We start from the raw sequence: 57,671 nt of genomic DNA on the forward strand, positions 1-57,671 counted from the left end.
CATTTACATTGGCATATCGTATCTGGGAAACCGCTTAAATCTTAAATAGAATGATAAGTAAATGATGGGAACTCACTGTGACTGAAGTTCCCATTGTTATTTCACCATGCCCAGTTTCTTAGAGTTAACAAGTATTTGACAAAAAATATCGTTTAACTTCATTTGCCATCTAGTTCAAACCGAATTGTGGCCCTCCATTCTCTGTAAGCAAACCCACAACTGTTACCTATACATATTTCATTGCTTGTAATCCAAAAAACAATCAGTTACACTGATTATATAAAATACTTATTATCATAGGTGGTGAATATTAAATTGAATAAATGGAATCAGTCTTATGGTTTTATGCTTGGAAAGGTTCTGCAACGGATGGAAAATAAGTTTGCTGAAGGACTGATCCCCTTTCATATTAACGCAAGACAATATGGAGTACTTTTATTTATTCAGGAAAATCCTTACTCATCACAAAAAGATATTTCTGAAAACCTAAAAATCGATCGAACAACGATGGTGAGCCATATTGACCATTTGGAAAAGTTGGGGTTTGTCGAAAGAACAAAGAATCCTAATGATAGAAGATCCTATAGCCTTGTGATGACTGAAAAAGGTCATGAAGTGCTGGATTCACGTTGGGAATTTTTAATCAATACAGAATCAGAAGTTTTAGCTCCTTTAACCCAGCAAGAAAGACGATTGCTTAAAGAGTTTCTTGTTAAAGTTTGGAGATCGCTATAGAAAACAGGAGGTTATAAATATGAACGCACTTGATTATTTTAATGCGCGTCTAGAAGCAACAATAAGCCCTATGGATTATTTGAAGTCTAAGCAAATAGAACCATATAAATATTTCTTAATTGATGTTAGAAATGGTCCAACTCATGTCAGAAGTTTAACTATTGAAGATGCTAATATTATTCCTGAACAAGAGTTACCAGAACGTATAAATGAAATACCAAAAGACAAAGAAATTATTGTCTATTGTTGGGATGTCTGGTGTAATACTGCTGCAAAAGTTGCAAAATTTTTATTGGAACAAGGTTATAAAGTGAAAGAGTTGACTGGAGGTATTGCAGCCTGGCAACAAATGAATTTTCCTGTTTCAAAAGCAAACAACATATCTGATGATTGCGGGTGTTGAAACAGGACTTACAGTAAGGAATTCATACTGGACTTACTCAAACCACATACTTCTCTTACTCGAAGAAGTAAATAGCGAAATATAAAGGAAGCCTTAAAATCAACTTATGGGCTTCTTTTAATATTTATTGTAAGTCTATAGTAATAAATGGTAAAATCGAGAAGGTTGTCATTAGCATATTATAAGCTATGACCATTCATTACATAAAAAGGGGTTGAGGCGAAATGAAAAAAATGCTTAATGGGTGGTTTACTGCTTAGTTACCGAAACTGACAAGCATATTCCACCTTTTCTTGATCATCAACATCATAATGAAAGGTGGAAAAGAAATGGGTATTTCTTTGAAAGAAATTAATGCCACTAATTGGTATGAGTGTACAGAACTTTCAGTAAGTGAAGAACAAAAAAAGATATTTCCAGTCTCTGTTGTATATTGGATGGCAAGTTCTAAGTATGAGTATAATAACGAACTTGAGTTACTTGCTGTATATTATGAAAATTTAATTGTTGGTGTCGTTGCATATGGTATTGACCCTGATATTCATGCACCATGGATTACTACAGTCATGATAGACGAAAAATATCAGGGAAAGGGATATGGAAAAGAAGCCGTTAAGCAATTGATAGATTTGATTGTTAAAAGGCATCATTACAAAAAAATAATGATTGGTCATAGACCAAACAATGATGTTGCAGCCAAATTATATGAGTCTTTAGGTTTTCACGAAATTGAACAAACAGAAGATGAGATTGTAAGATGTTTACAGTTATAGTTTAGGCTACAATATTATCTAAAAACAAGGCTGATGGTTTTCCTTTCAGCCTGGCTTGTTACTTTATTTCTTAGTATGCCTTTCAGTTTTAAGTACTAATGCTAGAGCGCATTTTCTTCCATAAAAACTCTCCGTCTCATTCAAAAACTTTTTTAACATTGTTTGTGGATTGAATGAACGGCCTTTCATACAAGAAAGTGTGAATGTAACACTATTTATTAATAACAATCGTCAATTTATAATTTGCATGCTTGTTTAAACTTTGCAAAAACTGATTTAACAATTCGTTTGAAGGGAATTTACACTCTAGAAGATAACATCCATCCCCACTAATTTTATAGTTATTGATTACATATTTCTCTTGCATTTTAATAAATGAGAGATACGGTTGGTGATGAGTGTTTTTTGTATAAATATTAATAAAAGCATGAACAAAATATCCTAATTTAACTTGGTTGGCTTTAATGGTATAGCCCTCAATTACTCCGTTATCTTCTAATTTAGTAACTCTAGCTGCAGCTGCTTGCCCTGTTAAATGGACTTTATCTCCTAATTGTTTCATCGTAATACGACTATTTTCAGATAACTCTTCTAATATTCGCATGTCTGTGTGATCCAACATAAAATCATATCCTTTCAAAACGAATCTAAAAGTACTTTCGTGACAGGAAATGGCTTCCACCATCACAAAATAAAATAAACTCTTTCAAAAATCAAGGCAAACAGTAAAAACACTTGATTTTATCTATGTATCTGTTAATTGACCATAGTATAAACTAAACGTAATTCAAAGAAAAGGAGACTTGAAAAATGAATATTCAACAGATTCGTAATGCTACACTAGTTGTCAAATATGCAGGTAAGAAGTTTTTAATAGATCCAATGTTAGCAGAAAGAGGTACTTATCCTCCTTTCCCAAATTCCCCAAGACAGGATCAAAATAACCCTTTAGTAAGTCTTCCTACATCAATTGACAATTTGATTAAGGATATAGACGCCATTATTGTCACTCATTTGCATTTAGACCACTTTGATGATGTTGCCAAAGACATTTTACCAAAAGAAATTAAAATGTTTGTACAAAATGAAGAAGATGCTAAAGAAGTCAGAAATGCCGGTTTTCAAAATGTCGAAGTTCTAACAAAAGAAACGACTTTTGAAGGTATCCAATTAACGAAAACAAAAGGAGAACACGGTAGAGGAGAAATATTAAAACTTGTTGGTTTAGTCTGTGGAGTTGTGTTCAAACATCAGAATGAAAAAACGCTGTATATAGCTGGAGATACGGTTTGGTATGATGCGATTCAAGAAGAGCTTGATACACATCAACCAGAAATTATTGTCGTAAACGGCGGAGATAATCAATTCTACGAAGGTGGTTCTCTCATGATGGGTAAAGAAGATATTTATAAAACGTATAAAGCTGCCCCAAACGCTCAAATCATTGTTGTCCATATGGAAGCCGTAAATCATTGGGGATTGTCTAGAAAAGAATTGAAAGACTTTATGAAGGAACAAGGAATGTCATCTCGTGTAGCAGTACCTGATGATGGTGAATCATTCTCGTTATGATAAGGACAGTAACAGTGTTGATCATTCAGTCAAGGAATAATCAATGAATGTTCTCATTCCCAAATAACTAGCCCATAGATTGAAAAACAAGCCCTGTTCTCTCAATCTATTGGGCATAGTTATTGGTTACTTTTATGTATTTCCGCTAAGTTAATAATACCTACGATAAATTTAAATTACAATTCCTTCTACTGTAACGCTTGCTCAATATGCGCCAAATGATGATTACCATGCCATGCATAAAGTGCAATACTTTGATCAAGCCGCATCTTCTCTCCATCAGGATACTGGTATGTTCGCTGTAATTGAGTCGTTGTTAAATTCTCAATTAAATATGCCCAACGTTTATGTAAGTTTTCCAATAATTGCAATGAATTTTTAATAGGTGATTCATAATCTTTTAACTTTGCCCATTCACTTTCCTCATACGTTTTCACAATTGGATTTTCTTCAGTCAAAGCTAACTTCATGCGCATATAACCATTTAAATGGCTATCAACAATATGATGAATCAGTTGAAACACATTCCAACTGTTTTCTCTATACATTTTGGATAATTCAGCTTCACTAAGTGATTCAGTTAGTCTTTTTAAACGATGAGGTAATGTTCTAATTTCTTTCACCCACATTTGAATATCTGTTTCCTGTACTTCTTGGGGACAATCGAATTGTCCGATTGGGTATTTTTTATTCATTGAAAAACCCTCCATTCTTATTTAACAGAAACGTTTTTTACCCATCTCTTGTAACCAAATGACACTGGTATCATAGTTTTCTCACCTTCTATATCTATTTTATCTTATAAAAAAATACGTTACATTTATTGTGATCAAAAACCCACATAAATTTTTCAAAAGAAAATATCTTAGACCGCTGAAGGAAGTTTATAGCATTGATTTGCTAGACAATGAAAAGCACAAATGTCTTGGTCATCACTGTCTCTTTCTCTACTAGCATCTTATGAAGTGTATCCGTCAAGATAATTCGAAGCTTACTCGTGCTGTAAACGCTCATCGTTGAAACTAGACAGAAATTTTATACTTTCATATTAAAAAAGGGCTGAGATAGCCCTAATGTACAACGTCCATATGATTTTCCAACTGATTCACAAACTCCTTAATTGCCTTTGTATTTAGGGCTGATGTATCTGTCACAACACCGCTAACCTTTTTTACGATTGCTTTTTCAATGAAATTCATTTTAGTAACAAGGAACTCTCCACCAAATAATCCATGCACAATGGCTTTCTTTCGTAGTTCTTTTGGAAAAGCTTGCTCAAATTGCTTCTGGGCCGTCTCCCCTTCTTGCATACAGCAAAGAAACAAACCTAGTTTTTTATGAAGAAGGATCTCCATATTATTTTTCATAAAGCTTCTCAACTTCCCTTGAATTTGACCTGCATGAATGGAACCACCAATCAATACATACTCAAACTCATTTATATCAACTTTAATTTTCTCTCTTTTTAAATCTATCGACTTTATTTCTCCAGGGAGTTGGCTGACTAAATGTTTTACAGCCTTCTCCGTTGTTCCGTGGTTTGAACAAAATACAACTAGCGTTTTCATATATTTTCCTCCTTCACACTTTTTATGGTATAAACCGCTAGGATAATTGTCACTAGATTTATAACGGGTATGATGATAATTGCAGGAATCCCATCTGCTCCATTAACAAAAATCGCAAACAGAATTTTTGATAAAAGAGCAATCATTATTAAAGATAAGAAAACGAGGTAGATAGCAGATCCTATATAGCCAACTGGTTTCTTTTGTATTACAAACAAACCAGATAAAAAGCTTAGAGGTAGAAACAATGCTAAATCTAATCCTTGTACCGGTAATGTCGTGTAGTGTTCAAGTGTCTCTGGATATTTTCCATTTATTAGTGGATAAACGATTATGGAAAGCCACATGCCCCCAATGAGGATGGCATTAAATATAAGGAACCCTCCGATTAGTTTTACAGAGAGCTGATTTCTAAAAATGCTTTTTCCTAAATTCCAGTCATGGGATAATATGGACAGGACAAAGGAAAAAAAGCTAGCTGTCAGCAGGATAATATAAACTAAAAACAATTGATTGTACATCGCCATTACTAAATAAAATAAATAAGTCAGTAGAAAATAAAGTAGAGTACCCGATAGCATAAGTCTAGCCTTTACGGAACCTCTCCTAGATAAAAACAGCGATAAAAGCAACAAAGGAACTGCAACTAATAGAGTTACCCCATCTTGGGCAATGCCTTGTATGGCTACTTCAGAGGACATATGTTTGTATATCCCTTTTCCATAAATCAATACAGTCTCTCCACGAACGGAGGTCATTTCAAATTCTCCAGGCCCTCCTTCTGAAAAGATTCCTATTGTAGCTGCGAACACAGCAAAAACAACAATAATGAGTATTAAAACCGTTAACGTTTTTTGAAACTTCATCTTTCCTCTACCCTTTCATTTATGTAACATATTACATAAATGATACCACTTCACCTCATTATAAATTGATAGATTTATGAATATTATGTGAATTCCCTTTCATTGACTACCTATCAGTTAAGTAATATATTACTTATATTAGCGTAAAGAAAGATGGGATTACAGTGAATATAGAGGAAACGGAGTTATTGAATAGACAGAAATATATTTTTGGTAGCTTCTTTATATTGGCGAATAATTTACAAATCGAAGGAGATAAACTTCTTTCAAAAGATGGCATTACCCTTAGACAGTGGCTTCTAACTGTTGTGATACTTCAATTTGATGATAGGCACCCCACTCTTGGTGATGTGGCAAGATTGATGGGAACCTCTCATCAGAATACTAGGCAGCTTGCTAATAAGCTTCAAGAGAGAGGTTTCTTATCTATCGAGAAAGATCCTGAAGATGGGAGGGCCATTAGATTGAAGCTAACGGAAAAATCATATGATTTTTGGGCTACAAAAGAAGAGATGGGTGACCGGTTTGTGGAAAATCTCTTTGAAGACATGACTACAGAAGAGGTAGTAGTTATGGCAAAAGGCATTGAGAAACTGCTATCAAAGTTAAACGTAGAAGCTACGAAATAATGGTTCCTTAGGGTTCCAATCAAAAGATCTTTTACTTATGACGGAATGGTCTATTATTTTAAAATTATTCAATAACAAGCATAAACCTTCCTCAAAGTCTTTAGGTGTAATACTGGTATAGTGCTTTAAAGTTGGATGAACACGATGGAAATACAATACCAAGGGCCATCCGGGGGGGCAGAACCACAAAATGCAGTTATTAGACATTACAACCCCCCGTACGTATAGAATGGACATTGATTGTACCGTTTTCTAGATAAACGATATTTGATGTGTGCTTTTTAAGAATGGAAAAGTTATTAGATAGAAGAATTGTCTTAAAACGATTTGCTTTTCTGTAATACAAGAGTTCTGATAACTTGTTAAAATCAAAACTTCAATATCATCGATAACCAATATTTGAGGAGGGCTATTTTTCAATCTTTCAATGGAACTAAAATAATTAACCTTTCTTCTAAAAGTTAATAAACTTAATCTTCTTTTTCGTCTTTTGCTTAATAAACCTATTGATGTATCTTTCCTGGGAATCACTATTTCACCTGTTAATGGGACAATTTCTCCAATCATAATTCTTGCTAAAGTCGATTTCCCGCTCGAAACATCCCCTTTTATCCCTGAACGACTCCTTCATTCAGAGTAAGATTTAAAGCTGCCAATACGATATTTTCTTCACCCGCCCGACCAAAGGATACAGTAATGTCCTTTAAAATCAAAATGCTCCCCGCCAAATTTTCAAATGATTCTTGAAAATCCCAACTCACATTGGTATGTTTGTAAATTTTTTATAAATTCAAAAAACATGATAAATTTATATTAAAAAGGAAATCAAATGGTAAGGAGGAAGAATTATATGTTTGTTGGAATTGATCATGTTCAAATTGCCGCCCCTAAAGGTAGTGAAGATGAGTGCAGAGATTTTTTTTCGAAAATTCTAGGAATGGAGGAAATACCCAAACCAGAAAATCTCAGAAAACGCGGAGGGGTTTGGTTTCAATGCGGCACCCATGAACTTCATATTGGTATTCAGGAAAACTTTATCCCAGCAATCAAAGCACATCCAGCCTTCAGCATAAAAGATATAAATAAACTAAAACAAAGGTTAATAGAAAACAATATTAAAATAAAAGAAGATGAACCTTTAGAGGGGGCAACACGATTTTATGTAAACGATCCATTCGGTAACCGATTGGAGTTTTTACAACGACACTAATTACTAGAACAAAGTAATGAGAGTATCTTCATTGCTTTGTTTTTTCTTTTATTTCATGGAATACAGATCCAAACTTAAATATTTTCTTACTTCTGTAATTTTTAAAAAAGTTTCTCGTATCTACTATGAGTTTTAGTGTTTTGAAAGATCAATTCACGATTATATTCGCTATGATCAGTTATTAATACAACACAATCATAGTAATTAAACAGATCATAGTTAAGAGGTTTGGATATTAATATCCTTCCTTATCCTCAAACTCAATTACATGAGGATCATTAAAATCTATCAATGCCCCACTTTTTTTTAATAATTCATACAACTCTATCCCTGGTGACTCCCCTAAATCATTTATATCAGCCTTATATGCGATCCCCAAAAGTAATATTTTAGATCCCTTTATTATCTTCCCATATTCAATGAGAGCTTTACTAATATTGTCATGAATATATTTCGGCATTTTTTTACTTGTTTCATAAGCCAGATCTATAAATTTTTGCTTTCCATGACAGATACATAGGATCTAAAGGGATACAATGTCCTCCTATCCCCGGTCCGGGCAAAAACTTCATAAACCCGAAAGGTTTAGTTGCTGCCGCTTCAATTGTCTCCCATATGTCTATTTTTAGCTTTTCAGCTAAAATAGACATTTCATTAATAAAAGCTATATTAACGCTTCTAAATGTATTCTCTATCAACTTGCTCATTTCTGAAATTTTTGGTGACGATACTGGAATGACCTCATCTAAAAATGATTCATACAACAACATTCCTAAAGTTTCACATCTTTTTGTGGTCCCGCCTAAAATTTTTAGCGTATTTTTAGTATTGTATTTCAAATTGCCTGGATCTACTCGTTCGGGAGAGTAACACAAAAAACAATTCTCCCCTACCACATAACCCAACTCTTCAATTCCTTTTTGAATGATATCTTCAGTAGTTCCTGAATATGTAGTACTTTCTAATACTATTAATAAATTTTCTTGCATGAATTTTTTTATATAATAAATAGCTGATGTTATATATGTGATATCTGGTTCATTATTTTCAGTTAAGGGGGTAGGAACACAAATAATAATTGCATTTAGTTTCTGTATAAGATCGTTAGTCAGAAAGAATTTTTTATCAACAATACTCTCCTTAATTTTGTTGGAAGGAATATCTTGAATATAAGACTGTTCTTTATATAGTTTATTAATCTTTTTTACATCCGTATCTATTCCATATACTGAAAATCCAGCATATGCTAATTCTAAAGCTAATGGCAAACCAACATATCCTAAGCCTATTACACCAACGGAAAGCCCCTCTCTAGAGTTCGTATTCGAAGGAAATAGATATGTATTACATTCAATTATTTAGAGAGTTTCTTTATAATATGTCCAATTTGGTAAATACTGAACTCCAGTTCTTCCAAGGAGACATAAGCATATGATAATCTTAAATATTTTCCGGAATCTTGTGCATAAATATTTCCTGGGTTAAGAAGAATACCTTTTGATAACGCTTCTGAACAAATCGCTCTTATTGATACTTTAGAATTTATTCTGACCCAAATAAATAACCCGCCTTTAGGTATTATCCAGGTGGTAATTTGACTTAAATATGTTTTTAATGCTTTAATAACTAGTTCCCTTCGAATTTTCAATTGATTCCTAACAAACATTAAATGCTTGTTATACAACCCACTTGTTAGCCACTCAGTAGCAACTCTTTGAGATAACGAACTTGATCCATAATCAACTTGCATCTTTATATCAGATAATCTTTCAATTACTGAATCTGGTCCAACAATCCAGCCTATTCTTAAACCTGGTGTTAAAGTTTTAGACATACTGCTAAGATATAATACATGACCATTTCGATCGTATGATTTTAAAGGTAAAGGTGGTGGCTCTTCAATCCATAAATCTCTATAGATATCATCTTCAATTATAGGCAATTGATATTTTTCACATGTTCGCAAGATCTCTTTACGCCGCTTTTCTGTCATTAAAACTCCGGTTGGATTCTGAAAGCATGGTATTGTATATAATATTGCTCTATCTATTTTTTTCATTGATTTATTAATTGCACTAGGTGTTAAACCTTGTTCATCTAAAGGTATTCCTTTTAAATTTATGCCTGAAGATTGAAAAACATGTAAAGAATAAAGATAAGAAGGCTTTTCAAGTAAAACATTCCCACCTTTCTTTAAGAGACCAACTGAAATTAATTGTAGAGCCTGCAATGCTCCTGAAACAATTAAAATAGAGGAAGGATTTGCATTAATTCCATTTTTCACAAGTGATTTACTTAATGCTTGACGTAAAGGTAGGTATCCCTTTGGTTCTTCATAACCAAAAGCATTCATACTTTCAGTAACTCGCCCTATAACTTGTTTCATTTCATCTATTGGAAACATCTCTGGAGAAAGCTCACCTTTACTTAATTGAATTAGATTGTTATTTGATTCTAAAGTATTAATCTCTTGGACCTTATTAATACTTGGTTTATAGGATCCGGACTTCACATGGTGGTTCCAATCTGGTGCGGAAGTTGAAGTCAATAAAGTCCATGTATTGTTTATTACAAAATTAGCTTTCCCCATCCTTCCCTCAATTAATCCATCGGCTGCCAACTCTTCCAACGCTATAATAACAGTGCTACGATTCACATTAAACAATTCAGCTAATTGGCGTTGGCTTGGAATTTTACTTCCAATAGGGAATTCACCGTTAGATATTTTCTGTTTAATATAATTTATGATCTCCTGATATTTGGGATTACGGTTCATAAAATGTACCCTTTCAAGTGGTTGGATTTTTTTAAAAAAACTGGTTGGAGACATTTTAACAGAAGTTTCTTAAAATAAAAAGTGTAATGAAACACAATAAAAAACTTCTTCATTAAATGGGGGTATAAAAATGAAGAATTCCAAAAATAAAGAGATATGGAAAAATTATTTCTTTGAAATAATAAGAGCTATTTGTATTTTTAAATAACGCCCTTAATAAAACTTTTCTAATTTTTAAAAAACTGATGAACAATGATTTCTAAAAAAATCGATTGCACATCAGTTTTTTTAACCTATTGTTTTTTTCATTTTACTATCATTATCAACTTGCTGCTCTTTTTTTAAAGAGCTTACAGTTGATAATACGCATAACGCTGTTGATAGCACAATAAATATAAGTGAAAAAAGACTAAGATTTAATCTAGGGTCAGCTAATTCAAATAAAAAAGTGAATAAAGGTGCTATGGCTAATAAAGTAACAACCATTATTGGTGTACAATACTTTATTCCGTACTGTAAAAAAAGCAATGGTAAAGTAGCTCCAAATATCGCTATATACAAAATGATTGGAATATTCCCCGTAATTGAAACCTTTTGTGTATTAGTAGCAAAAAAAGCGATTAAAGACACCGGTATTAAAAAGTACAAACGATGTGCCATGATCGTTATTGGAGAACATCCGAGACTGGATAGCTTTTTTGTATAAAAGGTCGTAACCACTACGCATATACTACTAATAATTGTAAGGGATACTCCCATTATAATATCAAAAGCATCCGAAGTTTTTACTGACGTCATCCCATTAAGTGAAATGAGAACAAGTATAATAGAACACACTAGTATGCCTATAGCTGAGTAACTTTCAACTGGATTGACATTTTTCTTTGAACTTGAATAACTTTGATAAATTGTAGCGATTGCTGGGCCAAATCCTGCAATAAGTGTACTTACAATAGCTGGTTCTAAATATTTAACACCATAAAAAAAGCCTAACCAAGCTCCTACTGTAGAAATATTCACTTTGATTAATGTTGAATAATCTTGTAAAGGTTTCGAATATTCGCTTTTATTCTTTAAAAAAGAAAAAACTTGAAAAAAAACAAAGGCAAAACTAAACGTTAAAAACACCAATAAAAAAGGAGAAAGTGTTTGGACTAAATGACCTGAAACGACTTCTTTTATTGAAGAAAAAATATTATAAATTAATACAAAACAAATACCGACTAATGAAGCCTTTTTAAATTCTACTTTCAACACGGAAAAATTCCCCTTGTTTCTCTAATTTTCTAATTTCTTCATAATCTTTTTGTATTTTTTCTTTATCAGAATGAAGCAAATAAATAATCCCCGGATTAGTAAATAAGTCAACAGTTTTAAATATTTTCTCTCCTACATTTGGCGAGTGGAATACCTGATAAAACGAACTTAGTTTTTCCAACTTTTCTTTTAAAAAGGTTTCAGCAACTATTCCAGTTTCACTAGAGACTAAAGTTACACAGAATAAATTCTTTTCTAAAATGTAACCTTCCTCTAATCTTTGTTTAAATTTGCCAGGATTAACATATCTCTCTACTGTTGTAGTTACATGACTATCACCAATTGCAGCAATTACAGCTTCTTCTAAGATAGTACCCATCATTCGAGCCGCACATTCTATTAATACAGGCCCATGTTTTGTAAACATCAGCTCAGTATGTGATGGCCCCTGTTCGACACCTAAACAAGTTAAAACTTCTCTTACATAACTAATAATCTCATTTTGTGTTACACCTTCATATGGAAGTAATTCTTCAACATCACAAATCCCTCGGTTTCTTTTATCTTTCCATATTTCAGTTATTGCATGCTGCCCATCAATTGTAACAGCATTTATAAAATATTGTATCCCTACCAAACATTCTTGGATTAATATACCTTTGTTTTCCAATCCTAACTTGTTTTTATTATTAAGAATTAAATTACTTGCTTTATTAAGATTCTCAATATTATAACAAAAATAAACATTGTCCGAACCTGCACTATCCAAAGGTTTTGCAACAACAGGCCAAATATTCTGATTTTCAGCCCAAGATATAGCCTCTTCTGCATTTGAAAAATATCCTTGTTTTGCATGTGCAAGTCCATTTCGGCGAAGTGCTTCATGCATCTCAAACTTATTTCGTCTAAGTAAAGAGGTGTTTGGGTTGTTACCTGGTAAATTGAATTTTGCAGCCAATTCATCGGCTAAAACAACACCAGTTTCAGTTCCTGCAATCACATAGGAAATTTCATATTTTTGTAGTTGTTCTATTAAACATTGAATATTACTATTATGTATAAATTGTTGATCAAATCCGTCTGGTTTAAATGTATCTAACAAATCGGTTGTAATATTTTCTGAAGATTGTACATGAATAACATTATATCCATGCATTTTAAATTTTGAAGCTAGCTCTGCACCTGTTGAGAATGCATCAACAATACATATATATTTTTTAGTCATAAATATTCCACCTTGTTTAATTTTCTTTAATTTCTAAAGTAAAAAGTTGAAGAATAAGCTATTGAAAATAAACATAAGCCTATATCTTCAACTTATTCCACCAACTTTTAAACTATTCGGACTTTTCTAAACCATAACCTGTTCTTCACTTTTTGTATCTTTTGGATAGATTTCTTCCATTGTTTCGTGAGTAATCTCTTTTTTGAAGTCTTCATCTGAAGCATATGTAAATACAATTACAGTTCGTCGTAAATCCCCTGTTAATGGTGTAATACGATGAAGTGCTGCGCTAGCTTTCATTAAGTAACAGCTTCCTTCTGGTACATACAAACTATTAACTTCATGTGTATCTAATACTTTTTGTACGCAATTTTCATAATCACTTTTGTCCCATTCAGTATTTGGCACATATTCAATTAGTGCACCATCACCTTTTTTAGGAGCTTCAACAATCCAAATTAAAGCAAAAGTGTAGTCATCCCAGTGCCAACCATGGGTATCTCCGGTTGCTTGTTGACTATTAATTATGTATTCTTCTGGTTCATAAGGGACAGGATGTAGTGACTCATTATTATTTACTTTTTTTAGAAATCCTTGTATTACTTTAGATTTAAAGAAAGAAGGGATTAATTCAGAATTTTCAGTGATACTATCTCTACCTACACTATCATAATGTCGTGGTGTATTACCAGTTACCTTCATTTGGTCAATATCTCTTCTTTCTGCATGCTCAACTAGTAGATGCTTTGCTTCAGCATGCACCCCAGCTTTTAAAGCATCTGGAAGTAGTTTGTCCAAAATAACAACCTGGTTTTCAGAAAATTCTTTACTTAAGTTGTTAATATAACCTTGTGATAATGTGTTCAAATGATCATGTACAAGCTTGTCAAAGTTTTCTTTAATCACAATATTCCTCCTAAAAAGTATTTACCTTACAATGGTATAAAATTTAACGGAATAAATCAACACTTTTTTTATTATTTAGAAAATATCCTATATTTTATAAATTTTTAGATATGTGCTTTTCAAAAAAGACATATGCTTCATTAATGGAAGAACACCATTTTCTGCAACCGCATCATCAATAGAGATACGGTTCTTTTTAACATCATATAGAAGTTTAAAACACACAAATCCTTCTTCCATTTTTCGATCTACCAAGTCACAAAATAAGCCGTTTTCTAAATCTTCTCCCAGGTCTAGGAAGCGATGTTGAAAACGGCTCATATCCATTGCCACATGAATATAAATATAATTATTTTTCACCCGATAATATATTTTCGGGAAGTATGTGATCTTTTCTTTTATGTCTGCTTCTTTAGAAGGCTTTTTGACCCTAACGTTTTCTTTTTCGTAAAACTTGTTAGAGAAAATCATTCTCGCGATTTTTTGCCTATGAAGTATTTTTTTATTGCTCTCAAAAAAGATAACATAAGCAGCGGCTAGACTCCCAATCCCAATTAATACAGAGCAAATAACACTTTTAATGATTAACGGTACATCCCATTCAAAATGCTTCATTACATAAGGGAAATCAAAATTTATCAGATCATCCCTCCAAAAGAAAAACACAGATAATAAAAAAAACAGGCACAAAGATTATTGCGACTGCTAATTTTACGTTATTCCTCATTTACGACGGATACGTTTACCCCTATACTTCCAAAATAGTTTCTTTAAAAACTCACTCATACAGATCACCTATTATTCTGTACTGGTCTGGCATTACTTTTTATCATTTCCAGTAGCACAAGTTGTTGGTTTACTTGCAGAATTTGCACCTTTAGGAACAATATCTTCAACCTTTACTGACCAGTTAAGATTGGCGAAATTCCCAGCAGTCATTGCCATAGCACTAATTTGCGGATTCACCAATTCAACATCTTCAAAAGGTTTAAACTGCTTATAATTTTGTATAGCACTTTTTCGAACGTAACGAATTATTTTACAAAATTTAATATAATGAAGATATTAAATATACGATTGGAGAAAATCAAATAGTCAACAATTTAGAGTTAAATTCATTAATTGAGCGTTTAAAAAATGATGAAAGAGACTATAAAAATGTAAATTCGGGTAGTTGGGGCTTGAAAAATATTTAAAAGAGCTTATAGATGATAATCAATTAGAAGGTAATGCTGCGAATCGGTTCAGTAAAAAAAGCATTTGCAGAAGGTATAAACCCCAATTAAACACTTGATATGTTAAATAATGATTTGTATATGAAAGAATGTCCTAACGAGTGGTGTCGTGAAACAATTGCATGGAGTGATATGAGCATTGCATTGTATGAGGGGCAATGCTATCACTGTGTAAATCAGCAAGAAAAATTTGAAAATGAATAGCAGTACTTTTAATGGAGTCACATAGTACCCTAAAGATAGCACTTGAACTAATAATGCCTTCTTTATAATCAGGAGGGTATTTTTTATATTTAAATGTGGTATGTTTAAATACATATAAAAATCTGATGAAAGAAGGTGATCCCATGCCAACTAACGATAAACCCAATCGATTAATCGCTGAGAAGTCTCCATACTTACTCCAACATGCCCAAAACCCCGTAGACTGGTTCCCTTGGGGGGAAGAAGCATTTGAAAAAGCGAAACGCGAGAACAAACCCGTGCTTGTGAGTATCGGCTATTCGACTTGTCACTGGTGTCAAGTTTGTATAGCTACCCATGTAAAATTATGATAACCTAATAATAACATTTTTTTATAAAGGTGATGTTATTGAACTCAAAAGATCAAATCAAACGTGTAGCAATTTATCTTCGCAAATCTCGAAACAATGAAGGAGAAGAAACAGAAGAAACCCTTGCAAAGCACAGAAAACGTTTATTAGAAATTGCAAAAAAAAATAATTGGAATTATGAAATTTTTCAAGAAGTCGGTAGTTCTATGGATAACAACCGCAACGAATACCAAAGAATGATTCATAAACTTAATGATGGAATTTTTGATGCTGTTTTATCTGTAAATCTTGCTCGGGTTACAAGAGATGATGCAGAAACACCCAAGTTCATGAGTTTATTACGACAAGAGGACATCCTTTTTGTTACAGATAGTGAAAGAATCTATGACTTAGAAATTCAAGAAGATTGGCAAGCATTAAAATTCACTGGTTTTGTTAACAATTGGGAATATGAAAATATTAAAGCTCAGCTAAGAAAAGGAAAGAAAGACAGTGCTAGAATGGGAAGATGGTCGAACGGAACACCTAATTATGGTTATATATATAATAGACTTAAAAAAAAGTTAGAAATAGATGAAGAAAAATCTGTTGCTGTAAAAATGGCATACCAAATGGTTATTGATGGAATAGGTATTGACAATATAGCAATTAAATTAAATCAACTTGGTTATCGTACCAACAGAGGGAATTTATTTCATGGCAACAGTGTTAAGAGAATAATTCGATCACCAATTTACAAAGGATGGATTGTTTCCAATCGCATTAAAGGAAGAAATGAATCCCAAGGCAAGGTAAGACCTGAAGAACAATGGATAATTGTTAAAGATGCATCGCCTATTATAATTGACGAAGAAACATGGGAAAAGGCTAATAAAGTTTTAGACAAAAGAAAAATGCTCTCTCCAAGATCCAAAATGCAAAAACATGGATTATCTACTTTAATAAGATGTGGTATATGCGGAAGGGTTCATACAATCACAAGAAAAAGTGACAGAGGTGGAATAAGGGTTTTTCAATCATGTAGAAAAGTAAACTTATTGGGAGAAAAATGCCACAACAGCGGAATAATGTATGATGTGATGATGGGAATTATAATAGACAATATCAAAGAAAAAAGAAAACAAATATCAATGGAAATCACAAATTTACAAAGCGACAATCAAACAATAGACTTTAAACAAATTAAAATAAACAGGGTAAAAGAACAAATAAAAAAGATTGAAAAAGCATTACATATGCTTCAATTACAGTTAGAAGAAGATCTTATTGACCTAAACTATTTTAAAGAAAGAAAATCCAAACGAACTATTGAATTAGACAATCTTAAAATAGAACTTAAACATTTAATGGATACCTCTCAAGAAGACAAAGTAAAATCAAAAAAATCTTTTCTTGAAAAAATTGATTTATTCCTTACAAATTGGAATCAATTAGATGAAACTGAATTAAATAAAGAGTTAATGTCATTTATAAATAAAATCACTTGGTATAGTCCAAGAGGCAGTAAGGAACCACCTCAATTAAACATTTACTGGTCAGAATAATTAGTCTGATATACAGAAGAGATAACGTTATAAAAACAAAAAAAAGGCAGGCTTATAGCCTGCTTTTTAAATTAGTTTATCCTAATTCTTTAACTCCGTTTCTTTCCCCTTAACTTCTTCATAATCTGGTTTTTTTCTATCAAGCCCTAAACGGTCACGTTCACCATTACCAGGCATCCTCTTCATTCTTTCATAAGTATCTCCTAACTTTTCATAATAGATATATGGTGAAAGTTTACGAGAATGATCTTTTAAATAAAAAGCGAACTGGATATATTTACCCTCATCAAAAACTCTTACTATAGCGTTATTTCTTTTTACATCAGAATAAGTTAACCCTTCCTTTTTCAAATGTTCTTTATATTGATTAATTGTACTATCAATTGCATCATCATATTTATTCCCACCACAACCAGCCAACACAAATATCATTATTATACTAAGGAAAATAAAAATTCTTTTCAAAATATCCGCTCCCTTCTTTTTCAATATTCAGTATATCTAATTTGTTTTTACCTTTCCACTTTTCATCCATTCCCTTTAACATGTACTTCATCAACCATCCATTCATAATTAACCTTTTTTAAAGTAGTTTGAACAATTAATATTTGATTACTTGTAACCGAATTTGCAGTTGTAGCAAGTTCCACAACATTTAAATATAACTCGTGTGAGTCATCAATTTTCTTTGAATAACTCTCCAATGAAAGTAATTCACTTTTTATACTCACTGTATGCTTTTGATCAGTACGTGATGGAAAAGCATAATCATAGCCTTTATTAGTTGTTAATTTCTTGATATCTTCATAACGCTTATCTATATCATTGTAATTAAAAAATGCTTCAAAAAATTTTTTGTTTTTTAAAGCACCACCTTCATCTCTAATATTCAATTGTTCTATTTTTTTCTTTTGCACCTCATTTTTCTTTGTCAATATTTCTATTTCTCCTTTATTAGAAAGATGAATAAACCAACAAATCGAACCACTAACCAATATCATACATGCTACAAAAAATATATATTTCTTCATTAATTTTTCTCCTTTGTTATTTAATTCTTCCAAAAGAAACTAAATGTTTTCTCCAATATCCTGATTTAAGATCAGAGTATTGAATTCCACTGTCATTTGAGTTAAACATTCTACCATTACCTACATATATCCCAACATGAGTAATTGATTTACCTTCATAAGTACCACCAAAGAAAACTAAGTCTCCTGCTACTGCTTTCTTTTCACTTATTTTCTTTGTAGAATTGTACTGTTCCTGTGCTGTTCTCGGAAGTGAAATCCCTGCTTTTCGATATGACCATTGAACCAATCCCGAACAATCAAAACCCGTTTTGGGATTTGAACCCCCCCACACATATGGATTTCCTTCATATTTTAGTGCTTCATTCATGATTGTTTCATAACCGTTTATTGAGCCATTGACAGGCTTAACGTTATTTGTTCCTTTTAAATAACGCATAACATGATCAACATATTCAGGATCGCCGTAGCTTGCCCATCCCTGTTTAATAGCTTGTATACGACTAAATTTATTGGCTAATTCTTTAGTATATTTCCCACCATTCTTTTTCACGTAATCTATAAACCCAGAACCAAAATTATATGATTGTAATGTGAGTTTGACATCTTTTCCAGCTTTAATAAACACTTTTTTGAAATGCGCGATTCCCACTTTTATAGATTCTTCGGGATCAACAATAGAATTTGGTGGTAAACCAATACTTTCAGAACTTTGCATAATATCTAAAGAGCGCCCACCACTTTCTTGCATGGTGAGCGCCATAATAATATTTACTTGGTCAAAAATGCCTTCTTTTCTAGCATACTTTTCAAACACTGCTCGAAAACGTTCAACTTCTGGACTTATTCCATTTGCAACATATTCACTATCATGTTCACCTATACCCTCATTTTCATTATTATTTTTTTTATTCCCTGCTATAGTTGCAGTTATCACCACAAAAATGATCATGAGGATAAGAAAAGGTGAAGAAAATAAGAATCCTAGAAAGATTTTTTTCAAAACAACCTCTCCTTTTTAATCACGCTCTTTCATCCCTTCTTAACCTACCTTCACCTTTTGAGGATGAACGACCCATTATTTCATTTAGAGAAACGTTCCCCTCTTGATTTACAGTTATTTGATGACTTCGTTTTAAGCTATCATTGTTTGATGCCACTTTCTTTGTAGTGTCTCTATTTACAAACTGTGTTTCTTTGGACTGGGTATTTGGTTTTTCTCCATCAAAAAAATTGTCTGCCTGAACACTAGAAGAAGATGTGACTGGACGGACAATTTTTACATCACTGCTGCTATTATTCTGTTTATTTGTTGTTTGAAGATATTTAGGTTGCTCACTTTTTGCAGGTTGAGAATGTTCACTTAATCCCTTATGATCTCCTGTAACAACCCGATTTGTTCTTTCAGTTTCCTTTATGTTATCTTCTACAATTGGTGCTTTTCTTACTTGATCACCCTCTTGTTCTTTTTGTACAGCTACAGCAGTATTGTTTTGATCTTCAACCCTATTCTTTGAATCATTCAACTGATTTCTTTCACTAAATTCTTTTTGGTCAGGTTGGTCAGTTTCACTTTTTATATCCTGTAATACTGGCGAATGTCTCGAATTATTATTCTCTTTAGTTGAATCAATATTAGAGCTCGGATTCTTATCTGTTACCTTTTCATCATTATTTTCCTGTTTTTTTGATAAATTTTGAGGTTGCCTATTTAATGCCTTCTTATCATTTAAAGTATTAGAATTTTGGTGTTTTTGTGGAGTTCTTTCAGCAAGGTTTTCAGTGCCCCAACCAGTACCGAGTCTTGAAATACTAGGGTCTGATGAATGATTTATTTTTTCTCCTTCTTCATCATTTTTACCGCTTAATGATTTTTTTACTTTACTAAATGTATTTGATACTCCAGATTTAGTCGATTCCCACGAAGGCTGAACTATATCTTTTCTCATGTTTTCCATCAAACCATTATCAACAGACACAACTTTCCCAGCAGTTACAAACTTAATAATTTTATCTTTGTATTTAAAGCCCATCCAAAATATCAAAACGAGTACAATAACATTTAATAGATACATCCCAAAGTTATTTGGTGGCAATAAGGTGTCAACGACAAAACAAATAACATACACAAATAAAAAAATTATCCCCAACATAGCCTTTAATAAGTAGATACTACCTAATCGACCTAATGCAACAAATCCTGAATTTGCAAACTGTGGAACATAAGCAACAACAAAAGCAAACGGAATAAAAAACACAATCAAGAGTGCTATTATTTGAAGCAAAAAGTTTAAAAACGCCAATCCCAAAAAGGGAATTCCTAACCCAATTGAAAAGAAAAAGGCAATTAAAGATTCTCCAAACTGATTCCATACGTTCCCAGATGTAAGAGCATCATTATTATATTCCCTTATCTCTGTATCTTTTATATATTCAAGTTTTTCATCTTCACCATCAGAAGTTAATTTATAAGAAAGTAGTTTATCTACTCTATTTAAACCACCCTTATCATCACTTCCTTTTTCATTGATACTCTTTTCATTTGTTTCACCAAAATTAACAATCATATAAGGTTTTTTTAAGGCGAGATCAAAATATAAATTTCTTAATACTGCTATTGTGCCTTCCATTTCCTTACCTTTCTCAATGTTAGAAGTGTCATATCTTTTCTCATCTTGTGCTATTCCAAGTAGTCCATTTCCAGCATCTAATAACTTTCCTTGGGCTTCCACAGACAATGAATTTAATGACTTCATAACAAAACCTGCATTTGACACATACCATCCACCAATAACCAAGACAGCAATAAAAAAAACACTTCTTCTTACAGCTTCTTTTACGCTTCCCTTTGCAATGAGAAGATAAAATATATAAACAGCTGCAAATATAAAAAGTGTTTCTCCAAAGTTATTTTTTAAGGTTTTATACACCGTTTTTGATACATTAGTGATCGAGTCAGCAAACTTATCAACGGGTTGAAGATTATTAAGAACATCCATACCTGCATCAACAACTCGAACTATATTACCAGAAGTGGAAAATATCACGTTTGTAAATCCAATAAAAGGACCTTTTAACCAGTCATCTGAACTTTCGTTATTTGCTTGGTATCGGGAGATCGGAAAACGTTTCACTTCCAATTCAACACCGCCAGCTTTTACACTTTTGGGTTGTGTTGTTGTATCACCATCTGCAGAAAAAACAGATATAGCTGTAAAAAATGTTAAAAAAAGCAAGACCACAACTGTTCCTATGAGAATCTTTTTTCGTTTCACTATATTCCCTCCCTCAATCTAATCTTGTAATTAAATAAAATTGATACTTAGCATTTCTTAAATCTTCTTTTGTCAGCACTTTGTTTTCTGGAAACCTTTCACATAAGTTAAAACAAATTGCTTTTTGATATTTTCTTTGTCTAAAACACTTTCGATTTTGCTGAATTTCGATACGTAATAATTCTTGTAAAAATAACGCTGTTGACTTGTGTCCTATGAAACTCTTATAAGAACCTCTACAAAATTTCAACCATTTATGAACATCCTGCAATGTAATTTTCTCCGCTTTATAAAATCCTGGTACAGTCATAATCATTGAATTTAAAAAAGCTATCTCCATATTTTCAACCCCTTATTTACAAATAATTTTCTTCCGCAAACGCAACGGCTTTTTTCTCCACTGTTTTCAGTGCGCCTTCCCATTCTTCAAATAGGCATTCAATTGAAATTTTTGATGTTCGTCCATAGTAATCTTTAAATAAACATTGTCCTTGAAACATAGAATCGAGCATTTTTATATTTTCCTTTGTTACCTCCATATTCATCCACTTTAGAACTTCTTCACGTTCGTTAGGTTCATCAAAAGCAAAGGCAACACCAAAGTTTCCAGAGTCTTCTTCGTTTAATGCATCTTTAGTTGATTGAGAGATAAAAAATTCTGCATTGTTATAGGATCGACCAATACGTCTCATTTGTCTTTCTACTTTTTTCCCTTGCTGTGAAGTGGTAAATATCCATGCTTCGTCAATAAACTCAACTGTTTGTTCATCTGCATTCATACCGAACAGTTCGCAGAATTTCCCAAGTGCAAACATGACAGCACTTGATTTTAATTGTGATGTTGTGTAGTTTTCTATTCTTTCGGAGTGTTCTGGTAAGTCCATGTTTTCAACTTCTAAAATCGTAATTCGTTTTTCTAGTGACAGTGCAGGATTAGAGCCATCATGAACACATAATTTTAAAATAGAATCCTCCACCACTTCATAAAGGTAATCCCCTGCTTTTCTTACAGCTTCCTCAGAGTGTTCTTGCATTTCTTTTATAATATTAAGAGAACCAACTAGTTCCCCTCTTTGTCTACGCTCTATAATGTTTGAAGTCGCTCGTAGAAAAGCTGTGTTTACATCATCTTTCCCTTTAAAGTCGTATACCTGCTCAAAGATAACTTGAACTAGTTCTTTTGCTTTCATTGGAGGTAAAAATGAAATTGGATCAAGTGCCCCCCAGTTAATTTTATTTTCATGATCTAAGGTGATATAGTTGTATTTTTCTAAATGAGCAACATACAAAGGAAAGTTTTCTCTAATATGTTTGTCATTTAAAACTCTTCGAATCCATTTACGCATTTCTTTTTTAGGATCAATATAAAGCGCCTTAATCTCAAGCAGCGTGACATAGTTAAAAATCAACTTAGCCAAATAAGATTTTCCGTTCCCTGTATCTCCTGTAATGAGACAATGAGGAGAACGAGTTTTTGAACCTTTTAATTGCTGATTCGCTAAGAAAGGATGGAATAACACAAAATCCCGACTTGAATAAATAGCACTTTCTAAGTCTGTATGTTCAGTAAATCGATCTACCCATCCAAGAAAGAATCCAATTTTAGAACCAATATCCGAGTTAATAGCAAATAAACACTCCGCTAATCCATCTTGAGTTGTTTTTTGAATCCAATTTTTATCTGTTATATCTATTTTTTCACCAGGCAGCATTTTATAAAATAAATTTAACTGGTCGGCAACTGGAAGCCTGCATGTTATTCCTGCACCTTTCAAATGCCTTCTTACAATTGTTGCTCTTCTTACACATTCCTTTTTGGAATCCCCATGAACAACAATAACGGCTAACCAGTTCATTAGATATACTTCTTCTTTTTTAATTTCATCTTGTAAATGTCTAACTAAAGTTGCACTCGTAACAGTTGAAACGTCACTTCTGTCTCCTGTGCTTTGTTGTTCAAATTGTTCTTCTTTTAACTGCTGCTTTTTAATATTTAAAGCTGGCTTTGTTATTGATTTTGACTCTGTTTGAACCTTCATTTGTACCTCTACAGGAAAAGGCAATGACTGCGCTTCATAAAATAGGTCACTTTCTGCCATATTATGAAGAAACTCATCTATGACAACGAAAGATACAAATCCTTTATCTTGATCACTATGAAGATTCAAAACAGATGGGTTAGTTGGATCTATAAGTGTATTTGTAATTGATTCAACTTTTCTGATTTCACTTTCTTCTTTTGTATGATGTTTTAATCCTCGGACGAAATGAAAACGGTTGATATACACCATTTCACTTTCAGTTAATCGTTCTCCTCGAACAGATGCTAGAATACTAGCCAAATTGTCTTCAACTTCTACATATTTTTCAAAAAAAGAAGTAGGAACATTTTGTTCCCACCCTAATAATTTGACTACTGTGTCAGTTGCTATATTAAAAATAGATAGTATATTTTCTTTTACTTCCATACTCATATTTACAAGACTACTTTTTAGTTTTACACCTAAAATAAAATCATACTTTGTTAGCTTTCCTAGGCGTTGCTCTAAAATCCTTTCTGTCTCTTTGTTGTAATACCGAGCCACTTCCAGAGCATCTTTCGCAATATCTGTCTCTAAATCATTAAAACGCTTATCCAGTTCATATTCACTAGGGTACATCATCATATGAAAATCTTCATATGAAGTAACTTCTTCAAAAAAATGTTCCCACTTCTTTTTATAAGAATTTACTTTTTCTTTATTTTGCATTGGGATTGAATTGCTTCTTATTCGGTAATACGCCCAAATTTCTCCGTTTCTTGTTAACAACAGATTTTTGTGTATTGCCTTCATTGGCGTTCTTAATTTCATTCCGATTATCCACCACCTTTACAAGTCTAGAAAACTTAATTTCTTTTTCATTACTTAAATCAACCTTTCGATCATTACAAAACTTCTTTTGAGGAATTACTATCATAAAGTAATACTTTATTAAATCAAAGAAATACAAATATAAATTTTTTCCTTCTGGCTTTATTTTTGTTACTAGCATTGTTAAAAAGATTGGTATTCCCAATACAATAATGACAAAACTGTTATCAAAAGCGTGAGGAAAAATCCTCCTCACGCCATACCAAAATCCAAAACATAGACCTACAAAAATAAAATAGTTTATTGCTGGTATCAACTCAACTGCAAAAGGCAATGAATAATGATCTGTTAATTGTTGAATCTTTTTGGGTTCTCTCATTGCCTTACGGTAGTTAAAAACTAAACGCCCCATCAAGATTCCTCCATTATAGTTTGTTCATTAGAGCATCAATCCAACCTGAGAACTCAGACCAGTGTTTGATAATCCAAGAGACTGCACTTCCAACAACGCAAGCAAAAACTATACCTCCTACTTTAAGCTTCATAACATGTTTTGCGGCTAAAAACATTACAACAAGAACAATAAACTGGGTAACAATATCCATTCCCCAACTTTTTACACCTCCAAGTGTCGGCAATGAACTACCCATAACAAAATTAAAGAAATCCATTCTATTATTTCCCTCCTATTGGTGTTTAAGTTTATTTACATAATATTGACCACTTTTTTCGGTAATCTCTAAAGTGAAATGTTCAATGATTGGTATATCATTTTCCTTTTCTTTAAATTGAACAGCGCAAAGAACCTCGAAACTATTTTCCGCCCCGAAGATTTTCACGTTATTAATCTCACTAAATATCAGACTTCCTTCCAATGCTTCTGGCTCTTTCATCATATAGACCATTTCTTCTTTCTTTTCAGAAGCATATTTTTCAAAGAAAGTAGTTAGAAATTTTTCTATAGATTCTTTTTTCTCTCCTGTATATTCGTCCTTTGTTTCAGATGTATTCTTTAATGTAATATCTCCTTTCAAATCATAAATTTGTGTGAAATACGGAACAGAGCTAACAGCAAAAGAATCACCTTTACTTATGATTGGAATATTTAATAACATTTGTTTTTCAACCTTTTCGTTTTCTGTGACTTTTTCCTTTACCTTCTTTTTCTTTTTTCCTTTCTTTACAGTCTTTTCAACTTCTTTTTCTACAGGGAAAGTGTTTATATAGGTCACTTTATATTGTAAAAGGTTGTAGTTATCACCTTCTTTCATGTTATATAAACTAAAGTCTTTTAATTCTCTGTCTCCTTTAAAGCCATCAATTTGAAACCTTTCTTCTTCATCAAAATTACTTTCTGACTGTTTTGCCATATAACTCTCTAAATTCTTTTTTCGCTCTGCGATATAATCTTGGTCATTTTTTATGTTCATATATTCCTTAATGAATCCATCTATAAAATGATTAGCAGCAGTAACAGAAATTTTTTGTTGTTCATTATCAGCAGGCTTGTTAGAATTATTTTTTATATCATTTACAACGGAGCGAGTATTGACTGATAAAAGAACTGAAACTAGAGCCAATAATAGTAACCCTGATAAACTGCACCATAATGTAATGGCAATCACTTTTGATCTATCTCTAGGTACTTTCTTATTTATTTTTTCTGGTCTTTGAACCTGTTTAATTTTTTGAATCAACTTTCTAAAAAAAGATGATTCTTCCTTTTTTTCATCGTCTTTTTTCTTTTTAAGCAAATTTTTCACACTCCTTTCAAGCAGGATTTTTCTTACAGGTATTTAAGTCAATATTCCTAGTAAGTTTCATAATTGATCTTGCTATTTTTTCATAGTTTGGTTCGTTCATTTCAGTTACAATAATTTTCATTTTCTTTCCGCCTACATTGCATACTTTTACTGTTTCTTTCATATTAGCCCCACTTTCTCTTCTTCTTTTTTTCCCTCACTTTGTTCAATCTGTTTACTTCTTTCTAAGAATGATAAAAAGGATGCTACACGTGGTAACACCCTTCTTATGCTTTCATTCTCCATATAAACTTTTACACTTGTCATCCTCCCATCAGGCAAATAACGAGTTTTATAAAATGTATAGCGATATTCGGAAAAACCTTTTAATCTCAGTCCTTCAACAACAATCATACAATCTCTACTTAAACTTCTCACAAAGACTAAAGATGGAATACCAATAGTAAACCCCAATCTTCTAAACTGATTGTCTACGCTAGACAAACAACATCAACTTCTTTCACACTTTCACATTCAATATATTTTTCGAGTTCTTGATCTTCATCTTCTATATAATTAAATATAGCTACAATTTTTTTCCTAAAACAATCAACCACAACCGACAACTCAACCTCGAAACTTTCAGTTGATTTGGGATTGTTGATTACATGTTCTTTCATTCTTTCAACTAGTTCCTCCGTACCCTCTAAACATTCGATACTTTCTAATTCACTTTCTAAATATGGTGTGTTAAACAGATTTACTTCTAACATTTAACCACTCCTTAAAATCTTTTGAGGCTTTAGGTAATGCCCAGCGTATTCCTACTGTTAACGCCACAAATAAAACAACACTCACAACAGACCAAATATAATTATGATTAAGCACAGACACGTAAAATACCACCGAAACATATAAACACAGAGCCACATAAACGAAGACACAAAACAAACCAAATATTATTTCTATTATTGATATATCACTCTCATTATTTTTCGAGGAATTCAAATCATTACTCCTTTCTTGGGCTTTGCCCAAACCCACCAACGTATGCACGTTGGATTGCAAAATATCAATCCCCCCATCCCCCCGATTCTTCGGGGGACTCCCTCGCCGGTAGGCAGGAACAAACGGTTGTTTGTTCAATGCTAAAAGGGTTTTGGTGGCGCTGAACATGTCAACTCCTTATCCTCACTTCGTTCCGGTACCGTTGACACATGCGTTTAATCGCATCACTTATTTTAAAGAGTGGTATCATTCTATTTTTAAACAACCATATCAGCAGTTTGAGCCATGAATACTTCTAACATTTTTAAATGTTTGTCTTCTAATTCGGCTTCTAAAATCATATCGGAAAGATCAGTTCTGCCAAGGTGTTTGTCAACTTCCATAACCATTTTCATGGTCCGAGAACAGGAATTTTTAAGCCAGTTTCTTGATTTTTGATATAAATCTTTTTGCGGTTTCATATACAAATGAAGTTTTCCAACATCCCCTATAAATTCAGACCAAAAAAGGCTCGTTTTCCAATGCTCTCTAGTGACCTTCTTGTCAGCATCAACGAACCTTACATAATTATTTATGATCTGCTTTGCAATAAGTGTTAAATCCATTGTTTTCATTAAGGATTTTATAGCTGACTGCGCCCGATCGTTTTTTAACCGTAATTCATATCGATTCCAGTTACCTAAATCCTCTATCGGAATGCCTTTTTTCTCAGCCTGTTCATAGTTTTTTTCATAGAAACACAGATATGCATCTGATTGTTTAGAACCAAAATAAATTGTCGTTCCTCCTGTTTCACCATCCGCCAAACTGAACGATCCGTTAAAATCAGACTTGCGAAAGCGTGAAATACATTCGCCCTTTTGGGCTTTTTTCAACAAATCAGGAATCGAAAAGTACGTCTTTTTATCATCAATTGCTAGATCAAAGCGAGTAAATGACCCACCTTGTTGTATACAGTCTTGAAAAAAGTCAAACCATGTTTTTTTTCGGCATTCCAAAAATGATTCAAGCTGTCGACATCCTTGACCAGATAATTCAATCAAAACTCCTCTATTATCTCCGGGTGCTGAATACATAACTTTGATGAAATCTAATTCAAATGTTCCGACATATCCATAAAATCCAGATGACTTTTCCGCCATGAAATCTTTGTTGAGATGGAGAACATTTTCAATAATATTGTCAATATCGTGTGTTTTGAAAGTTACTCGGATGTAGTCAACCATTGATACTAAAGGCTTTTCAACGTCTTTTTCTTTTACGATTACTACCCCCCTGTTAGCGTAGGGGGGGTTCACTTGTTCAGTCATTCGCTTCGCTCACTCCTTCACCGCTGGCATCTGGTCGCTTTTCGCTGCCGCTAGCGACTGACGTCGCTGCGCTCCCTTTAAAACCAGCCAGCGACTCTTTAATAGATGACATAAAATCATACCCCCTCGGTACAAAAGGACTGTAAAACTCTAACACTGTGCCTGTTCCCATGTCCGCATAACCTCTACCTTCAATTTTTTTATTCACAAATGCTTTGTCACAATCTCCGAACATCATTCCATAACCTGTATCAGACATCAGACCCAATGAAACACGAAAGCTAAATTGATCACGTATTCCATCAGCTAAGTATTTAGCATCCGGACGTTGAGCGCCCAAAACAAGAAAATAACCCGCCTGCCTTCCTAGCATGACTAATTGTTTCATATAGGATAATGCGTCATTTCTTTCTTTCATGTCCAGTAAATCCATAAATGCAACGTATTCATCAAAGAAAATAAAAACAGGTTTCAAACCTAAATAGGCGTAGTTTTCACCCGTCTTGTAATTCGGCATTTTCTTCATTTCATCCATTCTGGTCATCATCCCGTCAACTGATTTCCTTAGGCACATCAAAATACCATTCTTTCGAGAATATACCTTTTTCGGAAGTACTTCTTCTAAGTCTGCTAAATCTGCATTTTTCGGATCTAATATGTTTACATCTGCCCCTAGTTGAACACATGCTTTAATGATCGTTAACATGAAGTATGTTTTTCCTCCACCAGTACCGCCAGATATAAGCATGTGTGGCAATTTATCAAATTTCCATGAGATGTGTTTCATTAATGGTAGAACACCATTTTCAGCAACCGCATCATCAATCGAAATACGGTTTTTCTCCACATCATAAAGCAGTTTAAAACACACAAAGCCCTCTTCGATTTCCTTACCGACTAAGTCGCAAAATAAACCGTTCTCCAAATCCTTCCCTAAGTCGAGAAAGCGATTTTGAAAACGATTCATATCCATGGCAATCCGTATATAAATGTAATTGTCTATCACTCGATAATAAATTTTGGGAAAGTAGGTGATTTTTTCTCTTGTATCCGTTTCTTTTGAAAATATTTTTCTTGTTTTAACGTTTTCTTTCTCATAAAACTTATTTGAAAAAATCATACGCGCAATCTTTTGCCTATGAAGCATTTTTTTATAAACATCAAAAAGTAAAAAATAAGCTAAAACAACACTGACAGAAGCAATAAGAACAGAACATAAAAAACTCGTTATAATCAATGGTACATTCCATTCAAAATGCTTTACAGTTTTCACAATATCTAAATGAATGAAATGATCTTTCCAAAAGAAAAACATAGATATCAAAAAGACAGGCACAAATATTAATACACCTGTTATCATAATAATGTTTTTATGCCTAGGACGTATACGAATACCTCTATATTTCCACAACATCCTTTTCCACTTTGAAATGATTACACACTCCTAACGTTTAAGTTTTTTATTTTTAATTCTTTCACTCCACAGATGCACTAAGTCAATGACCAAAAAATGACCACCAAACATGAGAAATATACAAGTTGTTACGAAAACAGTGATGAATATGTCAAACGGCAACCATCCAATAGGCTTACGATATAAAAAATAAAGGACAAAAAATATAATCCACAAAAGAACACGAACTATTATTGAACGTATTTTTTTCGCCCTGAATATCCTAAACTTAGAAATAATTTTTCCCTCCTAAGTAATAAATATATTTTTATTCATCCTATTCTTACTACGTTTACTTTTTATTCTCAAAATGGTAATATATAACCCGATAATTTGAAACTGAAAGGACAAATTTTATATGTTTGATAAAATTCTAGAACTCTATTCTAAATTTGCAATCTACTTAGTCCATATTCTAATATTTAGTATTATCTTGGCTTCATTTCATCCACAAATCTTCCAACACTTTTTTAGTGCAGTTGCAAAATTTATCCCAGAATCAATTATCAACTATTATTCAGAAAAAAATATAAATCAAACTGATGTATTTTATATTTTCACTATCATATCAGCTATTTCAGGAATAGGGGCAATTTGGAACTTCTTCTACCCAAGAAATTATGTTAAGAAAATGATTGATGCTGGTTTGAAATTTAACGAGTTTCCATCCTTCCACATGACCTCAATTCATAATAATAGTTCTGAGATAACTATACTTTTTCTGCTAATCGCTATTTTGTTTACACAAACAAATGTCATTTCTTTTTCAACAATAAAAAACTTAGAAATGGACTTACTTATAAATGCTCCAATTATTTTTATTTTTTGTAGTATTGGTATATTAGCAGCTACTGTTGATTGCATTATGATAATTATGTCTGGATTTGGAACAATTAAAAAGAAAAATTAAATCTCATAATCTCTTAAATAATAAAAGCGTGCCAGTACAGTAAATATAGACTAGCACGCTTTCCATCAATTTTTTTTATTTCTTTCTTTTGCCTTCGTCTTCACCCTTTAGTGAGGATTATTTCTTATCATTTGATCCAGCAGTGGTAGTCGCTTTACTTGTAGAACCAGCACCTTTTAAAACAATGTCTTCTGCTCTTACAGTCCAGTTAAGATTTGCAAAATTACCCGCACTCATTGCCATAGCACTTATTTGTGGAGTCTTTAACTCAACATCTACAAAAGGTTCATACTCTTTAAGATCAATATGTGCTGGTAAAGTTACCTCAATCTGTCCTTTCTGTACACTTGAAGCAAGGTTGTATATTCTTGATTCTAATTTATCCGTTCTTTTCCCATCTTCATAAACAAAACGCTCTCTATTCAATCCCATAAATTTAAGATCACCAAAAGTTGCTTTTGTATCAGGTACAATAAAGTTAAATTTCATTATTCAAATCCCCATTTCATTTTAATTTTAGTTTTTTTTATAGATCAATTTTATTTAAATTCGCTCCGGTTCTGTTTCCATCTTGGCGCTTATCAGTCGCTAACGGATTATTAACCCCTCTTGGCAACTTAGTAGGCTAATTATAGCCATCAAGCTGACTACAGCTATTTCGCACGCTTGTTCTAGCCTGCTACAACATTTAAAGTGATTGCTGTTCATCACTCAAATACTCACGCATGACTTTTTTTCAAGAATGCCATATAATAAAAAGTGTCTAGTTTTTTATTTATCGGCGTTCTTGATGATCATTCGTCAAGACGCTTTTTTTGTCTATATGTATTTTTCAAAGATCGGCAAACTATTAATAAATTACAGGAACATTTGAAACATGCTGTTCATTTAAAATAATGACTCTAGGATTTCCACCATGTATAATTGGACTCTCATCAATCAGAGGAAATCTAAAAACTTCATTCTGTTTACCTTCATCATAAAAAGATCTTATAAACCATTCATAAAATTCTTGGTACTCATCCATCAACCTTTCATCTATAGCTTTTTGTATTACTTGTGCTAACGCTAAGGTTACAGGCTCTCTTTGATCTTCAAATTTCTTAAGATGAAAATTAAATTCTTCTATTAGTGTCACATCACCGCCACCCTTATTTTTTTTTTTCAGCCCTTATAGTGGTATAAATTCACACTATGATCAGCCCTTTAATGAAGCAATGTCATTTCTACCAACACCGTAATGCTTACAAATTCTTCGATAAGATACCCCCTTTCGGAGTAGGATATTAACATTTTCAAGAGATAACGGCTTTTCAAAATAATGTTTCACGATTACAGTGTTCAAAGCCATTTTCATTCTTGCTGACCAATTACCTTTAAGTTTTCTCGCTAATGGAACGGCTTCTTTCATAAGTACATGAGTTTCTTTTCTATTCATTCAAATCACCTGATTTCTTTTATACATATACCTACTTTCAAATTTAGTCTTGTTAATGCGCCCTTTAATTACCTCATATCCTTCATTTTCCAACTCCTTATTTAATTTTCTAATAATGTTATATGCTTTTGCTTGTTTAATTCCTAGAATACCTTGCACATCATCCACAGTATAAAATTCTTTCATAAAATCCTCCCTTCCTAGAAAAATGTAAGACCTCTTGTGGATTAATTTAATTATAACTCTTCTATAAGGAGATGTAAAGAGAAAAAAGAACAATATGGAGAGTTTTTTATTAAATTATATAATCGTTAACTATTCACATAAGAATTCAAACCAAAAAACCGCCCTTAAAGGAGAGTATGTTATTATTTGTACACTTTTTGTTCCATAACGTTAAAAACTCAGCATTTGCTGGTATTATAATAATAACTCAACTTTTCGTGGAATGGATGATTAAAAATGACACTAGGTGAAAGGTTAAAAAACGCAAGAAAAAAACTCGGCCTCTCCCAGAAACAGGTTGCTGAAAAGGTTAACTCTACAGAAAAAACAATATCAAATTATGAAAGAAATTATAGAGATCCTGATACAGAGACATTAATAAAACTAAGCGATCTTTATAATGTAACAACTGATTATTTGTTAGGTCGTACACCAAAGAAAGCATCAAAGCTTGATGAGACAGTAAATGAAGCTATTGAAGAATTAAAAAACGAAGATACACTGCTTTTTATGAAAAACAATGAAGAAATCGATGAAGAAACAGCTCGTTTGATTAAACAAGCGTTAATTAATGGGATTAAATACGTTGATGCTATGAAAAAGAAAGAGTGATCCTTATTTACCCATCTTTAAACATTAAGCATAAAGCCGAAAGCATTATTAAAGAATATAAAACAAATGATGTATATGAAATTTGTGCAAATCTCAAAATAATTATCCTCGAGGAAGATTTGGGATGTATCAAAGGATTTCTTCAATATTATGAAGAAGAAAATGAATACATTATACATGTAAACAAACAATCAAAACATCCAGAAATTATTATCGCACATGAATTAGGACATTTCATTCTCCATAAGAACTTAAATATATTTAAATTGGAAAAATGTTCCCTTGTTTTTGGTTCAAAATTAGAAAACCAAGCAAATATTTTTGCTTCTGAAATTTTAATTACAGACAAAATGTTAATAGATGAGTTACCTAGAATTAACGACTGGACGCATAAACAAATAGCGTCTTTTTTCAAAGTTCCTTTGTTCGTTATTGAGTATAAATTTTTTCGAAAAAAACTTTTATCTCAAAACACCCTATAAATAAAAAAACTTAAGGTTAAAATGAATGCTTTAATCCTTTTTTTAACATGCTATAAAAGAACACATGAAATTATTTTTAGAAAGAAGGTGATCCCATGCCCACAAATCATAAGCCCAATAGATTGATTAAAGAGAAGTCTCCTTATTTACTTCAACATGCTTACAATCCAATTGATTGGTATACATGGTGTGCTGAAGCATTTGAAAAAGCAAAACGCGAAAACAAACCCATTCTCCTATCTATTGGGTATGGGTAGCTAAACGAACATGCCATTGGTGTCACGTCATGGCCCATGAAAGCTTTGAAGACCAGGAAGTTGCAGACCTTCTAAATGAAAAATTTGTCTCAATTAAAGTTGATCGTGAGGAACGACCTGATGTTGATTCAATCTATATGACCATTTGTCAAATGATGACTGGTCAGGGCGGTTGGCCGTTAAATGTGTTTTTAACGCCTGAACAGAAACCGTTTTATGCAGGTACTTATTTTCCGAAGACAAGCCGTTTTAATCGACCGGGGTTTATTGAAGTTTTAGAACATCTTTCAGATACGTTTACAAAAAGCCGTGACCATGTTGAAGAGGTTGCTGACAATGCAACCAAACATTTAAGCATAAAAGCGAAAAGTACTGCTGGTGATTCACTTGATGAAGGAGTTTTGAAACGGACATTTGAACAGCTTAATAAGAGCTTTGATACTGAATACGGCGGGTTTGGCAGTGCGCCAAAATTCCCTATTCCACACATGCTAACCTTTCTGCTTCGCTACTATCGATTCAGTGCTGAAGAAAAAGCCTTACATATGGTGACAAAGACACTGGACAGTATGGCAGATGGAGGGATTTACGACCATATTGGCTACGGATTTGCTCGCTATTCGACAGATCGAAAATGGCTTGTTCCCCATTTTGAAAAAATGCTTTATGATAACGCTTTATTATTAATGGCTTACACCGAAGCCTATCAAGTGACAAACAATGAACGGTATAAAACGATTTCCGAACAAATCATTACGTTTATCAAGCGAGAAATGACCAGTGACAAAGGTGCTTTTTATTCAGCCCTTGATGCAGATACAGAAGGTGTTGAAGGCAAATACTACGTCTGGTCTAAAGAAGAAATTCTCGAAACACTAGGGAAAGATCTCGGTGAACTGTACTGTCAGACCTATAACATCACAGCTGAAGGAAATTTTGAGGGACACAATATCCCCAACCTGATTCATTTTCGTGGTGATAGAACTGATGAGGAACTAAACCACAAACTTGAAGAAGCAAACCAACAGCTTTTTAAAAAACGACAAGAACGCGTATACCCTCATGTGGATGATAAAGTCCTTACATCATGGAATGCCTTAATGATCGCGGGGCTCGCCAAAGCAGCAAAAGTGTTTCAGTCACCTGACTATATGAAAATGGCGGTAACCGCTGCTACCTTTATCGAAAACGAATTGGTCAAAGACGGTCGCCTGATGGTTCGCTACCGTGATGGTGAAGTGAAACATAAAGGGTTTATTGATGACTATGCATTTTTGCTTTGGGCATATCTTGAATTATATGAAGCTTCCTTTGATTTGAGCTATTTGCAGAAAGCCAAACAATTAACAGCGGGTATGTTGGATCTGTTTTTAGACAAGGAAAGTGGCGGGTTTTATTTCACAGGCCATGATGCGGAGAATTTAATTGTACGGGATAAAGAAATATATGATGGTGCCTTACCTTCTGGAAATGGTGTGGCAGCCGTGCACCTTTTGCCCTTGGGACGGTTGACAGGTGATCTGTCATTGATTGATCAAGTTACAAAAATGTTTTCAGCATTTCATGGAGATGTCTCATCATATCCAAACGGTCATACAAACTTTCTCCAAAGTTTATTAAGCCATGTCATGCCGCAAAAAGAAATTGTTATTCTCGGAAAACAAAATGATCAAAACAGGCAGACGATCATCACAGCATTACAGCAAGCATTTCAACCACAATATACTATTCTTGTTGCCGAAACACCAAACGATTTTCAAGGGATTGCAGAATTCGCAACAGACTATCATACCATTGAGGACAAAACAACAGTCTATGTTTGTGAAAATTTTGCCTGTCAGCAGCCAACAACAAACATAGACGAAGTACTGGAACGTTTAATCAATCGAGAGAACGGGAAAAACGACTAAAACATTTGGAAAGGGGCAGTGCTAATGAAAAGAAAAACCATCATGTCTAGTCTTGTTGTTTCCACAGTGGCGGTCGGACTCACTTCCTATTTTCTCAAACAATATATAAAGAAAGCGGAAAAATCGCTTCCGATCCATAAAGCAGGCAACCCGTCACCTGAAGATATTGAAGACAACAAAATGGTATCAGAAGGCTCCACCTATCCGGTTCAATATTATGATCAGCAAAAAAAATGAGCTGCCACAATCTTGGCAGCTCTTTATATTTTGTTCTCATAGCAATAGTGATTCACCAATTCTTCAATCAAATCATGCTCTGGAAACTCACCTTCAAAATCAAATCGAATTTCCTCGACAAATTGTCCGCGTCTGTAAACATGGATGGCTCCATTTTGCCTTGTCACACTATATTCGGGTTCAAACGTATACCCGTTTCGCTCGATCGCTCCCATTTTTATCTGTCCGCCCTTCAAAACAGCAGTTCATATATTTCATTTAATTGTCTTAGTCGTACATCATCTTGCTCATTTTGAACATAATTCATTTCATGTTTCAATACCTGATTCAAAAACGACATTTCTCGCTGACTTAAATGTCGGGCAAACTCTTCCTCATTGGCATAATGTTTAAGTTTTTTATAAATACTCCGTCCTATATCATGCTGAAGATGGTTTGACAGGGACTCACGCAAATAACCTAATGTTGTATCCATTGGTCGTTCTCCTTTTTTTCTATAGCTTGAGTCAATCGAACACAATTCATTCACCCATTTTAAAATTGATCACCTCGCTTAGCTATTATTTTAAAAAAACGAATAAGCATAAAATTACAATTTTATTAAAAATTTATACTATTTCATCATTTAATTTTAATATATAATGACATCAAATAGGTATTTACAATCATCAAACATCCAAATAAAGGATGTAATAATACGATGTGGAGGGATTTCATGAGATTATTCAAAAAGTTTGTAACACTTCTTGTTGCTTTAGGTCTCACTTTTGGATTAGGGACAAGTCAAGTCTTTGCAGAAGAACAACCGACAAATCAGGAAACTGGCACAACAGTAGAAGATGCTCCTTCACTTCTACCCGGAGATTTCTTTTATTTCACAAAAAAACTAAAAGAAAATGTTCAGCTTGCTTTAACATTTGATAACGTAAAAGAGGCTGAACTATTAGCATCTTTTGCCGAAGAACGTATTAAAGAAGCAGAAGCATTACTTGCACAGGGAGAAGAATCTTTAGCTCATGAAATTCTTGAAGAAGCCCTTGAACAACAAGAGGCTGCATTAGAAAAATACAAAGAGGAAACAGAAGATAAAACAGCGGATGAAGAGAACAAAGATACTGATGCAAAAGAACCGGTGTCTATTGATAAAGTTCGAGCAACCCTAGAAGAAAAATTTGCTTCTAATTTACTTGCACTACAAGCAGCATTAAATAAAATTGAAAACCCAACAGCAAAAGAAGCACTTCAAAAAAATATTGTAAAAGCAAAAGAAAAACTGGAAAAGAAACTGAACAAAAAATTAGCCAAGTTAGAAGAAAAACAGCAAAAGGCTGAGAAAAAACGTTCTGAACTTGAAGAAAAATTAAAATCTGGTGAAATTGATGAACAAGAGTATAAAGATGAACTTGCTGAAATTGATAAAGAGTTAGCAGAAGAGCAAGATGAAGCGGTGAAAGATATTAGTGAAGAAGCTGATGAAGCTGTCAAAGATTCTTTAGATGAAGATCGTCAAGATCAAGACAATAAAGATGAATCTGACGTTAATGAAGACAAAGACACAACACCTGCCAACACGATTGAAAAACAACGCGAAAAACAGGCTGATAGAGAAGAAAAAGCAAAAGAGAGAGCAGAAAAGGCTCAAGAAAAACAACGTGAAGCTCTGGAAAAAAGGGCTGAAAGAGAACGTGAAAAAGCAGAAAAAAGAGCAGAACAAGCAAAAAAGGCTCAAGAAAAACAACGTGAAGCTCTGGAAAAACGAGCTGAAAGAGAACGTGAAAAAGCAGAAAAAAGAGCAGAGCAAGCAAAAAAAGCTCAAGAAAAACAACGTGAAGCTCTGAAAAAGCAAAAACAGAAAGAAGAAAACCAACAAGAAGATCAAGATGAGTAATTTCCCATGAGCAGGCGATTTAGAGCCTGCTCTTTTTTCTTGAAATCCTTACAAATAATATGGTATAAGAAGGAGTGATTACCATTAAAATACTAGTTCTATAGTTTCTGCTTCATATTTTGAATTAAGGGGTTATTTAACATGAAAACAGAAAAAAGTAGTCAACAATCGTTCCTCTCATTCATTCTCACAACAAACATCCCTAAACTAGCACTAGTGATTGGGCTATGCACAAGCCTTGTCACCACATTAGTTGGATTAGCAATCCCGTTATTAACGAGACAAATGGTTGATGGCTTCTCTACCAATTCCATTACTCTGGCTTTAGTCGGAGTTATCGCTCTCGTTTTTATCACTCAAGCCGTTTGCAGTGGAATTTCAACCTATTTACTCTCCTATTGCGGGCAAAAAGCGGTCGCTTCTTTAAGGGAGCAGATGTGGTTTAAATTACTGCGGCTTCCTGTTCGTTACTTTGATAAAAAAACAAGTGGTGAAACTGTCAGCCGCGTTGTCAATGATACGGGCATCATTAAAGATTTAATTTCTGATCATTTTCCGCAATTTATCACAGGTGTCATTTCCATCATTGGCTCAATTATCATTTTATTATTTTTGGATTGGAAAATGACGCTTTTAATGCTCATTTCTGTTCCTGTCACAACCATCATCATGATTCCGCTCGGTAGAAAAATGGAGAAAATCTCTAAAGGGTTACAGGATGAAACAGCTTCATTTACCGGAGATGTCCAACAAACGTTAAGTGAAATCAGATTGATGAAGGCATCTAATGCTGAACATACAGAAAGAATAAAAGGAGCATCAGGGATTTCAAAATTATTAGGATACGGTCTTAAAGAAGCACGTATTTTTGCACTAGTTTCCCCACTCATACAACTTGTTGTAATGTTGGTCATTGTCATGATTATTGCTTATGGTGGAATTCGTGTTTCTGACGGTACAATGACAACCGGCTCTCTTGTCGCATTTTTGCTTTATCTGTTTCAAATCATTTTTCCAATCACATCCTTTACATTGTTCTTCACCCAAGTTCAAAAAGCAAAAGGAGCAACAAAACGGATCATTGAGGTTTTAAATTTAGATGAAGAACAAGGAAATGAAGGAATTGACATGGATATTACAAATCAACCGATCCATGTTGAGAACCTTTCTTTTTCCTATAGTGATGATGAACCCGTTTTACATGATATATCATTTCATATCGAGCCTGGTCAAATGATTGCGTTTGCAGGGCCAAGCGGTGGTGGCAAAACGACAATGTTTGCCTTACTGGAGCGCTTTTATGAACCAAATGCAGGAGTAATCAAAATTGGTGATACACCCATCCAAAAGCTATCAATGAAATCTTGGCGGAGCCAAATCGGTTATGTATCACAAGACAGCCCAATGATGGCCGGAACAATTAGGGAGAACCTTTGCTATGGATTAGATCATGAGGTGGATGATCAAAAACTATGGCAAGTAGCAGAAATGGCTTTTGCCGATACATTTATAAAACAATTTCCCAACCAGTTTGAAACGAAAGTTGGCGAGCGTGGTGTGAGACTATCAGGAGGACAGCGTCAGCGAATTGCGATCGCTCGCGCCTTTTTACGAGATCCAAAAATTTTGATGATGGATGAAGCAACAGCAAGCCTTGACAGTCAATCAGAAAGAATTGTCCAACAAGCATTGACAAGGCTGATGGAAGGACGGACCACCTTTGTCATCGCCCACCGCTTATCAACAATTGTCAACGCCGATCAGATTATATTTATCGAAAAAGGTAAAATCACAGGAATCGGGCGTCATCATGAATTAGTAGCTTCACATCCTTTATACCATGAGTTTGCTGAACAACAATTAACATAGGGGTTATGATGAATCAAGAAGGATGGACAAAAGAAAACGTTCATGAAATCAATGATCAATTAGAATCGTTCTCATTTTTAGATCAATATTTACAAAATAAAAGAATCGTTTTTTTAGGTGAAAATGGTCATGGAGTTGCCCAACATAGTCAATTAAAAGTTCGCATGATTCAATATCTTCATGAACAGCTTGGTTTCAATCATATTCTCTTTGAGAGCGGTTTAGGTGAATGCAGTTATTTTAATGACTTTGAGAAAACGTTGGAACCAGAAAAGGTCATGAAGAAAACCATTTTTCCAGTTTGGCATACTGACGAAGTACTACAGCTTTTTAAGTATTTGAAAAAGTCTCATCTCCATTTAAGCGGGATTGATATACAATTCTCCTCTAGGGAGTTGATATTTTCGAAAAAGTTGGTAGATATGATGTCTAAACTTGATCCGTCTTATTCAGAGAAAGTCTGGATAATGGAGAATGACGTTTTAGCACTAGATAAAGAAAAAAGAGGACGAGCCTATTTTTTACCTTTCTACAGAAGGAATATAAGAACATGCAGAACACTCAAGAATGCCTATAAAGAATTACTCAACTTTCTAGACCAGCATGAAGAAGAAATCACAAATCATATACCAGAAACGAGTTATTTTCAAATCATTAGACGGGTTATTGCGAAGCGCATTGACTTTATTTCAATGCTTTCCCATGGTATGAGAAAAGCATTACAAATTCGTGATCAAGCAATGGCTGATAATCTTAAATGGTATGTGACAAACATGTACCCTGACGAAAAAGTCATCATCTGGGCACACAATGGTCATATTGCGAAAAACATTAAAAATATAATAGGTTTTCGTTCAATCGGCTCCTATTTACCTGAATCAATTAAAACACAGTCTTACAGGATCGGCATGTTTATGTATGAAGGATCGGCCGCTCACAATAATAGAGAGGTATATGAAGTGAAGAAGCCACCCCAACACAGCATTGAACAATACATGGCTTCAACTCATTTACCCATATCCTTTCTGGATCTCACTAGTCCTTCAAATCATGGTGATTCGATGTGGATACACGACACGATCACTGCAATGGATGGGGGTCTTGGTGAAATGACCATAAAACCTTCTGGACAATACGATGGTCTTGTTCTAGTGAAGAGCGTCACTCCCCCAACATATATTTGAACATTGAAATATTGATATAGAAAAGCTCCCCTATCTTTTTTTAGGGGAGCAACTGTAAGCCATCAATGATCTGAAACGCGCTTACCAATTCTAAATAAATAATAAGTAGCAGTAATTACCGCCATAAATGTAACCCCGACAATCAAAGATACACGCGTATCATCGTTGAACCACATTCCAACTAAAACCATGAGCAAAAAGGCAATCGTTAAATAGTTTGTAACAGGCGCAAATGGCATTTTGAACGGATGATTGTCAAGTTCAGCCCCTTTCGCCTTTCTAAAACCGAGATGGCTAATTAAAATCACAAACCATGGAATCATCCCCGGTAGAATACTTGCACTATATACATAGACAAAGATGTTTGGCGGTGAAATATAATTTAAAACAACACCGACTGCCAAACCGATTAGCACAGCAAGGGTTCCATACAATGGTACACCATTTCGGGAAATCTTCTTAAAGATGGCTGGCGCTTGTCCATTGACACCCAATGTATAAAGCATACGTCCTGCACTGAAAATACCGCTGTTACAGCCTGACATAGCTGCGGTAATCACAACAAAGTTAATGATACCAGCTGCTGCGGTAATTCCGATTTTCGCAAATGTTGAGACAAACGGGCTTCCCAATGTGTTTAGTTCATCCCAAGGATAAACTGTGACAATGACAAAAATGGCGCCGATATAAAAAATTAAAATACGCCAGATGAGGCTTTGGATAGCATTTTTTAACGTGTTTTGCGGATCTTTTGCTTCCCCGGCTGTAATCCCGATCAGTTCAACTCCTTGATAGGCTGCGATGACAAGAGATAATGCAAAGAAGAACCCCGTAAAACCTCCTGTAAAGAAACCTCCATGTGACCAAAGATTTGACAAACCGATTGCATACCCACCATTGCCAAAACCGAAGAAAATCAAACCGAATCCAGCGATAATCATTAAAACAATCGTAATGATTTTAATCATGGCAAACCAAAACTCAAATTCTCCAAACGATTTAACGGAAATCAGATTGGCTCCGCCAAGGATTGCCATCGCGATAATCCCTGGAATCCACGCAGGCAGATCCGGGAACCAATACTGCATATACTTCCCAACGGCGATAATCTCTGACATCCCGACTATTACCCACTGAAACCAGTTGCTCCACGCTGTCAAATACCCAGCAAGCGGATGAATATATTGATGACCAAATGTCGCAAATGAACCCGTACTAGGTTCCACATACAACATTTCTCCCATTGCACGCATAATAAAAAAGATAAAGATTCCGCAGATTGCATAAGCAAGCAGAACAGACGGACCAGTCCATTTAATCGTGCTGGCTGATCCCATAAATAAACCAACACCGATGGTCCCGCCTAAAGCAATCATCTGAATATGGCGCGCTCCCAAACCCCTCTTCAGTTCTTTGTTAGCCACTTCTCTTCCTCCTCTAAGTATAAGGGGACTCCTTTTTCTGTTTAAGTCGTAATAAAAATCTAAAAAACTTATGATATACTTTCCAATTAACTTATTTCATCATAATAAATTTTTTCATAAAATACAATTGTTTTTTTCAGAAGAACAGTTTTTAAGAGATTAAATGATGGCCAATCACTATATTGATATAAAATAAAACAGACGCATCTTGATTTTAAGATGCGTCTGCCTTACGGTCTAGAATTTGATACAACTCAGCCGGTTTTTGAATTTGATATGTAGGAACAATGTCGATATGATGAGGTTTCAGACTAGGGTTCACCCAACACGTATCAACTCCTGCCAATTGCCCCCCTTTTATGTCCGCTGTTAAAGAGTCCCCGATAATCAGGCTTTGATCTTTTCTAAAATGCGGAACCCGCGCAAACACGTAATCAAAGTATTCCTTCATCGGCTTTTGGTAACCGGTGTCTTCTGAAACAAAAATATCTTTAAACATTGGATACAATCCTGAATCATGCAAACGTTTATACTGTGTTTTAGAAATGCCGTTCGTCACAATATATAAATCATATTGATCTTTTAAGTTTTCAATCAATTGAAAAGCTCCATCTATTAATTGATGCCCTTTCTCAAGGAAACTCTGATACTGCTTCTCTAGTAAAACTCCATCAACATCAATGTCATACTCCTTGAATAAAAGAGAAAAACGAGTGTTGACCACTTCTTCACGATCCATTTCTCCGTCTTCAAACGCCCTCCATAATCTATGGTTCAGCTTTTTATAATCTGATTTGATCTCCTTTGTAAAAGGTATGTTTTGTTGCTCAAAAAGCAGGTGCAACGCTGAATCTTCCGCTGCACTAAAATCTAAAAGTGTCTGATCTACATCAAAAAATAATGTCCGATACTTCTTCATAGGTGGCCTCCGTTTTTTTGTTAGTTGATTTAAGTATACACTCTTGTAGAGGCAAAGTGTTCTCTCCATGCTTAGTTAACGGAAAGATGACTAACCTTAGAGGGACGTTTGCTGTTGTGTGATGTGATTTAAGAAAGGGTAAACTGATCTATCTATTCATTTTGATCGTTATCCTTTGATTTAGGTGTTTTAAAGAGAGGGGTCAACATGAATCAGGATGAATTGCGAGACTCCTGCGGAAACAGCGAGCCAGGTGAGACCCCACAGGAGCAAGGAACGAGCTTCGAGAAGGCTCGCGGAAAGCGAGCAAACTCCCCAATTTTTATTCATCCACACTACTTTCAGGACACCCCTCTTTAATAAACAATTCAGCTTTTCATTGTGGGGGATTTTTCTTGCAATTGTGTTTTGTCTTGCCGAGTTGTCGCGATAATTCCAAATAATACGCAGGCTATCCCTACAAAATGTCCCCACTGAATGGTTTCTTTCAGGAAAATATATGAAAACAGAAGGGAAGAAACAGCAATAATTCCGGTAAATACTGCCGATGTACTGACAGCAACTTTAGAAACGCCATAATACCAAAGCACAAAGCCGACAACAGTCACAATGACTGCATAATAAATGATATTGAGCCAACTGGTCATTGTTGGTTGAGTAAAATCGAATGATAGTGCTTCATAAATTGCAAACGGTAAAAACATGAAGAACCCGATTAACGTAGCAAAGGTTGCAATACATAAAGCAGACAGTTTCCCAGAGAGTACCTTACCGAATATCGTAAATAATGACTCCCCTACAACAGCACCAAATATTAAGATTGTTCCTACCCACTTAGGAACACCTGGAATGACTTCATGAGATTCACCGCTTAATAAGTGGATGACTGAAATCCCGCATACAGCTAACAATATCCCAAGCCATTGATGACGAGATAACTTTTCTTTTAAAAACATAAATGATATGAAACAAATGACCATCGGAGTCGTACTTGTGATAATGCCACTTTCAGTAGCGGTTGTGTATTTTAAACCGTATAGCAATAATACGCTAAAGCCAAACACACCTGTCAATGCCAACATAAAGAGAGTCAATATATCACGCTTTGATATCTTCGGAAAAGGTTTTTCCGTAAAATAAAGAAGCACTAAAAGCAATAGAGCTGCAATTCCATAACGAATTCCTGAAGCTAAATAAATGGGAAAGTCATTTAAAATCCATTTTCCGACGACAAAGGAGCTACCAACTGTCGTCATTGCAATTGCCATTGCTAGATAAGCTTTTACCTGATGTTTCATTTGATTCCTCCTATACGGAGCCAATTCACCCGCCAGCAAGCACCGTTTCTGACATGATTGGACCAGTCTCTTTGATGATATCGCCAATACATGTCACATGAGATGTTTTCAATCCATTAAAAGCATTCCGAGTATCTAAGATAGGCACTCCGGATTCAGCAATTCTTTTGAAATCATAAGTGGAATGCGCTGTAAGGAGCACAACCAAGTCGTAGTGACAAAGTTCTTCATAGTTCAGCTCTGATTGAATGTTGATTTGCTGATCATTAGCATCCAAAATATGATCACAAAATGGGTCGTTAACCGTTATGACGGCTCCTTTTTCTTTTAATAGTGCATAAACATTTAAACTAGGTGACTCTCGGTGATCGTTTACATCTGGCTTATATGCCATTCCCAGCAATAAGATTTTCCCTCCATTTATACATTTCTTTTGAGCATTAAGCAATTCAGATATTTTTCCAACAACATAATTAGGCATGTTCCTGTTGATATCTTGGGAAAGTTCGATAAAGCGACTAAAAAAATTCTCTTCTTTTGCTCTCCACGTCAGATACATCGGATCAAGGGGTATACAATGTCCGCCAATACCAGGTCCAGGATAAAATGGCATAAACCCAAAAGGCTTAGTAGAGGCTGCTTTTATAACTTCCCAAATGTTTACACCTAGGGAGTCACACATTAGTGCCATCTCATTAATAAAAGCTATATTAATACTACGGAACGTATTTTCTAATAATTTAGATACTTCAGCAACTTTTGGAGTTGAGACCGGAAAAGTTTGATTTACGATTGTGCCATAAAGAGTTTCTCCAAGCTCTAAACAGTTATTTGTAACACCTCCTATTACTTTCGGGGTATTGAGGATTGTGTACTTTTTGTTTCCAGGATCTACTCGTTCAGGTGAATAACATAAGTGATAATCAATTCCAGCATGCAGATTAGTAAGAGCTAGTGCTTTTTCAATTCGCTCCTCAGTAGTACCAGGATAAGTAGTACTTTCTAATACCACAAGTGTCCCAGGTCTCAAATATTTTTTAAGTTTACCAACAACATATTCAATTGCAGAAAGGTCTGGATCAAGATTCTTGTTCAATGGTGTTGGAACGCAAATACAGATGGCATCAAGAAAGCTAATGCTGGAAAATTCAGTTGTCGCTTTGAAGTGACTATTATCAACTATAAACTGAATATCCTCATCTTTCACATCCGTGATATACGAATAGCCCTTATTTAAAATATCTACTTTCTCTTGATGTAAGTCAATTCCTGTAACTCGAAATCCAGTTTGGCCAAAAGCAATACAAAGAGGTAAACCTACATAACCCAAGCCAATTATACCAATATTTGCTTGTCTTGAATTTATTTTTTCAATAAGATCCAATATTCCCACCTCACAATTTTTCATTATTTAAGATGAAATGTTTGACTGAGATAAGACTGGGATGCATCTAACGCCTGGAAGATCACTTCAGCCGAAACACCTGGAACTTGACAGCCTAAAATCCATATCGAACGTGTTTTTTCTGTTATCTTTTGTTTCTCACTATCACGGTAACAGAACAGGGACAGGACCTTTTCATCATCTATTAACACCAACATATTTGAATCCAATTTTTCTGGATTTTGACTACCGATCGGTTGAAACCATTCTCCACCTTTTGATAAAGTTAAACGAATATCTCCTTTAACTTGGGCAGCATCAAAAACACCAAGGGGGATCAAATGTTTAACAGCGGCTACATTCACTGCATCTACAATCGGATGAATTACGGGAATTCGAGTCAACTCCTCCTTTATCAAAAATCGCTGAATTAAATTTTGCACTGAAGGAGGTGTCTTTTTAGTATTTAAGCCAAGTTGTTGATAAAAGTCTTGATAAGCCACGATACGTTCTGTTTGTGCAACTTCTGACTTGCTTTTCCCCTGCCATTTTTCGTGTAGAACTTCCCAATCAGCTTTTAAATCTAGCTTTTCGGTAATTATAGGTTCTAAGTCAAGTTTGACAGCAAAAACCTGTACCTCATTCAGCTTTTTTTCAACTTCGTCTGACATTGAAATGGTTTGATACATTTGAATTTCACTACCCTCCAAAAATAATTTCAGATTCAACCGAGATATGAAGTTCTTCGGCGGTCATTGTTTGTTCTACAGCAATTAAAATATTGTAATGATTAGGAAAATGACATTCATCAAAACCTAAAACATGACCTATTACCGTATTGTTTATAATGACTTGATCTCCGCGCTCAACCACGCCGCCACAGTTCATTTCTGCAAAACCAAGAAAGCCAACTTCATTTATGGTGTCACCACTTTTAGCATTTTTGTGTGTTGTTGTTACGATCTCGTGAATCTCCCCCTGTTGTACACAGCGTGTTTCGAAATCTATTAATCTCATCCCTCTGTCCCTTTGTTTGTGAAATAGTAATTTAACAAAAACACCTTTGACAATTCTCTTGTTTACGAGCTTCATATTTTTAGATTCTCCGTTTCATACGTTTCTTGTACCAATCGGACAGCATCTAAACCTGCTTCTCCATGACAATTTCCCAGCTCTATTTGCCTTTTGAAATCAAGTAAAATTTGCTCATATTCATGGTATAGAGACGACTTAAATTCAGGAAATTCTTCCAGCATATCGACATAAATCTTTTGACCATTCTTTAACATAATAAGAACATCCTTTTTCTCACCATGAAGATAACCCCAATCAAGTTCTACATGTACTTTAATATCTGAATTTGTGATTAACTGAATAGATGCTTTGATGTCAACATGATGTTCATCACGGATAATATTTGCAGCTTGCACCCTCATTTTCCCTAAAAAGAATGAGAGTGTATCAAATACGTTCGGTCCATTATCTGCAACACATCCACCACCGCATCGTTCTGGCTGCAAATACCACTTATCTTCCCCTGCGTGTTCTTCAATCAACTCTAAATAACTAGCATGAACTGCAGCAATCTCTTCTTTAGATGTCAACATCTCTACCGCTTGAACAAAATGAATATTGTATCTCCGATGAAACGCTGTGAACAAAGTAACATTCATTTCACGAGAAATAGCAACCAGTTCCTCAGCTTCTTTTAAAGTTAAAGTCAATGGTTTTTCGCAACATACATGTTTTCTAGCTTTTAAAGCATCTCGACATATTTCAAAATGTTTATCATTCGGAACATTTACAATCACTGCATCAATATCTTCCCTGGTTAATAGATCATGGTAATTAGAGAAACACAAAACTTCACTATCGTTAAAATTTTCAAGTCTTTCAACATTGAGGTCACAAACTGCAGTTAATAAAGGATCGTTCAGTTTATTTTGTAAAGCAAAAACATAAAATTTAGAAATAACTCCCATTCCGATTATACCAATTTTAAGACTCATGAGTGTGTGACCACCTTTTCAATTTCAGGTATAGTAATACCAAATTGGGTTCCTAATGTTGATAAATCTTCGAAAACATTTCTATCGATTGCGACTAACTCAGATTGGTTCTTTCTCATTGATTCTAAGTATCCTGGATAAACAACTTGGTTTGAATCAGAAGTAGTCGGACAGTTTAATAATGTTTCTAGCATTGAATCAATTTGACCTTGAAACTCTAACAGAGGACGAAATGCTTCCACATTTAATACGAGAAAAAAGTGGCCAATGTTTTGATCTTTTTTTGAATGATCATCACTTTGTTCTGTTTGTAATATTTGTGGATCTGGACCTACATTTGCGCCAGAAAGCACACCGCAAAGGATATCGACCAATAAACCTAAGCCATATCCTTTTGCTCCTCCTGTTGCTAGCGCCCCCCCAAGCATCTGAAGATGACCTGTTCCCTCGAAGTATGTATTGGGGTCGATTTGTGGCTGACCGTGATCATCAATTAACCAACCTTCGGGTATCGATTCTCCCCGGCGTTGAGCATCTCTAATCTTTCCAGTCGCAACAACGGTGGTACTCATGTCAAGTACGAAAGGTGGTACTTTTTTTGCAGGTGCACTCATGGCAATAGGATTGGTCCCAATCATGTTCACTGAACCACCTAAAGGGCGGGCAATCGTTTGGGAACCAAGATTTGTCATTGCTATTCCTATCATACCGTTTTTAAGCGCTAGATTTGTATAGTATCCAGCACTGCCAAAATGAGAACTTTGACGAACAACGACACATCCGACCCCGACCTCTTTTGCTTTTTGAATAGCGACATTTACAGCATAATCGCCAGCTACTAAACCTAGACCATGATGAGCGTCAATGACAGCTGTACCAGGCGATTCTGTAGCTATAGAGAATTCTGCTTTAGGATTGATACGTCCATCCATTAACCGTTCTAAATAGACATTTCTTAAATTAGTAACGCCATGTGTAGTAAAACCATGTTCATCTGCATAACATAGTACTTCAGCAGCAGTTTGACTGTGTTCATCTAATAGTCCTTGAGAAATGAAGACCTCTTTTATAAAATGACGCAAATCATTTTTTTGGATGTTTACAAAATGGTTAGTACTCATATTCTCAGCTCCTTCTTCAGCGATAGGTTACTGTATGCAACAAGTAAATCCCCAATGTTAGACGAATACGCCTCAAGCTCTTTTAATGTAATAAATTCACCTTCAGCATGTGCATTGTTATGGTTCAAGCTGCCAGGTCCATAAACAACTGTATAGATATCTGAACGCTGAGCCCACATTGCATCACAAGTAAAAGCATTATTTAATTGTTTCTCTGAGTTTCTTACGAAACCAAGCTGACCTAAAAACTGTTCTATTTCTAAGTTACGGTTGCTCAGCACTGGTAAACCGTGTTTCATCCATGTTAACCGACATATATCCTGTGTTTCTTTCACTGTCAACAAAGCAGACGGAAGCGCTGAAAATTCTTGCCTGAAATGTGTTAATGCCTGATCAACTTCTGTTTCAACCCAATTTTTGATGCGGTCACCATCTTTGTTTTCTACATAAGCAAAGTTCATGAGGAGCTGTCCTGTCCCAAAAACTTTATTATGCATATGTCCTGTATGAACACCTGCTAGACACATTTTTCCTCCTCGTTCTTCAATTCGAGTAGACAATTTTTTCAGTAACCATTGTGATAAATATCCTAAAAGCAGTGTCGCATTATGCCCATTATGTGGTGCATCATCTGTTGAATCATTTCCAATGACATCTATTCGTGCTGTCATAGAAGTACTAGAATGATCAAAGTAAACACCGTCAGATGGCTCTACAAATAAATTAAATCGACCGAAATATCCTTGTTCAACTAACGATTTGGTACCGTATATTCCCATAGCACCACCTTCTTCTCCTGATACACATTGAACTACTATTGAAAGATCATCTAGTAGATCATTCTTTTGGTTTAGTGCTGCTTCAATACCTGCTAACACTGCCACACCGGGACCTTTCATATCAACAGCTCCCCGCCCGCAAAACTTCTTTCCATCAAAAGTGACAGGTAATAAACCAGCAACTGTATCCATATGAAAATTAAACATCAGCGTCTCTTCTATAGAACGTTCTTTACCAAATCGAAGAACGAGGTTAGGTTGATTGTTCCAAAATAGATCTCCCATTTGTCTAGCTCTCTCACGAATAGTGAGAGGAATATGTTCTGACTGAAGTACATGGGGATTTGAGGATGCATGATAGACAATGTCACACATTCCATTAAATTGACTCAAAGCATAATCTGCGTATAATTGTTGCGCCTTTAATGTCTCAGATTTTACCCCTGTTTCCATCGGTGTGACCGTATTGATATGGAGTAGAGCTAACAGCAAATTGATATAATCTGTTGTGAACACTTGTTTACTCATGATGAATTCTCTCTTTTGTTGAAAGTTCATCTAAAAGTGCCTCTAAATGGTGACCATATTCAATATATGAATCCATAAATGAATCTGTTGTCCCACCTTTTCCTAAATGAGGGATCAGATGTAAATGTGGTTCTATGGAAAAAATCCCTTTGTAATGATGAGTTTTTAACAATTGTAAGCATTCTTTCACCTGAGAGTGTCCTTGCCCAGGAAATGTATATACAGTTTCCTCATTTTGCAATAGACCATCCTTGATATGAACATGTTCTACATATTGATATGTTTTTTGTAAGAACTCATAGGAATTATAATGGTATGCAATCCCATTTCCAGTATCAAACAGCAACCTTAGTGCAGGGTGATTCACTTTTTCTATTAAATAGAGCGTATTTTCTGCTGAAATACCTCCCCAACCAGCACAATTTTCATGAAGTAGGACAATATCTGATGTTTCAGCAAGCATTGATAATTCATACATTCGTTCAACCACACGGTTACGCCACTCTTCTTCTATTAGCCCGTCATTTGGGTATGACATGATTCTTACATATTTACCTCCGAGTCGATTCATCCTGTCTGAAAGTATTTTTAGCTCTTCTATATCATCCGCAAATGGAGAATGGATTGACCTTCCCCAGTTGCCAATGCTTGATGCGACCGCCGTCACTTTAAGTTCAGCTAACGATAACTTATGTCGTAATTGTTCAAATGTAGAGCGATCTAGTTGATATAGAGGTATCCCATTTACTGAACGCAGCTCGATCTCTTTCCAACCCAGTTTTAGATGTGCTTTGATTTGCACATCAATTGATGCCCCAGCCTCATCACTAATCCCTGATAGCGCATTCGCAATTTTAGACATGTGCATTCACAACCGATACAAACTGTAATACACTTTGCACAACATACTCGATATGTTCGTCTGGCATTTCTGCATAAAGCGGTATAGCAATTGAACGTTTAGCTATTCCTTCCGCCACTGGAAAATCACCTTCTTGATGCTTCAGAAAGGAAAAAGCCGGTTGTAATGGTAAGGCAAGCGGGTAATAAATCTGTGTTTCAATCCCTTTCTCATGCAGGAACTGACGGAAATTATCACGATTCTCCACTTGGAGAACATACGTATAATACACACGATCATAGGCTGTTTCATTGACTACTTGAATCTGCGGATATAAATCTTTAAATGCTTCATTGTAATCACTACCAATCTTCGAACGGCGTGCAAGCAATTGATCATATCGACTTAATTTGTGAACTAAATATGCAGCTACCGTTTCATCCATTCGATGATTATAGCCAAGATGATGATGGACAAAACGATTGATCCCATCCTGTCCATGATTTCTTAGCATCCAGCACATCTTCCCAAGCTCATCGTTATTCGTCACAATGATTGCCCCATCACCTATACCGCCAAGTGGTTTTGCTGGGAAGAAAGAGTATAACCCTACATCACCTAACATGCCTGCCATCTTACCATTCATGCGTGCTCCAAGAGAAACAGCACTGTCTTCAAGTACCAATAAATGATTTTTCTTGGCAATGTTATAAATTGCCGACATATCAGCCATAACTGAAAACAGATGAGTTGGAATGATCACTTTACTCTGTGGAGTAATCTTAGCTTCTAAATCACATGGATCCATCATTCCAGTCAATGGATCGACATCTACAAATATTGGTCGTCCTCCTAATAACACAATTGTGCTTGCCGTTGAGATAAAAGAGAATGCTGGAGTAAGCACATCCACTCCCGGGCCGACTCCCATCGCACGTAATATAATCGTCAATGCACTGGTTCCATTTGATGTAGCAATGGCGTGTTTCGCTCCGGTATAGTTACGTATTTTTTCTTCCAGTTCCAATACGTTTTCTTTCAAAATGAAATCATCAGATGTTCCGATTTGATAGACTATATTTTTGATGGTTTCGTGATCTTCTGCATAGCGTGCTGGGTAATTAAAAAATGGGACTTTCATCATTTACCCCCCTGTTTGTAAAACTTTTGAATAACCTCACAGACCTCTCGCACCTTTATTTCTGTTAAATCAGGATACATTGGTAGACCAACTGTTCGAGTACATGCTTGTTCAGCATTGGGCATACTACCGGATTTATAGCCTAGTTCTGAAAAACAAGGTTGCGTGTGTAATGGAGTTGGATAGTATGTTTCGGTGCCAATTCCATGTTCTGCTAAATAAGTCATTAATGAATCTCTCTGTTCCGCTTCAATTAAATAAACATAGTAAACGGGGTTTGCAACATCTTCCCGCTCTTTAATAACCGGTGTCTGAATTTGTGGTAATATACCGAGCAATTGATCATAAAGTCGAGCTAAATATGCACGTCTAGCGATCTCACCTTGTAAATACTTTAGCTTTACAAGAAGGACAGCTGCTTGAATATCATCCATGCGGCTGTTATAACCAATTACTTGATGAATATAAGGTCTACCTTCCTCTTGACCATGAGCCCTTAATAGTCGTGCTTGATGTGCAATATGATCGTCATTTGTTAAAAGCATACCTGCATCACCGATTGCACCAAGAGTTTTTGTAGGGAAAAAGGACAGAACACCAGCTGTTCCAACTAAACCAGAATGAGTCCCATCATTGAACATTGAGATGGCTTCGGCACTATCTTCAAGTATCAATAAATGATGCTTTTCTGCTATTTCACGAATAGCTACCATGTCAGCCATTTGGGTAAATAAATGAACCGGCATAATGGCTTTTGTCCGCTTTGTTATTTTGCTTTCAATATCAGCTATTTTGATGCTGTATGTTACTGGGTCAATATCACAAAAAACAGGTACGGCACCAACATGAGCTATGCTAGAGGCTGATGCAAAAAAAGAAAAACAAGGGACAATCACTTCATCACCAGCTCCAATGCCTGCTGCTTTCAGCATAATCACTAAAGCTTCTGTTGCATTCCCAACAGCAATAGCATACTTCGCACCTGTAAAAACCTGTATTTCTCTTTCTAATTCCCTCACAATCGGACCATTTGTGAACTTTCCTTGATGAAGAACTTCATCCAACTTAGAAGAAATGAGTGGCCATTGCTTTTCAAAAGAATTTCGATTGGAATAAAAAGGAACACTCATATGATCACCTCATCTTTCTCAGTAAACATCAATCCGCATGATTCCTTAGCTTGACAAATTGCTTTAACAATATGCGAATTAAATTGTACATCGCTAACCGGCTTTTCTTTAGATCCATCAAAATATTGATAATATTCTGTAAAAACAGACGAAAGTGGATCATCATACATCACACGTTCTTCCATAAGTTTTCCTGAAGCTGAATATATTTTAATCCATGAGTAACTATCATCTTTACTACTTGGATAATAGCCTAACACCCTGTGCTCTTTAAAATATAGACGGATACAACGTTCACGAATCGGATTTTTTAAGTTTGACAGTAATTCAGAAGTCATACCATTGTGATGCAATAAAGATATATTAGCCTGCCCCATATGAGGAACTGTAAGATTACCAATATGCATATCATCAACCTTTGCTGAAACGACTGCAACATCTGTCCCACCTAAATAAAGAGCAAGTGCCATAAGATGCGGTATCTCAACATCAAATGCGCTTCCATGGCTATGGTTACTCATCGTTCGTGATAATCTTGCCTTGTTTTGTTCTGCAACGATATGCAAAAGCTGTCCATATGTTTTCGTTTTAATGATTTCGACTAACCGAGAGGTCAAGGTGCTCGATAACCAATTGGCAACAACTAAAAGGTCAATAGAGAACTTTTCAATCACCTCATGTATGCTTGCTAGTTCTTCTTTGCTAGTTGCAAGTGGTTTTTCCATCATACATTTCGTAAAACCTAGCTCAGCCACTTGCTTTAAAGTTTCACTATGCACTTCAGGTGGTGTACAAATGTGTACAACAGTGTTTTTAGGATCAAAACCAGCTACTTCCTCTATGTTTGAAAAAAACTGAATATCTTCTTTTTCAAAGTCAGATGGCTTAACATATGGATCGACAACGCCTATTTTTTGGTCGAAGAGGTTGGTATGAGAATGATCAGAATAGGCTTTACGCAGACAATGTAAATGCAACTCACGACCTGCCTTTCCAAAACCGATAATTAAAGATTGTTGCATTGTTATCCCCCTCTCTATTTATCAGAACTGATCTTCATGACGCAGTTTCTTACACGGTTAACAAACTCATGCATCTTAAGAGGATCTTTCACATTGTTGGTCTCTATGCCACTACTAACATCTACTGCATAGGGACGTGTTTTTAAAATGGCTTCCTCAATATTGTCAACATTTAATCCCCCAGCAAGGATCACTTTACTTTTATCTTGAATGGAAACGATGTGTTCCCATGGAAACGACTTACCCGTTCCGCCAGATTTCCCATGAACGTGCGAATCAAAAAGAATTCCTCTAACAACTTCTTCATACACATGCAGATCTTCCAAATCATCAGCATGACGAACCTTGATTGATTTAATAACTGGCCGTTCAACTAAGCGACAATATTCAGCTGACTCAAAACCGTGTAACTGTATGGAATCCAAATGACAAAAGTTTGCGATTTCATTTACAAGTTCCAGTCTTTCGTCAACAAATACACCTACGCTTGTCACAAATGGAGGTATTTGGCAGATGATGTTTTTAGCTTGTTCAGGTGTCACCTCGCGCTTACTATTTGTAAACACGAAACCGATCGCATCAGCACCAGCTTCAATTGCACTTTTTGCAGATTGTAAGTTCGTGATCCCACAAAACTTAACTCGGACCATTTTGTTTCCTCCATCACGTTATTAACTTCTTTTGTGTTGCTTCTTTCAATGAAGCTATATAGCTTCTGACAACTGTTTCTATCTCGTTAGGTGCTGCATGTTTCATTACATTAATTAGAGCGCTACCTACTATTGCCCCATCGGCATACTCACACACTTCAGTTACGTGGTTTGTACTTGAAATTCCAAAACCTACACATAAAGGTGAATCAGTTGACGCTCGTACATGTTTTAAAAATACGGGTAATTCTTTAGACATATTCTCTCGCTCGCCTGTTACACCATTTACTGATATACAATATAAGAACCCTGAACTTTTTTTTACGACTGAAGCCATTCTATCATTTGATGTTGTTGGTGCTAAAAAAAATATCAAATCGAGATCGTAAGGACGAAACACATTTAACCAAGGATCAGCCATAATGGAAGGTAAATCAGGAATGATAAATCCGTCTACACCTGCTTTCGAAGCATCAGCAGCAAGTTGATCTAACCCATAAGCTAAAAATGAGTTGCAATATCCCATTAATACAATCGGAGTTTCTAAACCATTACTTCGCAACTTGCAAACCATTTTGATACATTCATTTAAATTTATACCATTTTCTAAAGCTTGAGCACTTGCTTCTTGAATTGTAGGACCATCTGCTAAAGGATCAGCGCACGGAACACCTAGTTCTAAAATATCAGCACCAGCATGACATATCGTTTTAATTACTGTTTCAGATGACTCCATGGTTGGATAACCGACAGGAATATATGGAATAAGTGCCCCTTCATTTCTTTTTTTAAGCTTCTCAAACGTATTCTTTATACGACTCATAGTCTGAAGATCTCCTTTCTCTTAAATTTTCAAGTGCATCTATAGCTTGGGTTAAATCTTTGTCACCTCTACCTGACAAATTGACAATCAGAATGTCTTCTTCATTCATTGTTCCGGCTATTTTCAACGCATAAGCAACAGCATGTGAGGATTCCAACGCTGGCAATATTCCTTCTGCTCTACACAAATACTCAAATGCTTCAAGGGCTTCATCATCATTTACATGTGTATATTGAACACGACCAATATCTTTCAAATAACTGTGTTGCGGACCAACCCCTGGGTAGTCAAGACCAGGTGCAATTGAATAGGTTTCCTTTATTTGACCATATTGATCTTGTAACATATAGGTATGAGCACCTTGAACAATCCCTAATGTTCCTTTAATAAGTGGTGCAGCATGTTGATCTGTTTCTATTCCTTTTCCTGCCGATTGAACTCCCACTAATTTGACCGACTGATCATCTAAAAAAGAATGAAACATCCCAATTGCATTACTCCCACCACCTACACAAGCGATCACGCAATCTGGAAGACGCCCTTCTAACTCAAGAATCTGAGCTTTTGTTTCCTCACCAATGACTGATTGAAAATCTCTCACAATCGTTGGAAAAGGATGAGGACCGACAGCTGAACCAAGTAAATAATAGGTATTATTAGCATTGGATATCCAATCACGAATAGCTTCACTAATGGCATCTTTTAATGTTTTTTGCCCATTGTTTACAAGATGCAACTCTGCACCAAGCAATTTCATTCTTTGAACATTAGGTGCTTGTCGTTCCGCATCAACAGCACCCATATAAATGACACATTTCAGTCCAAGTAAGCTAGCAGCAGTTGCCACTGCAACCCCGTGTTGTCCAGCCCCAGTCTCTGCTACAATTCGATTCTTCCCCATTTTTTTAGCTAGTAAAGCTTGGGCCAAAGCGTTATTTATTTTATGAGCACCTGTATGTGTCAAATCCTCCCTTTTCAAATATATCCTTGCCCCACCTTTCTCTGCAGTCATTCTTTTGAGAGGAGTTAACGGTGTTGGACGACCAACAAATTCTTTTAAAAGTTGGGATAGTTCCTCTTTGAACTCAATATCCTTCTTCGCTTTCCGATACTCTCGTTCCAAATCTTCTAAATTAGAAATCAATGTTTCCGCAACATATGCACCACCAAACTGTCCAAAAAATCCTTCCATCTTAGCCGTCACTCCTCTTACCTTTTTTCTCTTACGACTTCATTAAGCCCTAAAAACTCTTGAATTCGATTTCCTACATCATCTGACTTTAATAAAGCTTCACCAACTAGCATTGCATCAAATCCGATTGATTCTACTTTGAGAACATCAGTACGATTGTGCAAACCACTCTCACTGACTGTGACGATTGAAGATGGCAGCATCGAACGAATTTCTTCTGAACGCTTTAAATTTACTTTAAATGTCTGTAAATCACGATTATTAATTCCGATTATTTTAGCTCCTGCTTTTACCGCAAAAGTTGCTTCCTCCAAAGTAAAGCATTCAACAAGAGCCTGCATTCCAAGGTCGTGTACGATTGACAACATCTCAGGCAGTAACGCAGGATCAATAATACGAGCAATGAGCAGTACAGCGTCAGCCCCTACAGACCGAGCTTCAAAAATCTGGTAAGGATCAATAATAAACTCTTTA

The 57,671-nt window shown here is 34.9% G+C and carries 64 protein-coding genes and 4 pseudogenes (2 of these 68 cut by a window edge); 18 read left to right on the top strand and 50 right to left on the bottom strand.

All coding sequences use genetic code 11. From position 1 onward, the window contains the following. The 4 genes from PDT38_RS16975 to PDT38_RS16990 all read left to right on the top strand — a co-directional run. Positions 1-45: the 3' end of an HIT domain-containing protein gene (locus tag PDT38_RS16975; RefSeq protein ID WP_270803265.1), read on the top strand. The gene continues 288 nt to the left of window position 1, outside the view; only the last 45 of its 333 coding nucleotides appear in the window; the start codon falls outside the window, past its left edge; it ends in the stop codon at positions 43-45. 270 nt (positions 46-315) lie between these two features. Beyond that, on the top strand, positions 316-735 hold the full coding sequence (locus PDT38_RS16980; protein WP_270803266.1) for a MarR family winged helix-turn-helix transcriptional regulator: 420 nt from the start codon (positions 316-318) through the stop codon (positions 733-735). Positions 736-754: 19 nt separating this feature from the next. After that, positions 755-1,138, top strand: a complete 384-nt coding sequence (locus tag PDT38_RS16985; protein ID WP_270803267.1) for a rhodanese-like domain-containing protein — start codon at positions 755-757, stop codon at positions 1,136-1,138. Positions 1,139-1,467: 329 nt separating this feature from the next. Then, positions 1,468-1,911, top strand: coding sequence for a GNAT family N-acetyltransferase (locus tag PDT38_RS16990; RefSeq protein WP_270803268.1), 444 nt, complete (start codon positions 1,468-1,470; stop codon positions 1,909-1,911). Positions 1,912-2,122: 211 nt separating this feature from the next. Here the strand turns inward: PDT38_RS16990 and PDT38_RS16995 are convergent, their stop codons facing one another. Next, the gene (locus PDT38_RS16995; protein WP_270803269.1) at positions 2,123-2,533 is read right to left on the bottom strand and encodes an Lrp/AsnC family transcriptional regulator; all 411 of its coding nucleotides are present in this window, start codon (positions 2,531-2,533) and stop codon (positions 2,123-2,125) included. Positions 2,534-2,721: 188 nt separating this feature from the next. On the opposite strand from PDT38_RS16995, the gene PDT38_RS17000 reads away from it, so the two are divergent. Further along, a complete protein-coding gene (locus PDT38_RS17000) occupies positions 2,722-3,483 on the top strand; it encodes an MBL fold metallo-hydrolase (RefSeq protein WP_270803271.1) in 762 nt (253 codons plus the stop codon). 188 nt (positions 3,484-3,671) lie between these two features. On the opposite strand, the gene PDT38_RS17005 is transcribed toward PDT38_RS17000, so the two are convergent. The 3 genes from PDT38_RS17005 to PDT38_RS17015 all read right to left on the bottom strand — a co-directional run bounded on the left by PDT38_RS17005 (position 3,672) and on the right by PDT38_RS17015 (position 5,917). Next, the gene (locus PDT38_RS17005; RefSeq protein ID WP_270803273.1) at positions 3,672-4,178 is read right to left on the bottom strand and encodes a YfiT family bacillithiol transferase; all 507 of its coding nucleotides are present in this window, start codon (positions 4,176-4,178) and stop codon (positions 3,672-3,674) included. A 375-nt stretch (positions 4,179-4,553) separates the two neighbouring features. Continuing rightward, entirely contained in the window at positions 4,554-5,051 is a 498-nt protein-coding gene (locus PDT38_RS17010; protein ID WP_270803275.1) for a flavodoxin domain-containing protein, read from the bottom strand. Next, the gene (locus PDT38_RS17015; RefSeq protein WP_270803277.1) at positions 5,048-5,917 is read right to left on the bottom strand and encodes a hypothetical protein; all 870 of its coding nucleotides are present in this window, start codon (positions 5,915-5,917) and stop codon (positions 5,048-5,050) included. Before PDT38_RS17015 ends, PDT38_RS17010 begins: the two co-directional genes overlap by 4 nt. Positions 5,918-6,081: 164 nt before the next feature. Here PDT38_RS17015 and PDT38_RS17020 point away from each other — a divergent pair, with 164 nt between their 5' ends. Both PDT38_RS17020 and PDT38_RS17025 read left to right on the top strand, forming a co-directional pair. Further along, positions 6,082-6,546 carry a MarR family winged helix-turn-helix transcriptional regulator gene (locus PDT38_RS17020; RefSeq protein ID WP_270803278.1) on the top strand — a complete coding sequence of 155 codons (465 nt, stop codon included), beginning with the start codon at positions 6,082-6,084 and terminating at the stop codon, positions 6,544-6,546. Positions 6,547-7,396: 850 nt separating this feature from the next. Then, a complete protein-coding gene (locus PDT38_RS17025) occupies positions 7,397-7,756 on the top strand; it encodes a VOC family protein (protein ID WP_270803279.1) in 360 nt (119 codons plus the stop codon). 28 nt (positions 7,757-7,784) lie between these two features. Here PDT38_RS17025 and PDT38_RS19530 read toward each other — a convergent pair. The 7 genes and pseudogenes from PDT38_RS19530 to PDT38_RS17060 all read right to left on the bottom strand — a co-directional run bounded on the left by PDT38_RS19530 (position 7,785) and on the right by PDT38_RS17060 (position 14,973). Then, positions 7,785-9,111 (bottom strand): annotated as a pseudogene (locus PDT38_RS19530) (nucleotide sugar dehydrogenase). Then, positions 9,111-10,532: an aminotransferase-like domain-containing protein gene (locus PDT38_RS17035; protein ID WP_270803280.1), complete on the bottom strand. Its 1,422-nt coding sequence runs from the start codon at positions 10,530-10,532 to the stop codon at positions 9,111-9,113. The pseudogene PDT38_RS19530 and the gene PDT38_RS17035 overlap by 1 nt, the downstream one beginning before the upstream one ends. Before the next feature lie 288 nt (positions 10,533-10,820). Further along, positions 10,821-11,789, bottom strand: coding sequence for a DMT family transporter (locus PDT38_RS17040; RefSeq protein WP_270803281.1), 969 nt, complete (start codon positions 11,787-11,789; stop codon positions 10,821-10,823). After that, positions 11,770-13,014 carry an ATP-grasp domain-containing protein gene (locus PDT38_RS17045; protein WP_270803283.1) on the bottom strand — a complete coding sequence of 415 codons (1,245 nt, stop codon included), beginning with the start codon at positions 13,012-13,014 and terminating at the stop codon, positions 11,770-11,772. The genes PDT38_RS17040 and PDT38_RS17045 overlap by 20 nt, the downstream gene beginning before the upstream one ends. 126 nt (positions 13,015-13,140) lie before the next feature. Further along, positions 13,141-13,920, bottom strand: coding sequence for a HalD/BesD family halogenase (locus PDT38_RS17050; RefSeq protein WP_270803284.1), 780 nt, complete (start codon positions 13,918-13,920; stop codon positions 13,141-13,143). Positions 13,921-14,043: 123 nt separating this feature from the next. Then, positions 14,044-14,706: pseudogene (locus PDT38_RS17055) on the bottom strand (ATP-binding protein); the annotation flags it as partial. Positions 14,707-14,739: 33 nt separating this feature from the next. Continuing rightward, positions 14,740-14,973, bottom strand: coding sequence for a DUF961 family protein (locus PDT38_RS17060; RefSeq protein ID WP_317134968.1), 234 nt, complete (start codon positions 14,971-14,973; stop codon positions 14,740-14,742). A 529-nt stretch (positions 14,974-15,502) separates the two neighbouring features. On the opposite strand from PDT38_RS17060, the gene PDT38_RS17065 reads away from it, so the two are divergent. After that, positions 15,503-15,709, top strand: coding sequence for a DUF255 domain-containing protein (locus tag PDT38_RS17065; protein WP_317134967.1), 207 nt, complete (start codon positions 15,503-15,505; stop codon positions 15,707-15,709). Between the two features lie 32 nt (positions 15,710-15,741). Beyond that, on the top strand, positions 15,742-17,253 hold the full coding sequence (locus PDT38_RS17070) for a recombinase family protein (protein ID WP_270803285.1): 1,512 nt from the start codon (positions 15,742-15,744) through the stop codon (positions 17,251-17,253). A gap of 81 nt (positions 17,254-17,334) precedes the next feature. On the opposite strand, the gene PDT38_RS17075 is transcribed toward PDT38_RS17070, so the two are convergent. From PDT38_RS17075 to PDT38_RS17145, 15 genes are all read right to left on the bottom strand, one after another. Beyond that, positions 17,335-17,718 carry a cystatin-like fold lipoprotein gene (locus tag PDT38_RS17075; protein WP_270803286.1) on the bottom strand — a complete coding sequence of 128 codons (384 nt, stop codon included), beginning with the start codon at positions 17,716-17,718 and terminating at the stop codon, positions 17,335-17,337. A 62-nt stretch (positions 17,719-17,780) separates the two neighbouring features. After that, positions 17,781-18,254 carry a hypothetical protein gene (locus PDT38_RS17080; protein ID WP_394356307.1) on the bottom strand — a complete coding sequence of 158 codons (474 nt, stop codon included), beginning with the start codon at positions 18,252-18,254 and terminating at the stop codon, positions 17,781-17,783. Between the two features lie 46 nt (positions 18,255-18,300). Beyond that, positions 18,301-19,287: a bifunctional lytic transglycosylase/C40 family peptidase gene (locus PDT38_RS17085; RefSeq protein ID WP_394356304.1), complete on the bottom strand. Its 987-nt coding sequence runs from the start codon at positions 19,285-19,287 to the stop codon at positions 18,301-18,303. A gap of 19 nt (positions 19,288-19,306) precedes the next feature. After that, a complete protein-coding gene (locus tag PDT38_RS17090; protein WP_270803289.1) occupies positions 19,307-21,559 on the bottom strand; it encodes a CD3337/EF1877 family mobilome membrane protein in 2,253 nt (750 codons plus the stop codon). Positions 21,560-21,572: 13 nt separating this feature from the next. Beyond that, the gene (locus PDT38_RS17095; RefSeq protein ID WP_270803290.1) at positions 21,573-21,899 is read right to left on the bottom strand and encodes a YddF family protein; all 327 of its coding nucleotides are present in this window, start codon (positions 21,897-21,899) and stop codon (positions 21,573-21,575) included. Between the two features lie 16 nt (positions 21,900-21,915). Then, positions 21,916-24,411 (bottom strand): ATP-binding protein, encoded by a 2,496-nt coding sequence (locus PDT38_RS17100; protein WP_270803292.1) that lies wholly within the window; start codon positions 24,409-24,411, stop codon positions 21,916-21,918. Further along, positions 24,299-24,823, bottom strand: a complete 525-nt coding sequence (locus PDT38_RS17105) for a conjugal transfer protein (RefSeq protein ID WP_270803294.1) — start codon at positions 24,821-24,823, stop codon at positions 24,299-24,301. Before PDT38_RS17105 ends, PDT38_RS17100 begins: the two co-directional genes overlap by 113 nt. 13 nt (positions 24,824-24,836) lie before the next feature. Further along, positions 24,837-25,082, bottom strand: coding sequence for a hypothetical protein (locus PDT38_RS17110; protein WP_270803295.1), 246 nt, complete (start codon positions 25,080-25,082; stop codon positions 24,837-24,839). 15 nt (positions 25,083-25,097) lie between these two features. Continuing rightward, a complete protein-coding gene (locus tag PDT38_RS17115) occupies positions 25,098-26,165 on the bottom strand; it encodes a conjugal transfer protein (protein WP_270803298.1) in 1,068 nt (355 codons plus the stop codon). A gap of 16 nt (positions 26,166-26,181) precedes the next feature. Beyond that, positions 26,182-26,337 carry a hypothetical protein gene (locus PDT38_RS17120; RefSeq protein ID WP_270803299.1) on the bottom strand — a complete coding sequence of 52 codons (156 nt, stop codon included), beginning with the start codon at positions 26,335-26,337 and terminating at the stop codon, positions 26,182-26,184. Then, positions 26,334-26,657 (bottom strand): hypothetical protein, encoded by a 324-nt coding sequence (locus PDT38_RS17125; protein WP_270803301.1) that lies wholly within the window; start codon positions 26,655-26,657, stop codon positions 26,334-26,336. Before PDT38_RS17125 ends, PDT38_RS17120 begins: the two co-directional genes overlap by 4 nt. Beyond that, positions 26,645-26,926 carry a hypothetical protein gene (locus PDT38_RS17130; protein ID WP_270803302.1) on the bottom strand — a complete coding sequence of 94 codons (282 nt, stop codon included), beginning with the start codon at positions 26,924-26,926 and terminating at the stop codon, positions 26,645-26,647. Before PDT38_RS17130 ends, PDT38_RS17125 begins: the two co-directional genes overlap by 13 nt. Further along, positions 26,904-27,221, bottom strand: coding sequence for a hypothetical protein (locus tag PDT38_RS17135; RefSeq protein WP_270803303.1), 318 nt, complete (start codon positions 27,219-27,221; stop codon positions 26,904-26,906). The genes PDT38_RS17130 and PDT38_RS17135 overlap by 23 nt, the downstream gene beginning before the upstream one ends. A 197-nt stretch (positions 27,222-27,418) precedes the next feature. Further along, the gene (locus PDT38_RS17140) at positions 27,419-28,471 is read right to left on the bottom strand and encodes a replication initiation factor domain-containing protein (RefSeq protein WP_270803305.1); all 1,053 of its coding nucleotides are present in this window, start codon (positions 28,469-28,471) and stop codon (positions 27,419-27,421) included. Then, entirely contained in the window at positions 28,464-29,885 is a 1,422-nt protein-coding gene (locus PDT38_RS17145; protein WP_270803307.1) for a helicase HerA domain-containing protein, read from the bottom strand. The genes PDT38_RS17140 and PDT38_RS17145 overlap by 8 nt, the downstream gene beginning before the upstream one ends. Positions 29,886-30,282: 397 nt before the next feature. Here PDT38_RS17145 and PDT38_RS17150 point away from each other — a divergent pair, with 397 nt between their 5' ends. Beyond that, positions 30,283-30,834, top strand: coding sequence for a hypothetical protein (locus tag PDT38_RS17150; protein WP_270803308.1), 552 nt, complete (start codon positions 30,283-30,285; stop codon positions 30,832-30,834). A gap of 117 nt (positions 30,835-30,951) precedes the next feature. On the opposite strand, the gene PDT38_RS17155 is transcribed toward PDT38_RS17150, so the two are convergent. From PDT38_RS17155 to PDT38_RS17170, 5 genes and pseudogenes are all read right to left on the bottom strand, one after another. After that, on the bottom strand, positions 30,952-31,323 hold the full coding sequence (locus tag PDT38_RS17155) for a YdcP family protein (RefSeq protein WP_270803309.1): 372 nt from the start codon (positions 31,321-31,323) through the stop codon (positions 30,952-30,954). A gap of 58 nt (positions 31,324-31,381) precedes the next feature. Continuing rightward, positions 31,382-31,476, bottom strand: a pseudogene (locus tag PDT38_RS19535) (hypothetical protein); the annotation flags it as partial. Between the two features lie 208 nt (positions 31,477-31,684). Continuing rightward, positions 31,685-31,972, bottom strand: coding sequence for a hypothetical protein (locus tag PDT38_RS17160; RefSeq protein WP_270803311.1), 288 nt, complete (start codon positions 31,970-31,972; stop codon positions 31,685-31,687). 60 nt (positions 31,973-32,032) lie between these two features. Continuing rightward, entirely contained in the window at positions 32,033-32,272 is a 240-nt protein-coding gene (locus PDT38_RS17165; RefSeq protein ID WP_270803313.1) for a hypothetical protein, read from the bottom strand. Further along, on the bottom strand, positions 32,273-32,458 hold the full coding sequence (locus PDT38_RS17170; RefSeq protein WP_270803315.1) for an ICEBs1 excisionase: 186 nt from the start codon (positions 32,456-32,458) through the stop codon (positions 32,273-32,275). A 276-nt stretch (positions 32,459-32,734) separates the two neighbouring features. Between PDT38_RS17170 and PDT38_RS17175 the strand changes: the two genes are divergently transcribed. The 5 genes and pseudogenes from PDT38_RS17175 to PDT38_RS17195 all read left to right on the top strand — a co-directional run bounded on the left by PDT38_RS17175 (position 32,735) and on the right by PDT38_RS17195 (position 35,995). Beyond that, entirely contained in the window at positions 32,735-33,109 is a 375-nt protein-coding gene (locus PDT38_RS17175) for a helix-turn-helix domain-containing protein (RefSeq protein ID WP_270803316.1), read from the top strand. Further along, positions 33,106-33,591, top strand: a complete 486-nt coding sequence (locus PDT38_RS17180; RefSeq protein ID WP_270803318.1) for an ImmA/IrrE family metallo-endopeptidase — start codon at positions 33,106-33,108, stop codon at positions 33,589-33,591. The genes PDT38_RS17175 and PDT38_RS17180 overlap by 4 nt, the downstream gene beginning before the upstream one ends. Before the next feature lie 95 nt (positions 33,592-33,686). Beyond that, positions 33,687-33,842 (top strand): annotated as a pseudogene (locus PDT38_RS17185) (DUF255 domain-containing protein); the annotation flags it as partial. A gap of 35 nt (positions 33,843-33,877) precedes the next feature. Beyond that, positions 33,878-35,758, top strand: coding sequence for a thioredoxin domain-containing protein (locus tag PDT38_RS17190; RefSeq protein ID WP_270803320.1), 1,881 nt, complete (start codon positions 33,878-33,880; stop codon positions 35,756-35,758). A gap of 24 nt (positions 35,759-35,782) precedes the next feature. Continuing rightward, a complete protein-coding gene (locus PDT38_RS17195) occupies positions 35,783-35,995 on the top strand; it encodes a hypothetical protein (RefSeq protein ID WP_270803322.1) in 213 nt (70 codons plus the stop codon). Between the two features lie 23 nt (positions 35,996-36,018). On the opposite strand, the gene PDT38_RS17200 is transcribed toward PDT38_RS17195, so the two are convergent. Both PDT38_RS17200 and PDT38_RS17205 read right to left on the bottom strand, forming a co-directional pair. After that, the gene (locus PDT38_RS17200; protein WP_270803324.1) at positions 36,019-36,210 is read right to left on the bottom strand and encodes a YbxH family protein; all 192 of its coding nucleotides are present in this window, start codon (positions 36,208-36,210) and stop codon (positions 36,019-36,021) included. A gap of 17 nt (positions 36,211-36,227) precedes the next feature. Further along, positions 36,228-36,470, bottom strand: a complete 243-nt coding sequence (locus PDT38_RS17205) for a sigma-G-dependent sporulation-specific acid-soluble spore protein CsgA (RefSeq protein WP_270803326.1) — start codon at positions 36,468-36,470, stop codon at positions 36,228-36,230. A gap of 240 nt (positions 36,471-36,710) precedes the next feature. On the opposite strand from PDT38_RS17205, the gene PDT38_RS17210 reads away from it, so the two are divergent. The 3 genes from PDT38_RS17210 to PDT38_RS17220 all read left to right on the top strand — a co-directional run bounded on the left by PDT38_RS17210 (position 36,711) and on the right by PDT38_RS17220 (position 40,936). Further along, complete coding sequence (locus PDT38_RS17210) at positions 36,711-37,883, top strand: DUF5667 domain-containing protein (protein ID WP_270803328.1); 1,173 nt, start codon at positions 36,711-36,713, stop codon at positions 37,881-37,883. A gap of 141 nt (positions 37,884-38,024) precedes the next feature. Then, positions 38,025-39,752 (top strand): ABC transporter ATP-binding protein, encoded by a 1,728-nt coding sequence (locus tag PDT38_RS17215; protein WP_270803329.1) that lies wholly within the window; start codon positions 38,025-38,027, stop codon positions 39,750-39,752. A gap of 8 nt (positions 39,753-39,760) precedes the next feature. Then, positions 39,761-40,936: an erythromycin esterase family protein gene (locus PDT38_RS17220; protein ID WP_270803330.1), complete on the top strand. Its 1,176-nt coding sequence runs from the start codon at positions 39,761-39,763 to the stop codon at positions 40,934-40,936. A 62-nt stretch (positions 40,937-40,998) separates the two neighbouring features. Here the strand turns inward: PDT38_RS17220 and PDT38_RS17225 are convergent, their stop codons facing one another. The 17 genes from PDT38_RS17225 to trpC form a co-directional block, all read right to left on the bottom strand. After that, positions 40,999-42,360, bottom strand: coding sequence for an amino acid permease (locus PDT38_RS17225; protein ID WP_270803331.1), 1,362 nt, complete (start codon positions 42,358-42,360; stop codon positions 40,999-41,001). Between the two features lie 214 nt (positions 42,361-42,574). Beyond that, positions 42,575-43,279, bottom strand: a complete 705-nt coding sequence (locus PDT38_RS17230; RefSeq protein WP_270803332.1) for a YjjG family noncanonical pyrimidine nucleotidase — start codon at positions 43,277-43,279, stop codon at positions 42,575-42,577. 368 nt (positions 43,280-43,647) lie between these two features. Beyond that, on the bottom strand, positions 43,648-44,577 hold the full coding sequence (locus PDT38_RS17235) for a DMT family transporter (protein ID WP_270803333.1): 930 nt from the start codon (positions 44,575-44,577) through the stop codon (positions 43,648-43,650). A gap of 25 nt (positions 44,578-44,602) precedes the next feature. After that, positions 44,603-45,961 carry a nucleotide sugar dehydrogenase gene (locus PDT38_RS17240; RefSeq protein WP_270803334.1) on the bottom strand — a complete coding sequence of 453 codons (1,359 nt, stop codon included), beginning with the start codon at positions 45,959-45,961 and terminating at the stop codon, positions 44,603-44,605. Between the two features lie 23 nt (positions 45,962-45,984). Further along, positions 45,985-46,650 carry a B3/B4 domain-containing protein gene (locus tag PDT38_RS17245; RefSeq protein ID WP_270803335.1) on the bottom strand — a complete coding sequence of 222 codons (666 nt, stop codon included), beginning with the start codon at positions 46,648-46,650 and terminating at the stop codon, positions 45,985-45,987. A 10-nt stretch (positions 46,651-46,660) separates the two neighbouring features. Beyond that, a complete protein-coding gene (locus tag PDT38_RS17250) occupies positions 46,661-47,053 on the bottom strand; it encodes a DUF6917 domain-containing protein (RefSeq protein WP_270803336.1) in 393 nt (130 codons plus the stop codon). Then, positions 47,050-47,970, bottom strand: coding sequence for a Gfo/Idh/MocA family protein (locus PDT38_RS17255; protein WP_270803337.1), 921 nt, complete (start codon positions 47,968-47,970; stop codon positions 47,050-47,052). Before PDT38_RS17255 ends, PDT38_RS17250 begins: the two co-directional genes overlap by 4 nt. Beyond that, a complete protein-coding gene (locus PDT38_RS17260) occupies positions 47,967-49,091 on the bottom strand; it encodes an Ldh family oxidoreductase (protein ID WP_270803338.1) in 1,125 nt (374 codons plus the stop codon). Before PDT38_RS17260 ends, PDT38_RS17255 begins: the two co-directional genes overlap by 4 nt. Next, complete coding sequence (locus PDT38_RS17265) at positions 49,088-50,398, bottom strand: M20/M25/M40 family metallo-hydrolase (protein ID WP_270803339.1); 1,311 nt, start codon at positions 50,396-50,398, stop codon at positions 49,088-49,090. Before PDT38_RS17265 ends, PDT38_RS17260 begins: the two co-directional genes overlap by 4 nt. Next, complete coding sequence (locus tag PDT38_RS17270; RefSeq protein WP_270803340.1) at positions 50,391-51,260, bottom strand: sugar phosphate isomerase/epimerase family protein; 870 nt, start codon at positions 51,258-51,260, stop codon at positions 50,391-50,393. Before PDT38_RS17270 ends, PDT38_RS17265 begins: the two co-directional genes overlap by 8 nt. Continuing rightward, positions 51,253-52,380 carry a DegT/DnrJ/EryC1/StrS family aminotransferase gene (locus PDT38_RS17275; protein WP_270803341.1) on the bottom strand — a complete coding sequence of 376 codons (1,128 nt, stop codon included), beginning with the start codon at positions 52,378-52,380 and terminating at the stop codon, positions 51,253-51,255. The genes PDT38_RS17270 and PDT38_RS17275 overlap by 8 nt, the downstream gene beginning before the upstream one ends. After that, a complete protein-coding gene (locus PDT38_RS17280; RefSeq protein WP_270803342.1) occupies positions 52,380-53,510 on the bottom strand; it encodes a DegT/DnrJ/EryC1/StrS family aminotransferase in 1,131 nt (376 codons plus the stop codon). Before PDT38_RS17280 ends, PDT38_RS17275 begins: the two co-directional genes overlap by 1 nt. Continuing rightward, positions 53,507-54,532, bottom strand: a complete 1,026-nt coding sequence (locus tag PDT38_RS17285; RefSeq protein ID WP_270803343.1) for a Gfo/Idh/MocA family protein — start codon at positions 54,530-54,532, stop codon at positions 53,507-53,509. Before PDT38_RS17285 ends, PDT38_RS17280 begins: the two co-directional genes overlap by 4 nt. Positions 54,533-54,546: 14 nt before the next feature. Then, positions 54,547-55,182 (bottom strand): phosphoribosylanthranilate isomerase, encoded by a 636-nt coding sequence (locus PDT38_RS17290; protein WP_270803344.1) that lies wholly within the window; start codon positions 55,180-55,182, stop codon positions 54,547-54,549. A 13-nt stretch (positions 55,183-55,195) separates the two neighbouring features. Continuing rightward, positions 55,196-56,005 carry a tryptophan synthase subunit alpha gene (gene trpA / locus PDT38_RS17295; protein WP_270803345.1) on the bottom strand — a complete coding sequence of 270 codons (810 nt, stop codon included), beginning with the start codon at positions 56,003-56,005 and terminating at the stop codon, positions 55,196-55,198. Then, on the bottom strand, positions 55,980-57,197 hold the full coding sequence (gene trpB / locus PDT38_RS17300; protein WP_270803346.1) for a tryptophan synthase subunit beta: 1,218 nt from the start codon (positions 57,195-57,197) through the stop codon (positions 55,980-55,982). The genes trpA and trpB overlap by 26 nt, the downstream gene beginning before the upstream one ends. A gap of 17 nt (positions 57,198-57,214) precedes the next feature. Beyond that, on the bottom strand, positions 57,215-57,671 hold the 3' portion of the coding sequence (trpC, locus tag PDT38_RS17305; protein ID WP_270803347.1) for an indole-3-glycerol phosphate synthase TrpC. Its footprint extends 350 nt past the window's final position; the window shows 457 of its 807 coding nt (coding positions 351-807); its start codon lies off the right edge, out of view; its stop codon occupies positions 57,215-57,217.

Source organism: Bacillus changyiensis (assembly GCF_027706145.1).
GTDB classification, from domain to species: domain Bacteria; phylum Bacillota; class Bacilli; order Bacillales; family Bacillaceae; genus Bacillus; species Bacillus changyiensis.

Coding starts and splice junctions, on each gene's coding strand:
- PDT38_RS17280 (WP_270803342.1), bottom strand. CDS start 53,510: ATGAGTGTTCCTTTTTATTCCAATCGAAATTCTTTTGAAAAGCAATGG.
- PDT38_RS17080 (WP_394356307.1), bottom strand. CDS start 18,254: ATGATATTGGTTAGTGGTTCGATTTGTTGGTTTATTCATCTTTCTAAT.
- PDT38_RS17100 (WP_270803292.1), bottom strand. CDS start 24,411: ATGAAATTAAGAACGCCAATGAAGGCAATACACAAAAATCTGTTGTTA.
- PDT38_RS17285 (WP_270803343.1), bottom strand. CDS start 54,532: ATGCAACAATCTTTAATTATCGGTTTTGGAAAGGCAGGTCGTGAGTTG.
- PDT38_RS17200 (WP_270803324.1), bottom strand. CDS start 36,210: ATGGGAGCGATCGAGCGAAACGGGTATACGTTTGAACCCGAATATAGT.
- PDT38_RS17255 (WP_270803337.1), bottom strand. CDS start 47,970: ATGAGTCTTAAAATTGGTATAATCGGAATGGGAGTTATTTCTAAATTT.
- trpA (WP_270803345.1), bottom strand. CDS start 56,005: ATGAGTCGTATAAAGAATACGTTTGAGAAGCTTAAAAAAAGAAATGAA.
- PDT38_RS17095 (WP_270803290.1), bottom strand. CDS start 21,899: ATGGAGATAGCTTTTTTAAATTCAATGATTATGACTGTACCAGGATTT.
- PDT38_RS17205 (WP_270803326.1), bottom strand. CDS start 36,470: ATGGATACAACATTAGGTTATTTGCGTGAGTCCCTGTCAAACCATCTT.
- PDT38_RS17120 (WP_270803299.1), bottom strand. CDS start 26,337: ATGAAAGAAACAGTAAAAGTATGCAATGTAGGCGGAAAGAAAATGAAA.
- PDT38_RS17035 (WP_270803280.1), bottom strand. CDS start 10,532: ATGAACCGTAATCCCAAATATCAGGAGATCATAAATTATATTAAACAG.
- PDT38_RS17235 (WP_270803333.1), bottom strand. CDS start 44,577: ATGAAACATCAGGTAAAAGCTTATCTAGCAATGGCAATTGCAATGACG.
- PDT38_RS17265 (WP_270803339.1), bottom strand. CDS start 50,398: ATGAGTAAACAAGTGTTCACAACAGATTATATCAATTTGCTGTTAGCT.
- PDT38_RS17270 (WP_270803340.1), bottom strand. CDS start 51,260: ATGTCTAAAATTGCGAATGCGCTATCAGGGATTAGTGATGAGGCTGGG.
- PDT38_RS17170 (WP_270803315.1), bottom strand. CDS start 32,458: ATGAAAGAATTTTATACTGTGGATGATGTGCAAGGTATTCTAGGAATT.
- PDT38_RS17250 (WP_270803336.1), bottom strand. CDS start 47,053: ATGAAGCTCGTAAACAAGAGAATTGTCAAAGGTGTTTTTGTTAAATTA.
- PDT38_RS16990 (WP_270803268.1), top strand. CDS start 1,468: ATGGGTATTTCTTTGAAAGAAATTAATGCCACTAATTGGTATGAGTGT.
- PDT38_RS17165 (WP_270803313.1), bottom strand. CDS start 32,272: ATGAATAGAAAAGAAACTCATGTACTTATGAAAGAAGCCGTTCCATTA.
- PDT38_RS17155 (WP_270803309.1), bottom strand. CDS start 31,323: ATGAAATTTAACTTTATTGTACCTGATACAAAAGCAACTTTTGGTGAT.
- PDT38_RS17220 (WP_270803330.1), top strand. CDS start 39,761: ATGAATCAAGAAGGATGGACAAAAGAAAACGTTCATGAAATCAATGAT.
- PDT38_RS17175 (WP_270803316.1), top strand. CDS start 32,735: ATGACACTAGGTGAAAGGTTAAAAAACGCAAGAAAAAAACTCGGCCTC.
- PDT38_RS17065 (WP_317134967.1), top strand. CDS start 15,503: ATGCCAACTAACGATAAACCCAATCGATTAATCGCTGAGAAGTCTCCA.
- PDT38_RS17105 (WP_270803294.1), bottom strand. CDS start 24,823: ATGGGGCGTTTAGTTTTTAACTACCGTAAGGCAATGAGAGAACCCAAA.
- PDT38_RS17140 (WP_270803305.1), bottom strand. CDS start 28,471: ATGACTGAACAAGTGAACCCCCCCTACGCTAACAGGGGGGTAGTAATC.
- PDT38_RS17190 (WP_270803320.1), top strand. CDS start 33,878: ATGGCCCATGAAAGCTTTGAAGACCAGGAAGTTGCAGACCTTCTAAAT.
- trpB (WP_270803346.1), bottom strand. CDS start 57,197: ATGGAAGGATTTTTTGGACAGTTTGGTGGTGCATATGTTGCGGAAACA.
- PDT38_RS17130 (WP_270803302.1), bottom strand. CDS start 26,926: ATGTTAGAAGTAAATCTGTTTAACACACCATATTTAGAAAGTGAATTA.
- PDT38_RS17260 (WP_270803338.1), bottom strand. CDS start 49,091: ATGAGTACTAACCATTTTGTAAACATCCAAAAAAATGATTTGCGTCAT.
- PDT38_RS17015 (WP_270803277.1), bottom strand. CDS start 5,917: ATGAAGTTTCAAAAAACGTTAACGGTTTTAATACTCATTATTGTTGTT.
- PDT38_RS17195 (WP_270803322.1), top strand. CDS start 35,783: ATGAAAAGAAAAACCATCATGTCTAGTCTTGTTGTTTCCACAGTGGCG.
- PDT38_RS17005 (WP_270803273.1), bottom strand. CDS start 4,178: ATGAATAAAAAATACCCAATCGGACAATTCGATTGTCCCCAAGAAGTA.
- PDT38_RS17215 (WP_270803329.1), top strand. CDS start 38,025: ATGAAAACAGAAAAAAGTAGTCAACAATCGTTCCTCTCATTCATTCTC.
- PDT38_RS17025 (WP_270803279.1), top strand. CDS start 7,397: ATGTTTGTTGGAATTGATCATGTTCAAATTGCCGCCCCTAAAGGTAGT.
- PDT38_RS17230 (WP_270803332.1), bottom strand. CDS start 43,279: ATGAAGAAGTATCGGACATTATTTTTTGATGTAGATCAGACACTTTTA.
- PDT38_RS16995 (WP_270803269.1), bottom strand. CDS start 2,533: ATGTTGGATCACACAGACATGCGAATATTAGAAGAGTTATCTGAAAAT.
- PDT38_RS17110 (WP_270803295.1), bottom strand. CDS start 25,082: ATGGATTTCTTTAATTTTGTTATGGGTAGTTCATTGCCGACACTTGGA.
- PDT38_RS17150 (WP_270803308.1), top strand. CDS start 30,283: ATGTTTGATAAAATTCTAGAACTCTATTCTAAATTTGCAATCTACTTA.
- PDT38_RS17000 (WP_270803271.1), top strand. CDS start 2,722: ATGAATATTCAACAGATTCGTAATGCTACACTAGTTGTCAAATATGCA.
- PDT38_RS17045 (WP_270803283.1), bottom strand. CDS start 13,014: ATGACTAAAAAATATATATGTATTGTTGATGCATTCTCAACAGGTGCA.
- PDT38_RS17145 (WP_270803307.1), bottom strand. CDS start 29,885: ATGTTGTGGAAATATAGAGGTATTCGTATACGTCCTAGGCATAAAAAC.
- PDT38_RS17245 (WP_270803335.1), bottom strand. CDS start 46,650: ATGTATCAAACCATTTCAATGTCAGACGAAGTTGAAAAAAAGCTGAAT.
- PDT38_RS17070 (WP_270803285.1), top strand. CDS start 15,742: ATGTTATTGAACTCAAAAGATCAAATCAAACGTGTAGCAATTTATCTT.
- PDT38_RS17275 (WP_270803341.1), bottom strand. CDS start 52,380: ATGAAAGTCCCATTTTTTAATTACCCAGCACGCTATGCAGAAGATCAC.
- PDT38_RS17210 (WP_270803328.1), top strand. CDS start 36,711: ATGAGATTATTCAAAAAGTTTGTAACACTTCTTGTTGCTTTAGGTCTC.
- PDT38_RS17010 (WP_270803275.1), bottom strand. CDS start 5,051: ATGAAAACGCTAGTTGTATTTTGTTCAAACCACGGAACAACGGAGAAG.
- PDT38_RS16985 (WP_270803267.1), top strand. CDS start 755: ATGAACGCACTTGATTATTTTAATGCGCGTCTAGAAGCAACAATAAGC.
- PDT38_RS17290 (WP_270803344.1), bottom strand. CDS start 55,182: ATGGTCCGAGTTAAGTTTTGTGGGATCACGAACTTACAATCTGCAAAA.